Genomic DNA, 56,036 nt, shown 5'->3' with positions numbered 1-56,036 from the left:
GTGCCGCCGCCCAAGCTCTCCAAGTACTCCTACGTCTTCCCCGTCAAGGGCTGCAGCACGAGCTACCAGAAGAGGCTGCTCGTGTTGCCGAAGACGACGATCTGGGCGGGGCGCGGCTGCGCGTTCGTCTCGCCCGTCGACGGGGTCGTCGATGAGGTGAACCTGCAGAACCGGTGGAGGCCGAGCGTCGACGCGGGTGCCACGCGGGAGGGGCGGTTCGTCACGGTCATCGGCGAGGACGGCGTCCGCTATCTGGGCGGGCACCTCGACACCATCGACGAGGGGATCCGGCCGGGGGTGAAGGTCAAGGCGGGGCAGCAGCTGGGCACGGTGGGCAACACCGGCAACGCTCGCGACACCGCGACCAACCTGTACTTCGCGATCTCGTGGAAGACCGGGCCCGCCTACTGGTGGGTACGGCGGGGCATGGTCAATCCGTGGAACTACCTCGACGCGTGGCGGGAGGGGAACGCGACGTTCTCCCCCCGGCAGGAGACGTTCGAGTTGCGTGGCAAGGTCGGCGAGACGCCGGGCTGCACGGTGCAGTGTTCGGCGAAGAAGCCGACCAGGAAACCCGAGCGGGAAGAGGAGCCGCCAAGGCCGCAGCCCACGCCGGAGCCGACCGCGCAGCCGACGACCTTCCCCGCCTGAGCGGGCCGGTGCCCTCGGGCGACCGCCAGGCACAGGGCACCGCGGCAGGCCAGGGCGCAGGGCGGTCCAGCCATAGGGCAGGCCAGGGCGCGGGGCAGTCCAGCGCATAGGGCAGGCCACGGCACGAGGGCAGACCACGGCACGAGGGCAGACCACGCCAGACCAGGGCACCGGGCAGCGGTGCCCTGACGGGCGGCCCCCTGGTCCCCTGGCCTACTGGTCCCCTACGACGTCCCCCGGATGAGCTGCTGGATGTCGCCGACCACGTCCCACACGTTGACGTTCATCCCGGCGATCACCCGCCCCTCCCGCTTCCAGTAACACACGAACTCCAGCTTCTCCACCGCCCCGTCGTAAACCACCTCGTCGTAGCCGGTGGTGTCGCCCGAGAACTCCATCCCGAGCTCGAACTGGTCGGTGTAGAAGTACGGCACCCGGTCGTAGACGACCTCCTGCCCCAGCATCGCCCGCGCCGCCGCCGGCCCGCCGTTGAGCGCGTTCGCCCAGTGCTCGACCCGCAGGTGCCGGCCGTACAGCGGGTTGTACGGCTCGGCGACGTCTCCGGCGGCGAACACGTCCGGGTGGGAGCTGCGCAGCGAGGCGTCGCACACGATGCCCGACTCGACGTGGAGTCCGGCCGACCGGGCGAGTGACACGTTGGGAGCCGCCCCGATCCCGACGACGACGGTGTCGGCCTCGACGAGGGATCCGTCGTCGAGCCGTACGCCGGACTCGACGACCTCGGCGACGCCGGTGCCGAGGCGCAGGTCGACGCCGTTGCGGCGGTGCACGCCGGCGAAGACCTCGCCCAGTTCGGCGCCGAGGACGGCGTGCAGCGGCGTGGGCGCGGGCTCGATGACGGTCACCTCGCATCCGGCCTGGCGCGCGGCGGCCGCGGTCTCCAGGCCGATCCAGCCGGCGCCGACGACGGCGACGCGGCCCTGGGCGGCGAAGCGCTCCTTGAGCGCCTCGCTGTCGCCGACGGTGCGCAGGACGAGCCCGGGTCCCGGCAGGCTGCGCGGGGTGGCGCCGGTGGCCAGGAGCAGTTTGTCGTACGGCTGGAGCGAGCCGTCCGACAGCGTCAGCGTGTGGGCGTCGAGGTCGAGGCCGACGGCTTCGGTGCCGAGCCGCAGCTCGATGTCCTTGGTGGAGTACCAGTCCGCCGGATGGACGAAGATCTTCTCGCGCTCGCTCTTGCCCTGGAGGTATCCCTTGGACAGCGGGGGCCTCTCGTAGGGGCGCTCGTGCTCGGCTCCGATGAGGACGATCGAGCCGTCGAAGCCCTCCTCGCGGAGGGTCTGCGCGGCCTTGGCCCCTGCCAGCCCGCCTCCGACGATTACGTAGGTGGTCATAGCCTCATTCTCCGATGCCAGGCGGTCGCGGAGGTGTCGGTCAGGGAGGCGAGTTGGTCGATGATGACGCGGGTTCTGGCGGCGTCGTCGACGGCGTGACGGAAAGCGGGGCGGAAGGCCGGTTCGAGGGTGTGTGGCGCGCCCAGGGTGAGGGCGGCGGCCAGTTCCTGGATGAGTTCGCGCTGGCGGGCCTGGGTGGCGTGGTGGTCGTCGCGGTTCATGACGTAGTGGGCGGTGACGCCCTTGAGGACGGCGCACTCCAGCCTGGCGGCGCGGGGGACGACGAGCCGGGCGCGGTGGCGCCTGCCGTACGACTGCTGGGTGGCCTCCTGGGCGGCCCGGCAGAAGCGGCCGATGAGGCCGCTGGTGAGGGCCTTGAGCCCGGCCAGGTCGGCGAGGGTGGCCTCGAAGCGGCGTGGCCAGGCGGTCAGCGCGACCAGCCCGGTGAAGGCCTCCTCGAGCTCGGCGAGCGTGGCGTCGGGCGCGTAGTGGACCCGGGTGGTCTCGCAGACGGCGGCGCGTTCGGCGGGCGAGCGCAGCGCCTGCACGTCGACGTGGCCGGCGTGCAGCGCGTCCTCGAGGTCGTGCACGGAGTAGGCGACGTCGTCGGCCCAGTCCATGATCTGCGCCTCGAAGCTGACGCCGCGCCCGGCGATGCCCTCCCTCATCCACTCGAACACGGGAAGGTCGTCGTCGTAGACGCCGAACTTGCCCGGTCCCGAGCGCGGCCACGGGTACTTGGTGGAGGCGTCGAGCGCCGCCCTGGTCAGGTTGAGCCCGGCGCTGCGCCCGTCCTCGGTGAGCACCTTGGCTTCGAGGCGGGTGAGCAGCCGCAGGCTCTGGGCGTTGCCCTCGAAGCCGCCGCATCCGGAGGCGAGCTCGTCGAGCGCGGTCTCGCCGTTGTGGCCGAAGGGCGGGTGGCCCAGGTCGTGGGCGAGGCATGCGGTCTCGACGAGGTCGGGGTCGACGCCGAGCCTGGCGCCCATCTCGCGTCCGACCTGGGCGCACTCCAGGGAGTGGGTCAGCCGGGTGCGAGGCTGGTGCTGGCCCGCGCCGAGGGACTCGGCGGGGCCGACGACCTGCGTCTTGGCGGCCAGGCGGCGCAGCGCGGCGCTGTGCAGGACCCGGGCGCGGTCGCGTTCGAACACGCCGCGCTCGGGGTTGCCGGGCTCCGGAACCCACCTGGCCTGGTCGTGTTCGGTGTATGCCATGAAGGACTGTCTACACCACCAGGTCAGCGCGTGTCTGAACCCCCGGTTTCCAGGGCCGCACGGCCGGCTTCCAGGCGGGCGACCGGGATGCGGAACGGCGAGCAGGAGACGTAGTCGAGCCCCACCTCGTGGCAGAAGTGCACCGAGTCGGGGTCGCCGCCGTGCTCGCCGCAGATGCCGAGCTTGAGGTCGGGCCGGGCCTTGCGGCCTTCCTCGGCGGCGATACGCACCAGCCGGCCGACGCCGTCACGGTCGAGGGTCTCGAACGGGGAGACGCCGAAGATGCCGAGCTCCAGGTAGCGGGAGAAGAACGCGGCCTCGACGTCGTCGCGCGAGAAGCCCCAGGTCATCTGGGTGAGGTCGTTGGTGCCGAAGGAGAAGAACTGCGCCGCCTCGGCGATCTGCCCGGCGGTGAGGGCGGCGCGCGGCACCTCGATCATGGTGCCGATCAGTGCTTCGACACCCGCGTCCGAGAGGATCTTAGCGGCTTCCTCGCGGACGGCCTCCAGCTCCTGGACTGCGCCGACGAGCGGGATCATGATCTCGGCGCGTGCTCCTGGCACCTGCTTGGCCGCCTCGGCGATGGCGCGCACCTGCATGGCGAAGAGGCCGGGGATGACCAGGCCGAGCCGTACGCCGCGCAAGCCCAGCATGGGGTTCTGCTCGTGCAGTCTCTTGACGGCGGCCAGCAGCTCGCGGTCCTTGTCGGTGGCGTCGCCCGCGGCGACCTTGATCGACAGGTCGATGATGTCGGGCAGGAACTCGTGCAGGGGCGGGTCGATGAGCCGGATGGTGACCGGCAATCCCTCCATAGCCTGAAAAATCCCGGTGAAGTCGGCTTGCTGCAGCGGCTCCAGCGCGTCCAGCGCCGCCTGCCGCTCCTCCCGGTCCGTGGCGAGCACCAGGTCCTCGACCAGCTGCCGCCGGTCCCCCAGGAACATGTGCTCCGTACGGCACAGCCCGATGCCCTCGGCCCCGAACCGCCTGGCGCGCGAGGCGTCCTCGGGCGTGTCGGCGTTGGCCCGCACGCCCAGCGCGCGCTTGGAGTCGGCGTGGCGCATGATCCGGTCGACCGCGGTCACGAGCTCGTCGGAGAGCTCGCCTCGCTCGAAGTACTCGACCACCGCCGAGTCGACCACCGGCACCTCGCCCAGGAACACCTCGCCGGTGCTGCCGTCGATGGAGATCAGGTCGCCCTCGCCGACCTCCACCCCGTCGGGGCCGGTGAACCGCTTGTCCGAGATCGAGACCTCCAGCTCCTCGGCGCCGCAGACGCAGGTCTTGCCCATGCCGCGGGCGACGACGGCGGCGTGCGAGGTCTTGCCGCCGCGCGAGGTCAGGATGCCCTTGGCGGCGATCATGCCGGACAGGTCGTCGGGGGTGGTCTCGCGGCGCACGAGGATGACGTCCTCGCCCTTGGCGGCCAGCTCGACGGCGCGTTCGGAGGAGAAGACGGCCTTGCCGACGGCGGCGCCGGGCGAGGCGTTCATGCCCTTGGTGACGAGCTTGCGGTCGGCGTCCTTGGCGAAGCGGGGGAACATCAGCTGGGCGAGCTGGTCGCCGTTGACGCGGCGCAGCGCCTCGTCGAGGTCGATGAGGCCCTGGTCGACGAGCTGGGTGGCGATGCGGAAGGCGGCGGCGGCCGTGCGCTTGCCGACGCGGGTCTGCAGCATCCAGAGCTTGCCGCGCTCGACGGTGAACTCGATGTCGCACAGGTCGCGGTAGTGGTTCTCCAGCGTGGCCATGATCGCCATGAGCTCGTCGTAGGCGCCCTTGTCGAGCTCCTCCAGCTCCTGCAGCGAGATGGTGTTGCGGATGCCGGCCACGACGTCCTCGCCCTGGGCGTTGGACAGGTAGTCGCCGTAGACGCCCTGGCGGCCGGAGGCGGGGTCGCGGGTGAAGGCGACGCCGGTGCCGGAGTCGTCGCCGCAGTTGCCGAAGACCATGGAGCAGATGTTGACCGCGGTGCCCAGGTCGGCGGGGATGCGCTCCTGGCGCCGGTAGAGCACGGCGCGCTCGGAGTTCCACGAGTCGAAGACGGCCATGATGGCCATGCGCATCTGCTCGCGCGGGTCGCTGGGGAAGCCGGGGGCCAGCCGCTTGTAGGTCCGCACCAGTTCCCGCAGCTCGTCGACGGTGAGGTCGGTGTCCTGCCGGGAGCCCTTGAGCTCGTCGAGCGCCTCCTCGAAGCCCTCGACGCCGAGCACGGTCTTGCCGAACATCTGGATGAGCCGCCGGTAGGAGTCCCAGGCGAAGCGCTCGTTCCCTCCGGCCTGCTTGGCCAGGCCGTGGACCGATTCGTCGTTGAGCCCGATGTTCAGGACGGTGTCCATCATTCCGGGCATCGAGAACTTGGCCCCCGACCGCACGCTGACGAGCAGCGGGTCGTCGGCCTGGCCGAGCCGCCTGCCCATCCGCTCCTCCAGGGCGGCCAGGTGCGCGTCGATCTCGTCGTTCAGGCCTTCTGGAAGATCACCGTGCGCCAGGTAGTGGCGGCACGCCTCCGTGGTGATCGTGAAGCCCGGAGGCACGGGCAGGCCCAGGTTCGTCATCTCGGCAAGGTTGGCGCCCTTTCCTCCGAGGAGGTCCTTGAGATCCTTGTTGCCCTCGGTGAAGTCGTAAACAAACTTGGCCACGAGCGCTCCTTCTGGGGAATTTCCACGACTCTGCCCGGACTCTACCGACACAAAAGATAAAGAAACTGCACCCAACCGTTAACTTCCCGTTTTCGCAGGTCAACACGCTCCATAAGGTCTAATCCAATGCACAAGAATTGGATTAGACCAATTGGTGTAAACCAATTCTTGAACAACTACGGCGGGAGGCGCACAATCGGTCTCATGACCACGCCGACGAAGCCAGGCCGTCGCGAGCGATTAGCCGCGGGCTCAGCGCACGCGGCCGCCGGCGGCGCACGTTACCTCGACGACCGCCTCGGTCTGGGCCGCTGGCTCCGGCCCAATCTGCGCAAGCTCTTCCCCAGCCACTGGTCGTTCCTCCTGGGCGAGTTCGCGCTCTACTCCTTCGTGATGCTGGTGCTCACCGGCACCTTCCTGACGTTCTTCTACCAAGCCACCCCCGAGTTCGCCTACGCGAGCGTCACCGAACTCACCATCGAGGTGCGCGGCGGCATGCTGATGCGCCAGATGCACCACTGGTCGGCGACGATCTTCGTGCTTTCGATCGTGCTGCACATGCTGCGGGTCTTCTTCACCGGCGCCTTCCGCCGCCCGCGCGAGCTGACGTGGATGCTGGGCGTCCTGCTGTTCGCGCTGGCGCTGTTCGAGTCGTTCCTGGGCTTCTCGCTGCCCGCCGACAACGTCGCCTTCGCGGGACTGCGCCAGGCCGACAGCCTCCTGATGGCGATCCCGCTGGTCGGCACGTACCTGTCGGCCCTGGTGTTCGGCGGCGCCTTCCCCGGCGACGTCATCCCTCGCCTGTTCGTCGCCCACGTGCTGCTGGTGCCCGGCATCCTGCTGGCCATCGTGCCGCTGCACGCGCTGGTGCTCACGTGGCGGCAGAAGCACACCGAGCGCCGCGCGCGGAGCTCCGACGAGCGCCGCGTCACCGGCGGCCCGTTCTTCCCCTACTTCTCCGTCAAGCAGGGCATCACCTCGCTCGGCACCTTCACCGTCATCACCGCTCTGGCCACGTTCGTCACGGTCAACCCGGTGTGGATGAGCGGCGCCTACACGATGTCGTCGCACCCGATCGCCGCCCAGCCGTTCTGGTACTCCGGAGTGCTCGACGGCCTGCTGCGGCTGATGCCCGCCTGGCATCTGGGACCGATCGACATCGGGTTGCTCGTGCCGATGCTCGTGCTGGCCGGGTTCTTCACGGTGTTGTTCCTCTACCCGTTCATCGAGCGCCGCCTGACCGGCGACCGGCGCACGCACCACCTCAACGACCGGCCCTCCGAGATGCCGCACCGGGCCGCGCTCGGCGTCGCGGTGATCACGTTCTTCACGATCGCCTGGGCCGCGACCTGGTTCAACGTGCCGATGATGCACTACACGCCGCTGGTCGCCGTCAGCCACGAGACCCTGACGATCATCACGTACGGCCTGCGGATCGCGATCTTCGTGCTGCCGCCGATCGCCTACGCGGTGACGCTGGCCTTCTGCCGCCGCAGATCGGCCTGACCAGGCTCAGAGGGGGTTGAGCCCGGGCGGAGCCGAGGCCGCCCCCTCACGCGCCGGGAGCCACAACACGAAGGTGCTCCCGGCGCCGAGCCTGGAGAAGACCCGCACCCGTCCCCCGTGCGACTCCACGATCTGCCGCACGATGGCCAGGCCGAGCCCGGTGTGCCGGTCCCGGCGGCTGGCCTCGCCGCGCCAGAACCTGTCGAAGACGCGCGGCTGGTCGGCGTCGGAGATGCCGGGGCCGGCGTCCCTGACCGCGACCCAGAGCCACGACTCCCTGCGTCCCGCGACGACCTCGACGACCCCGCCGCCCGGCGAGAGCCGTACCGCGTTGGACAGCAGGTTGGCCACGGCGCGGCGCAAAGCGTCGTGGTCGCCCGACATGACCAGGTCGGAGGCGAGCAGGCGGCGGATCGTGACCGCGCGCTCGGCGGCGACGGCGGTGAACTCCTCGGCCGCCTCGTCGGCGACGCGGGCCAGGTCCAGGTCGGCGTCGGCGAAGGCGGTGCCCTGGCGGCGCGCGGTGGCCAGCAGGTCCTCGACCAGGCGGGTCATGCGGGTGGTGGCCCGGTCGACGATGGCGACGGCGCGCTCGCGTTCCGCCTCGGTCGCCTCGGGCGAGGCCAGCACGGCGTCGACGTTGGCGCGGATGATCGACAGCGGGCTGCGCAGCTCGTGGGAGGCGTCGTCGATGAGCTGGCGCTGCGCGGTGAAGGCCGATTCGAGGCGGTCGAGCATGGTGTCGACGGTGTCGGCCAGGTCGCGCAGCTCGTCGCGGGGGCCGTCGAGGGCGATGCGCCGCGACAGGTCGGTGGCCTGGATCTCGGCGGCGGCGCGGGTGATGGCCGCGACCGGCCTGAGCACCCGGCCCGACAGGATCCAGCCGATCGCCAGGCTCGCCAGGAACAGGCCGCCGAGCATGCCCAGGCTGTAGTCGCGCAGCGAGGACAGCGTGCTCACGCGCACCGCGTTGTCGACCTCGGTGAGCCGGACGACCTGCTGCTTGTCGATCACCTGGCCGGCACGATTGACGATCTTGGCGTATTCGGCGGAGTACGGCCGGGCGTCGGTGAGATTGGAGACGGCCAGGTAGATGCCGCCGAGGATGAGCGCGGCCAGGCCGAAGACGAGCGTGGAGTAGAGCACCGTGAGCCGGAACCGGACCGTGTGGATCATGCGGGCTCCTTCAGCCGGTAGCCGCGGCTGATCACGGTCTCGATCAGCCCCTCGGTCTGCAGTTTGCGCCGCAGGTTGCCGACCGTCACCCGCACGGTGTTGGTGAACGGGTCGGTGTGCTCGTCCCACACGTGCTCCAGCAGCTCCTCGGAGGAGACGACGTGGCCGGGCCGGGTCATCAGGTAGTGCAGCACCCCGTACTCCTTGGGCGTCAGCGCCAGCGACCGGCCGCCCAGCGAGACCTCCATGCGCGCGGTGTCGAGGCGCAGCTCGCCCACCTCCAGCACCGAGGTCCCGCCGATGTCGCGGCGCAGCAGCGCCCGGACCCGGGCCAGCAGCTCGGGGAAGGCGAACGGCTTGACCAGGTAGTCGTCCGCGCCTTCGTCCAGGCCCCTGACCCGGTCGTCCAGGCGGTCGCGGGCGGTGACCATGATGATCCGCACGCCGCTGCCGCCCGCGCGGGCCGTACGGCACAGCTGGAATCCGTCGCCGCCCGGCAGGTTGAGGTCGAGCAGGACGAGGTCGTAGGAGTTGACCTCGAGTTTCTCGTGCGCCGTCGGGGCGTCGAAGGCGACGTCCACGGCGTATCCGGCGCGGACCAGGCCGACACGCAGCGCGTCGACGAGGTCTTCCTCGTCCTCCACCACCAGCAAGCGCATATTTCCTAGTTTCTGATGATTCTCTCGGCGATGGGGGCCGCCCGGTCGATGGGAATCGCGAAGCCGATCCCGATGTTCCCTCCGCCCCTGCTGGAGGCGATCGCGGTGTTGACGCCGACGACCTCACCCCTGGCGTTGACGAGCGGGCCGCCGGAGTTGCCCGGGTTGATGGAGGCGTCGGTCTGGACGGCCGTCTTCCTGGTGCCGCCGAGCCGTACCTCACGGTCGAGGGCGCTGACGATGCCGCCGGTGACCGTGCCCGACAGGCCCAGCGGCGAGCCGATGGCCAGCACCTGCTCCCCCACCCGCAGGTCGGACGAGCGGCCCAGGGCGGCGGGCGTGAGCCCGGCGGCGTCGGCGAGCTCCAGGACGGCCAGGTCCTCGCCCTCGTCGACGCCCAGGACGTTCGCGGCGCGCCTGCTGCCGTCCTCCAGGATCACCGTCACCCGGCTCTCGCCGCTCACCACATGGGCGTTGGTCAGCACGTGCCCGGCGGCGTCGATCACGAAGCCGGAGCCGCCGCCCCGGCCGACGGTGACCGACACCACGCTGGGCAGCACCCGCGCCGCCGTGGCGCTGAGGCCTTGCGCGCTCTGCGACGGGAGCGGCGCGGCCCTGGGCAGGGACTGGGCGGCTGTCCCTTCGGCGGGTGGAGCGGCCAGGTAGGCTCCCCCGGCGCCCGCGAGCCCGCCCGCCAGCGCCGCCACGAGCACGGTGCCCAGAAGGCGCGAGGGCGCCCGGCGCGCTCCGGCCGCCGCCCCGGGCGGCCCGGCGACGGGCACCGGGACGGGCGGCGGGCCGAGCTCACCGGCGACGAACTCCGGCCCGCGCGGCTCCCCGAGCCCTCGCGGCCTCGACACACCGATCGGCCGGCCAGTCGCCCCGCCGGTCGGCCCGCTCGTCGGCCCGCTCGTCGGCCCGGTCATGGGCCCGGTCATGGCAGCCTCGAGAACCACAGCATCGAGCCCGCCGCGGCGAGCGCCGCCAGCACCAGGCCCGCGGCGACGAACCACATCCAGATCTCCTGCCGCTCCGTCCGATACCCGACCGAGCTGCCGATGTCGTCGTAGACCGCCTGCAGCTCGCCGCCGCTGGCGGCCTCGTAGAACCCGCCGCCCGCGGTCTCGGCCAGCGTCCGCAGCGCCGGGCCGTCCACCGGCACCGGGATCTCCCGTCCCTGGACCTCGATCACCCCTTCCTGCGTGCCGTACGCGATCGTCGTCACCGGCACCCCGCGCGAGGCCGCCTCCTGGGCGGCGTCGGTCACGGTCCTGCCCGAGGTGTTGGCGCCGTCGGACAGCAGCACGATGTGCGCGGGAACCGGCTCGTCCTGCGTGTCGACCTGCTCGATCGCCTGCAGCGACTGGAAGACCGCCTCGCCGATCGCCGTCCCTGACGCGGTCGTCAGCCGCTCCAGCGCGTCGAGCACCGGCCGGCGGTCGGTGGTGGGCGGCACCGCCACGGAGGCCTGGCCCGAGAAGGACACCAGGCCCAGGTTGAAGCGTTCCGGCAGCCCCTGGACGAACTGCCTGGCCGCCTCCCGCGCCACCGTGAAGCGGTCGGGGGCGACGTCGGTCGCGTCCATGGAGGCGGACACGTCGAACGCCACCATGATGGTCGCCCGTTCCCTGGGCACCTGGACCTCCGCCGTGGGCCGGGCGAAGCCGACGACCATGACGACGAACATGCCCAGCAGCGCCGCGGCGGGCAGGTGCCGCCGCCAGCCCGGACGCCTGGGCGCCACCTTGTCGAGCAGGTCCAGGTTGCTGAAACGCACCGCGTAGGCGCTGCGCCGCAGCGACATGACGACGTAGGTGACCGCGATGAGGGCCACGGGCACGAGCAGCAGCAGCCAGACCGGCGACAGCAGCGTCATGCCACCTCACCCCCGCCCGGCGGTCTCTGGGCGGGTACGGCGGCCGCCCTGGCGAGGCGGCGGTGGCGCAGCACGTGCTGGACGAGGTCGCGCACCCAGTCACGGTCGGTGCGCAGCCGCAGGTGCGAGGCCCCGGCGCCGCGCAGCGCCGACGCGATGCCCTCCCGCTGCTCCGCGGCGGCTTCGGCGTAGCGCCGCCGCAGCCGTCCGCTGGCGGTGGAGACCTCCCTGCGCCGCCCGCTCTCGGGGTCGACCAGCGTCAGCAGGCCCACGTCCGGCAGCGTCAGCTCCCTGGGGTCGACGACCTCGACGGCCAGCACCTGGTGGCGCACGGCCAGGCGCCGCAGCGCCCGCTCCCAGCCCTCGGGCGGGTCGAGGAAGTCGGAGACGACGACCACGACGCCCCGCCGTACGAGCGTGCGTGACAGCCGCTCCAGGGCGGCGCCCAGGCCCGGAACCGACGAGCTCTGCCTGGGCAGCGAGAAGACCCGCTGCAGCAACGCCATCAGGTGGGCCCTGCCGGTCCTGGCGGGCACGACCGACAGCGAGGAGTGCAGCAGGTGCGCACCGATCCTGTTGCCGAGCCGCTGGGTCAGGAACCCGACGGAGGCGACCGCCGCCAGGGCCAGGTCGCGCTTCTCCATCCGGGCGGTCCCGAAGTCCATGCTGGCGGTGGCGTCGAGCAGGACCCAGATCTCCAGCTCGCGGTCGGCGATCGGGTCACGCACGTACGGCTCGGCGGAGCGCGCGGTGACGTTCCAGTCCATGCGCCGCACGTCGTCGCCCGCCACGTAGGCGCGAGCCTCGCCGGGCTCGCTCCCCGGTCCGGGCAGCAGCCCCAGGTGCTCGCCCTGCAGCAGCCCGTCGAGCCGCCGGGTGACGACCAGTTCGAGCCTGCGCAGCGCGGGCTCGGCGGCCAGGTAGGACCTCATGCGGCCTCCTGCTGGGGCGCGATGACCGGCAGCGGCACCGCGGCGAGCACCCGGTCGACGATCTCCCTCGGGGAGACGGCGTCGGCCAGGGCGTCGAAGGTGAGCACGAGCCGGTGGGCCATCACGTCGTGGGCCAGGTCCCGCACGTCGTCGGGCAGGACGTATTCGCGCCCGCGCAGCAGCGCCAGCGCCCGGCCCGCGGCGAGCAGGCCGAGCGTGGCCCTGGGCGAGGCGCCAAAGGCGAGCAACCGGTCGAGGTCCTGCACGCCGTACCTGGACGGCTCGCGGGTGGCGTACACCAGCCGCACGGCGTACTCCGCGATGGCGTGGTGCACGAAGACGCGGTCGGCCGCCCGCTGCAGCCCGACGACCGTGACGGGGTCGAGCACGCGTGCGGCCACCGGCCGGTCGACGCTCATCCGGTAGACGATCGCCAGCTCCTCCGACTCGCTGGGATAGCCCACCTCGACCTTCATCAGGAAGCGGTCGCGCTGCGCCTCGGGCAGGTGGTAGACGCCTTCGGACTCGATCGGGTTCTGCGTGGCCAGCACCAGGAACGGGTCGGGCACGCGGTGGGTGACCCCGCCGATGCTGACCTGGTGCTCGGCCATGATCTCCAGGAGCGCCGACTGCACCTTGGCGGGCGCCCTGTTGATCTCGTCGGCGAGCACGAGGTTGGCCATGACCGGGCCGAGCTCGATGTCGAAGGTCTCGGTCGAGGGCCGGTAGATGCGGGTGCCCACGATGTCGGCGGGCACCAGGTCGGGGGTGAACTGGATGCGGTGGAACGTCCCGCCGATGACCCGCGCCACCGTCTCGGCGGCGAGGGTCTTGGCGATGCCGGGGACTCCTTCGAGCAGGCAGTGGCCCCGGGCGAGGACGGCCACGAGCAGCCGCTCCACCAGGTGGTCCTGGCCGACGATGACTCGTTTGACTTCGAACAGGGCCTTCTCGAGGGTCTGCGCGTCCGTCATGGCTGCTCCGGGCAGTCGTCCACGACGATCACCAGGTCATAGGGCTCGTAAGGCTCGGCCACGGCGCTGCCGGTGGCGGCGACGGCCGTCCCGGCGAACACGAGCAGCGCTGCGGCGCTCTTCCAGATGCGTGCCATGAAATCCCTTCCTCAGGTTTCACGACATGTCATCAAGTCACCGCGAAAACAGGCGTAACGCCGTCCTTTATGCGATTTTTCGGTGTTCGGGCGCAGGGTCCGGACATGATGTCACCCTTCCACCGCTACCTCGCCGAGGAAGTCGCCCTCGATCACGTCGAAGGGCTCATCCCGCGCCGCGAAGCGCTGCGGAGACTGGCCCTGCTCGGGCTCGGCCTGCCCGCGGCCACCGCCCTGCTGGCGGCCTGCGGCGCGCCGGAGGAGAGCGCCACGACCACAGCGGCCCCGACCGGCTCGGCGGCCACCCCCGCGACCACCGCCTCCACCGCCGCGCCGAGCCCCACCGGCTCCCCCGCCGGGCCGAGCCCGCTGCCCACCGAGGCGATCACCTTCGCCGGGCCGGAAGGCAGCACGCTGCGCGGCGCCTGGGCCGAGGCGGCCGAGCCCAAGGGGGCCGTCCTCGTCATCCACGAGAACCGCGGACTCAACGACCACACGCGCTCGGTGGCCGGACGGCTGGCCGCGGCGGGCTACTCGGCGCTCGCGCTCGACCTGCTCTCCCGCGACGGCGGCACCGAGGCCTTCCCCGACACCGCCCAGGCCACCGCCAAGCTCGGCGAGATCCAGCCGCAGCAGTTCGTGGCCGACATGAAGGCCGCTCTCGGCGAGATCGCCAACCGGGCCGAGGAGGCGAAGCTCGGGATGATCGGCTTCTGCTTCGGCGGGGGCATGACGTGGTTGCTGCTGGCGAGCGACGAACCGCGCCTGGCCGCCGCCGCGCCCTTCTACGGGCCGCTGCCCGACGCCGCCGACTTCACCGGCACCCGGGCGGCCGTGCTGGGTGTCTACGCCGAGCAGGACGACCGGGTCAACGCCACCCGCGACGCGGCACGGGCGGCACTGGAGAAGGCGGGGCTCACGCACGAGATCGCCACGTTCGCGGGGGCGGGGCACGCGTTCTTCAACGACACGGGCCAGCGCTACAACCCGCAGGCGGCGTCCGAGGCGTGGGAGAAGGTGACGGCCTGGTTCGCCACCCACCTGGCGTAAAACGGCCCGGTTCGCCACCCACCTGGCGTAGAACGGCCGGGTCGGACGCCTCGCCGCCGCATCCGCCGCGCCGTACCCCCGAAACGGGAACGGCCCCCGGGAAGGGGGCCGTTCGCGGGAAGGCGGTCAGTCGTTGAGGTGCTGGCGGAGGTAGGGCTCGACCTGGTCGAGGGCGATGCGCTGCTGCCCCATCGAGTCGCGCTCCCGCACCGTCACCGCGTGGTCCTCGAGCGTGTCGAAGTCGACGGTGATGCAGAACGGCGTGCCGATCTCGTCCTGGCGGCGGTAACGACGCCCGATGGCGCCGGCGTCGTCGAACTCGACGTTCCAGCGCTTGCGCAGCTGGGCGGCCAGGTCGCGGGCCTTGGGCGACAGGTCGGCGTTGCGGCTGAGCGGCAGCACCGCCACCTTGACCGGGGCCAGGCGGTGGTCGAGGCGCATCACGGTGCGCTTCTCCATGACGCCCTTGGAGTTGGGCGCCTCGTCCTCGGTGTAGGCGTCGAGCAGGAAGGTCAGCGTGGCGCGGTCGACGCCGGCCGCGGGCTCGATGACGAACGGCACGAAGCGTTCGCCCGACTCCTGCTCGAAGAACGACAGGTCGACGCCGGAGGCCTTGCCGTGGGCGGTGAGGTCGAAGTCGGTGCGGTTGGCGATGCCTTCGAGCTCACCCCACTCGGAGCCGGTGAAGTTGAAGCGGTACTCGATGTCGACGGTGCGCTTGGAGTAGTGGGACAGCTTCTCCTGCGGGTGTTCGTACAGGCGCAGGTTGTCCTTGTTGATGCCCAGGTCGGAGTACCAGCGGAACCGCTCGTCGATCCAGTACTGGTGCCATTCCTCGTCGGTGCCGGGCTTGACGAAGAACTCCATCTCCATCTGCTCGAACTCGCGGGTGCGGAAGATGAAGTTGCCCGGCGTGATCTCGTTGCGGAAGGACTTGCCGATCTGGCCGATGCCGAAGGGCACCTTCTTGCGCGCCGACTGCTGCACGTTGAGGTAGTTGATGAAGATGCCCTGGGCGGTCTCGGGGCGCAGGTAGGCCAGGCCGGTCTCGTCCTCGACCGCGCCGAGGTAGGTCTTCAGCAGGCCGCTGAACTGCCGGGGCTCGGTGAAGGCACCCTTGTTGCCGCAGTTGGGGCAGGTGATGTCGGCCAGGCCGTTCTCGGGCGCCTTGCCGTTCTTCTCCTCGTAGGCCTCGACGAGGTGGTCGGCGCGGTAGCGCTTGTGGCAGGACTGGCACTCGGTCAGCGGGTCGGTGAAGGTCTCGACGTGGCCGCTGGCCTGCCAGACCTCGCGGGCCAGGATGACGCAGGAGTCGAGGCCGACGACGTCGTCGCGGCCCTGCACCATCGAGCGCCACCATTCGCGCTTGACGTTGTTCTTGAGCTCGACCCCGAGCGGACCGTAGTCCCACGACGCCCGCAGGCCTCCGTAGATCTCGCTCGACGGGTAAACGAGCCCGCGGCGCTTGGCGAGGCTGACGATGGTGTCCATGACGTCGGTCCGGCGTGCCATTGGTTGAGTCTCTTTCCGGCTGGAGGTCGGAGGATGAATGAAACCCAAGCTTAGGGGACTCTCCCGCGACCTCGCGCGCGACTATTCGTCTTGCCCGGGTACGTAGACATCCTCGTAGGCGCTGGGCTCGTTCAACATCAAGATCATCAGGGGATACATGGCCATTCGGGCGGCGGACAGGGCGCGGCGGTAGAAGCCCGCGCCCTCCCATTCACTCACCAGGGCCCACAGGTTCGGCTCGTCGACCGAGCGGGCCAGCCGGGCTCGGAGATAGCCCGGCTGGGCGGCGAGCGTGTCGATGATGTGCTGTCCCTGCTTCATGAAGTCCTGGGACTGCGCTTCTGGAACGGTGTAGCGAATCACGGCGAGCACAACTCCAGGATGTCAGACGATCTCCCCTGCGGCCTCAGAACTGGGCCACGGTAAGGATCACCTGATAGTGGGAGGAGGCGGTCGAGCCGAAGCGCCGGTCGTTGACGACGGCGCCGTAGCCGGCTCCGCTGGCCCAGTTGAGGCGCATCACCGGCGGGCGGGAGCCGAAGTCGATGCTGCCGATCATCTCGGTGAACGCGCTGCTGCCGCCGATGCGCACCCAGTTGTTGGCGGAGAAGGTGACCTTGTCGCCGCTGACCTGGTACCTGCCGCGCAGGGGGTAGAGGTCGGTGCGCACGTTGGTGGTGTTGAAGGCGAAGGTGCCGTTGTCGTAGAAGTACCAGGCCGCGGCGGCGACCCTGTTCATCGCCGAGCCGCGCCAGGCCTGCTGGCCGGCGAGCTGGTCGAAGCGCACGATCTGCTGGGTGCGCAGGCGAACCGTGGACGCGGTGTTCGCGGAGGCGTGGGCGGGGGCGGCGGTCAGCACGAGGGCGACGGAGGCGAGTGCGAGGACGAGCTTGCGGATCATGGGTTCCCTCCCTGGTCGACGGTGTTCGACTGCCTTCGACGCTAGGCAGGGCGGACCTGGTGGACCATGAAGTTCGGCTGACAGCTCCCTCACAGGAACATCCGCGACTTATCGTGAGCGCATGGCCGAGGAGTCCTTCGCGCACCTGTTACGGCGGTTGCGGGTCAGCGTCGGGCTCACCCAGGAGGAGCTGGCCCACCGTTCCACGGTCAGCGCCCGCTCGATCAGCGACCTGGAACGTGCCATCTACCGCACGGCGCGCAAGGAGACCACCCGGCTGCTGGCCGACGCGCTGGAGTTGTCGGGCACGGTGCGCGCCCAGTTCGAGGCCACCGCGCGCGGACGCGCCGCCGATCCGGCCCTGTCGGCGGTGCTGTCGCTGCCCGCGCCGCTCACCTCGCTCGTCGGCCGCGAGGCCGAGATCGCCGCGATCTGCGAGCTGCTGGAGCGCCAGGACGTGCGGCTGCTGACGCTCACGGGCCTGGGCGGGGTCGGCAAGACCCGGCTGTGCCTGGCGGTCGCGCAGCGGCTGTCGCCCGCCTTCCCCGAGGGCGTCTTCTTCGCCGACCTGACGGCGGCGGGCAGCCCGGAACTCGCGCTGGCCGCCGTCGCGCAGGCGGCGGGCGTGCGCGACGACGGCGCGGGCCCGCTGGCCCGCAGCCTGGTCGAGCACCTGCGCGGCCGGCAGTGCCTGCTGGTCGCCGACAACTTCGAGCATCTGGCCGATCGGGCGGCCGAGATCCTCGGCGGCCTGCTGGCCGAGTGTCCCGGGCTGACGTGCCTGGTCACCAGCCGTCGCACGCTGCGCCTGCGCGGCGGGCACGAGGTGGCGGTCCGCCCGCTGCGCACGCCCGATCCCTCCTCCAGTACGGCGGCGCTGGCCGCCAACCCCGCCGTGGCGCTCTTCTCGCAGTGCGTGCGCGCCCACTGGCCCGGCTGGCGGCTGGAGGACTCCTCCCCCGCGGTCGTGGCGCGGATCTGCGCCCGGCTGGAGGGGCTCCCGCTGGCGCTGGAGCTGGCGGCGGCCAGGATGAAGGTGCTGACGTCCGAGGAGCTGCTGCGCCGCCTGACCGGGAGGCTGGCGCTGCTCAGCCCCGGCTCCGACCGCCAGGGCGGGCTGCGCGCCACCCTCGACTGGAGCCACGGTCTGCTCGACGAGGGAGCGCGGGCGCTGCTCGCCAGGTTGTCGGTGTTCGCGGGCGGCTGGACCCTGGAGTCGGTGGAGGAGATCTGCGGCTGCGAGCTCGACGACCTGGCCACGCTGGTCGACAACAGCCTGGTCCACCGCTCGGGCACCCGGTTCGTGCTGCTGGAGACGGTGCGCGAGTACGCCGCCGAGCTCCTGGGCCCGGCCGAGAGCGCCGAGATGGGGCTGCGTCACCTCGACTGGTTCGTCGATCTGGCCGAGCGGGGCGACAGGGAGCTGATCGGGGCCGGGCAGCGGCACTGGCTGGCCCTGCTGGTCGACGAGCAGGACAACCTGCGCAGGGCGATCGCGCACGCCCTGGAGCTGGGCGACGCGACCCGCGCCCAGCGCATCACCGGCGCGCTGTGGCGGTTCTGGGAGATGCACGGGCGGCTCGCGGAGGGGCGCCGGTGGCTGGAGCTGGCGCTGGACCTGCCGGGTGAGAGCCCGCCTGTGGTGCGCGGGCTGGCGTTCAAGGCCGCGGGCAACCTGGCCAGGGACCAGGGCGACCGGGCCTCCGCGCGGGAGTCGCACGGCAGGGCGCTGGAGATGTTCGAGGCGGCCGGCTTCGCGCCGGGGGTGGCGACCTCGTTCAACAACTTGGCCAACATCCTGCTCGACGAGGGAGACCACGAGGCCGCCGCCGAGCACTTCGAGCGCAGCCTGGAGCGGTTCATCGCGCTGGGCGACCGGTGGAACACGGCGTTGCTGCGCGTCAACCTGGCGCTGGCGCTGCGCAAGACCGCCTCGACGCTGGACAGGGCGGCGACGCTGGCGCGCGAGAGCATCGAGGAGTTCCGCGGGCTGGGCGACGAGCGCGGCGAGGCGCGGGCGGTGGAGGCCCTGGCCAGGATCCTCGACCACGGCGGCGACCATCGGGGCGGGGCCGGGCTGCACGTGCGGGCGGTGGCGCTACGGCACGCGGTGGGCGACAGGGGCGGGCTGGCCCGCTCGATGGAGGGGCTGGCCCACGCGCTGTCGGCCCTCGGCGAGGCCGAGCTGCCCGCCTGGCTGCTCGGCCACGCCGCGGCCATCAGGACCGCCACGGGAGACTGCCGCAACGCCGACGACGAGTTCGAGTGGCAGGACACCGTCCGGGGCCTACGCGAGCGGCTGGGTGACGCCTACGACGCCCAGTGGACGGCCGGACGCGCCGCCACCACGGAGGAGGCACTCAGCCGCTGCACCGCGACCGCGTGAAGGCGTGCCTCAGACGATCTCGCCGAGGCGGGCGACGGCGGCCGTCTCGGCCTCGTGGATCGCCAGCAGGCGCGCCCCCAGGTCGGCGAAGTCGGCGTCGGCGGGCTCGGCGTCGAGGCGGGCGCGCAGCTCCCACAACTCGGCCGCCTCAGCCTCCCCTGCCTCGCCCTCCTCCAGCACCGCCTGCCGGATCGCCGCCGTCAGCTCGCGCGCCCTGCCGTACACCTCGGCGGGCACGGCCGCCTCCGCCAGTTCGTGCCACATGCCGTGGATCCGGGTGAACTCGGCCGCGAGCCCGGCGAGGCGTTCCTCGCCCAGCAGCCCGGCGGCCTGCGACAGCCCGTCGGCGAACAGGTCGCGCAGGTTGCCGCCGTCGATGCCGACCGGCTCGACGCCCTCCCAGATCGACAGCAGCGCCCCGGCCAGCCCGCGCCCGTCGGCGAAGACCTTCGGCCAGCCCTTGGCATGCTTGGCGTCGGTCATGGTGCGCGCCCACTTGCGCCAGGCGGGCAGCGAGAAGGAGTCGGACTTCTGCGTCAGGTGCCGGTGGCAGTCACGCAACCCTTCCCGTACGGCTGCCGCCAGGTCGGGCTTGGCCTCGCCGATCACCCAGAGGGCGTTCTTGTAGGAGGAGACCCGTCCGCGCGCCTCCTGCATGCGCTCCTCCGGGACGAGGATGGGCGCCCGCCCCCGGTCGTCGACCTTGATGAAGCCGCCGGCCCTGCCGTAGGCGATGACCGGGTGCCCGCCGTGCCCGTCGAGGAAGGCCGGCAGCCGCCAGTAGCCGATCCGCTGCTGGTCGGGCACGACGACGCAGGGCCGTCCCGCGTCGAGCTCCTGGGCCAGGCGCTTGGCCGCGCCCTTGGCGCCGCCCGTCTGCTCGGTGTCGTAGGAGACGTCGAGCCGCTCCAGCGTGCGGTCGAGCCAGCGGTCGTGGTACTGCCAGGTGTTGCGGAAGCCGAGGGTGAGCACGGCGGTGTCGTGGTGCTTGAACTCCCACAGGATGTAGCCCGCCCCGATGCCGCCCCCGGCGAGGAAGACGAGCGGCTCGGAGACGCCGGTGAGCCGGGCGACGACCGAGGTGTAGGGGTGGCGGCCGCCCTGGAAGGCCCAGGAGCCGTCGCGCGGGACGTCGTCGGCGCCGACGATGTGGCGGCGGGCGGCGGTGTAGCTCTCGCCCGTCTTGGCCATGCGGGCGCGGATGCGTGCTTTGAGCTGCTTCTTGTCTGTCACACCTGATCCGTTTCGCGGCGTCGCGGAGCCGCGGTCCACGCCCGCCTGGCTCCGTCCGCCTGAACGGTCAGGCCGATCGAAGGCTCGTCCCGAGGCTCGCAGGTCCCCTTTGCCGCCGTGGCGCCGCGGCCGGCGTGGACGGCCGCCTGAGGCGGTTCGGCGCGGGTGTCGCCGTAACCGCCATGCTACCGCCGACCGGCGCTAGCATCGGGCTGTGGCCGCACAGAAACGTACTCTTCCTCCGGGCGAGCAGTTCTTCACCCCCGGCGCGACCGGTCTGCGCAAGAAGGTCGAGCAGCGCAGCGCCACCCCCATGGCCTACCTGTTCACGCAGGTGCCCCGGTGGATCGTGCCGGTCGTCATGGTCGCGCTGCTGCTGGCCGGCTTCGCCGTGCAGAGCTGGCTGGGCGGTCTGGCGGTGCTGCCGGTGATCGCCTTCGTCGGGCTGCTGGCGTACCTGTCGTGGCCGTCGCTGACGGCGGGCGGAAAGCTGCTGCGGGTGGCGATGGTCACCTTCCTGCTGCTGGTCGCCGCCACCCGCTTCGGGCTGATCAGCTTCTGAGCGAGAGCTGGAACTCACTGGAGCGGCGGTGCAGGCGGAAGCCGAGCTTGTTGTTCACCGCGAGCATGTGGGCGTTGTCGTCGGCGTTGTCGGTCTCGACCTCGGCGATGCCGGGGTGCTCGGCGCGTAGCCATCCGACCATCTCGGCCTTCAGCCACAGTCCGAGCCCGTGGCCGCGGTGCTCGGGCGCGACCACGGTGTCGTACTGCAGGGCGCGCCGGGTCTCGCCCGCGCGGATGACGATCTCGGTGAAGCCGGCCAGTTCCTCGCCGCGCCGTGCCGCCACGGTCATCAGCGTGTCGCCGCGGTCGGCCAGGACCTCGGCCATCGTGCGCACGCGGTCGGCGTCCCAGCGCTGCACGCCGTAGTCCATCTCGCCGGTCGGCATGTCGTTCATGGCGTTCTTGGCCACCGCGAAGGCCTCGGCGAGCTCGCCGGGGACCGTGCCCTGCCACATGACGGCCTCGTAGCCCTCGGGCGTGGCCACGTCGAGGTCGGCGAAGGCCACGTCGAGCAGCAGGTTGCTGAAGGTCAGCACCCGGTCGAAGCCGCGTGCCGCGCAGAACTCCGTGCCGGGACCGGGGTCGGCGGCCACGCCGATCATGCTGCGCCGCCCCTCGTCACCGGCGGTGGAGACGGCCGCCTCCAGCAGCAGCGAGCCCGCGCCCTCGCGCCGCCGTTCCGGTCGCACGTGCACCTCGAGCTCGCACAGGTGCGACTGCCCTTCCGCGTCGAACAGGCGCAGTGCCGCCACGCCCGCCGCGTCTCCGCCGGGCGCGAGCGCCAGCCATCCCGCCCGGCGGCTGTTGAGCCCGGCCGTCGTCAGCTGGGCGCGCACCTGCTCCAGGGTCGGCAGGGGCTCGCCGGGCAGGTCGTGCGCCGCTGTGGTGGCGACGACCTCGTGCCAGGCGGGGATCCGTTCGGGCGTCAAGGCGGCGATGCGGTACATGCCGCCTCACCCTAGGGGCAGTCAGGGCAGCAGCGTGTAGGCGGGGAAGTTGCCCGGCAGGCGTTCCCCCTCCGCCCCCTCGGTGACGGAGCGGACCAGGAGTTCGCCGCCGACGAACGCGCCGCGCCACGAGGCGCCGAGGCCGCCGAACAGCTCCTCGCGGTCACCTCTGGAGCGGGGCCGGTTGTGGCCGACCTTGAAGGCGCGCACCTCGGGCGCGAGGCGTTCGAAGGTCGCCTCCGCGGTGCACGAGAGGGTGGCGACCAGGGCGCCGTTGCTGGCGTTCATCGCGGCCAGCAGCTCGGCTTCGGTGTCGACCAGGACGATCGTGTCGACCGGGCCGAAGGGTTCGGCGTGGAAGAGGGGTGAGGAGCGGGGAGGGTCGAGCAGGGCGGTCGGCGGGAGGTAGGCCGACATGTCCTGCCCTGGGAGGAAGTGGCCGTCGTCGAGTGACGCTTTGAACAGCGGCACCCCTCCCCCGGCGATCGCCGCGTCGACCTGGTCGGCCAGTTCCTTGGCCTTGGAGGCGTTGATCAGCGGGCCGAAGGTCAGCTCGGGCAGCGGGTCGGCGTCTTCGCGCACGGCGAGCGGATGGCCGAAGCTCAGCCCCCGCACCGCCGTGCCGTAGGTCTCCAGGAACTCGTGGAAGAGCCCCCGCTGCACGACGAAGCGCGGATAGGCGGTGCAGCGCTGCTTGCCGTACTCGAAGGAGGCCCGGATCTGCCCGGACAGCGTGTCCCAGTCGGCGTACTCCCACACGCCCCAGCAGTTGAGCCCCTCCTGTTCCAGCACGTGCCTGCGGTCCGACAGCGAGGCCGCCACCTGGGTGCCCGCCGTACGGCCGCCGACGAACGAGACGCAGCCCAGCTCGCGCCCGGCGACCAGCACCGGCGACAGCTCCGAGCCCGACCCGCTGACCAGCGTGAAGGGCAGGCCCTCGTGGACGGCCAGCGCGGTGGCCAGCGTGAGGCAGGCCAGGCCGCCGTCGGTGGGGGTCTTGGCGATGACCGCGTTGCCGGCCAGCGCCTGGACGAGCATGGCGTGCATGAGCACGCTCATCGGATAGTTCCAGCTGGCGATGTTGCTCACCGGCCCGTGCAGCGGCGTGCGGCCGGAGAGCATCGGGTCGATCTCGTCCAGGTACCAGCGCACCCCGTCGAGGCACCGGTCCACGTCGGCGCAGGCGCTCTTCCAGGGTTTGCCGATCTCCCACATGAGCAGCAGCGCGAGCAGGTCGCGATGGGCGCGCATGGCCTCGACGGCCGCGGCGACCCTGGCCCTGCGCTCGTCGAGTGGCACGTGGCGCCACTGGCCGTGCTGCTCGGCCGCGGCGGCGACGGCGCGCGCGGCGGTGAAGCGGTCGAGGCGGGGAGGTCCGGCGATGGCGGTGCCGTCGACCGGGGAGAAGGCGGGGGCGGGGCGGCCGTCGCGCTGCCAGAACCCGCCCCAGTGGTTGAGGACGCGGTCGTCGTGGAAGGCTTCCGGCGCGATCGTGCGGCAGCGCTCGTAGGCGTCCTGCCAGCCGTACCCTGGCTTGATGATCATCAGTCCGACCAATCGACGGTGACGAGTTCCGGCAGCGGCTCGAATTCCCTGATCGCGTCGAGCGAGGCGCCCATGGCCGCGTTGGCCTCGCGCTCGACCATCACCTCCACCAGCACCGGCAGCCCTTCGCGCTGGGCGGTGGCCGACGCCCACGACAACGCGCCTGCGATGTCGCCCGGCAGGTCCACGCGGCGGGCCGGGCAGCCGAAGGCCTCCATCGCCTTGACATGGTCGATCCCGCCCTCTCCGTAGTGCAGGTCCACGGCGTAGTTCATGTCGTAGGGGATCTCCGCCTGGCGGATCAGGCCCAGGTACTCGTTGTTGATCATCACGATGACGAACGGGATGCGGTACTGCGCCGCGACCGCGACCTCCTCCATGAGGAACTGGAAGGAGTAGTCGCCGACCACGACCACCACCTCGCGCTCGGGGTGGGCGCACTTGACGCCCATCGCCGCCGGCACCTCCCAGCCGAGCGGGCCGGCCTGGCCGCAGACGAGGTAGCGGCGGGGCAGGAAGGTGGTCTGGAACTGGCCGGACCAGATCTGGTAGAGCCCGATGGCGGTGACGAAGGTGGTGTCGCGGCCGAAGAACTCGTTGATCTCCCTGAACACCCTGGGCGGCTTGATCGGCACCTCGTCGAAGTCGTCGCGGCGCAGCAGCGTGCGCCGGTATTCGCCGATCTTCTGCACCCACTTCTCGCGGTCGCGGGGCACGGCGTGCTTGCGCAGCTCGGCCAGGACGGGGCGGGCGTGGCCGACGACGCCCAGGTCGGGCTCGAAGACGCGGCCGATCTGGGTGGGTTCGATGTCGACGTGGATGAACTTCCTGCCGCGCCGGTAGACGTCCAGGTCGCCGGTGTGGCGGTCGCCGAAGCGGGCGCCGACGGCCAGGACCAGGTCGCTGTCGAGGAAGGCGGCGTTGCCCCAGCGGGTCTGGGTCTGGATCCCCGCCATGCCCGCGAACAGCTCGTGGTCCTCGGGGAAGGCGCCCTTGCCCATGAGCGTCACCTGGACGGGCACCCGCAGCGCCTCGGCCAGCTCGCGTAACTCCTCCGCGGCGTCGGCGATGATCACGCCGCCGCCCGCGAGGATCAGCGGCCTGCGGGCCTGCTGCAGCATCTCGGCGGCGCGCCTGATCGCCGAGGGCAGCGGCCCGGGCCGGTCGACGGGCAGCGGGGCGTCGAGCTCGGGGTCGTAGAGGCAGGTGCCGCGCTGCACGTCGATCGGCAGGTCGATGAGGACGGGCCCGGGGCGGCCGCTCCTGGCGATGCGGAAGGCCTCGCGGAAGATCCACGGCGCCTGGCCGGGCTCCTTGAGCTGCACCGCCCACTTGGTGACCGGCTTGGCGATCTCCACGATGTCGACCGCCTGGAAGGCCTCCTGGTGCAGCTTGCTGGAGGCGGCCTGGCCGGTGATGCAGATCATCGGGATCGAGTCGGCCATCGCGGTGTACAGGCCGGTGATCATGTTGGTGCCGGCCGGTCCGCTCGTGCCGATGGTGACGCCGACGTTGCCCGTGGCCCTGGCCCAGCCGTCGGCGGCATGCGTGCCGCCCTCCTCGTGGCGGACGGTGATGTGCTTGATCGAGCTGTGCTGGAGCGCCGCGTACAGCGGCAGGATCGCCGCCCCCGGAATGCCGAAGACGGTGTCGACCCCCTCCGACTCCAGCACCCTCACGACGGCTTCCATGCAGGGGATGCGGTTCATGCGTTGAGCCTCTCGATGACCTTGAGCAGGGCGGAGTGGTCCAGCGCCCCGTGTCCCTGGGCGCGGGCGGCGGCCACCAGCTGGGCGACCTGGCCGGTCAGCGGGAGCGCGACGCCCGCCTCGCGGGCGGCGGCCAGCGCGATGCCCATGTCCTTGTGGTGCAGGTCGATGCGGAAGCCGGGGGCGAACTCCCGCGCCACCATGCTGCGGCGCTTCAGCTCCAGGATCCGCGAGCCCGCCAGCCCGCCGGCCAGCACGTCGAGGCCCTTGCCGGGGTCGACGCCCGAGGCTTCGAGGAGCACGATCGCCTCGGCGACCAGGCCGTAGATCCCGCCCACCACGAGCTGGTTGGCGGCCTTGACCGTCTGACCGGCGCCGGAGGGGCCGACGTGCACGATGGTCTTGCCCACGACCTTCAGCAGGGGCAGCGCCCGCTCGAAGTCCTGCGGGTCGCCGCCCACCATGATCGACAGGGTGCCGTCGACCGCGCCCTTCTCGCCGCCGCTGACCGGCGCGTCGAGCGACCTGATCCCCTGGCCCGCGATCCAGCGGGAGGTGTCGGGACGGATGGTGCTCATGTCGATGTAGAGCAGGTCGGGCCCGCCGTGGTCCACGATCGTCGGCGCCACCTGCTCGACCTGGGGCGAGTCGGGCAGCATCGTGATCACCGTGTCGGCGCCCTTGACCGCCTCCGCCACGCTCCGCGCCGCGTGGCCGCCCTGGTCGACCAGCCGGTCGACGCGGTCCTGCGTGACGTCGTACCCGGTGACGTCGTATCCGGCATTGACGAGGTTGGCGGCCATCGGGCTGCCCATGATCCCGAGGCCGATGAAGGCGATGCTCATCGTGTCCTCCAGCTGAACGGGTCGGGAGAGGTGTCCTTGTACTCCAGGCCGACGTGGCCGTCGTGGCCCTCCAGGGCGCGGAAGATCTCCTGGTACGGCATGCGCCCGCTGAACGGCTGCCCGCGTCCCGGATCGTCGGCGATCTGCACGTGCCCGATGCGCCCGGCGTGCCGCTCCAGCACGGCGACCACGTCCTCGCCCATGCGGTGCAGGTGGTAGAGGTCGGCCAGGAAGGCCACGTTCCGCCGCCCGACCGCGTCGATCACCGCGAAGGCCTGGGCGGAGGAGGTGATCGGGTAGCGGGGGTTCTCGTGGGAGTTGAGCGCCTCCACGACGACCGTCGCCCCGATCCTGGAGGCCGCGTCGGCCGCCGCCGCGAGGTTCTCCAGCGCGAGCTCGGGGTCGGCGCCCGGCCCGTTGCCGTACAGGGCGTTGAGCACCCGGCAGCCGAGCCGCTCCGCCCAGCCGACCGCCACGTCGATGTTGGCCGTGAAGCGTTTGGAGGTCGCGGGGTCCGACAGCAGTCCGCGCTCGCCCGCGGCCATGTCGCCGGCGTCGAAGTTGAGGCCCACCAGGCGCACGCCGGCGTCCTCGATGGCCCGCTGCAGGGCGTCGAGCTCGCGGTCGGGCGGCTCGGGGCCGTCGAAGGGCCACCAGAGCTCCACGGCGCCGAACCCGGCCGCCGCGGCGGCGCGCGGTCGCTCCAGGAGCGGCAGGTGGGTCAGGAGGATGGAGAGGTTGACGTCGAACCTCAGGCCCGTCGCCGGGTGACCGCCGCCCACCGGACCGCCGCCCACCGGACCGCCGCTCATCGGGCCGCCGCTCATCGGGCCGCCGCCGAGAGGGCCGAGCGCATCAGCCTGGCCGTCTCCGACGGGGTGCCGCCGACCCGCACGCCGACGGCCTCCAGCGCCTCCTTCTTGGCCTGGGCCGTACCCGAGGAGCCCGAGACGATGGCCCCCGCGTGCCCCATGGTCTTGCCCTCGGGGGCGGTGAAGCCGGCGACGTAGGCCACGACGGGCTTGGTGAGGTGGGAGGAGATGTAGGCGGCGGCACGTTCTTCGGCGTCGCCGCCGATCTCGCCGATCATGACGATGGCGTCGGTGCCGGGGTCGTCCTGGAAGGCCTGGAGGCAGTCGATGTGGCTGGTGCCGACCACGGGGTCGCCGCCGATGCCGACGGCGGTGGAGAAGCCCAGGTCGCGCAGCTCGTACATGAGCTGGTAGGTCAGCGTGCCCGACTTGGAGACCAGGCCGATGCGCCCGGCGCTGGTGATGTCGGCGGGGATGATGCCGGCCGACGACTGGCCGGGCGAGATGAGCCCGGGGCAGTTCGGCCCGATGACGCGCGTGCCCGAGGCGGTGGCCAGGGCGCGGAAGCGGATGGTGTCCTGCACGGGCACGCCCTCGGTGATGACGACGCACAGCGGGATCGCGGCGGCGGCGGCCTCGGCGACCGCGGCGTGCACGTGGCGCGGCGGCACGAAGACGACGCTGACGTCGGCGCCGGTGTCGGCGACGGCGCCTGCGACCGAGGAGTAGACGGGGACGGTGCGCTCGCCGAAGTCGACGCTTGTACCGCCCTTGCCGGGGGTGACGCCGGCGACCACGTCGGTCCCCGCGGCCAGCATGCGGGCGGTGTGCCTGGCGCCCTCCGAGCCGGTCATGCCCTGGACCAGGACGCGACTGTCCTTGGTGAGGAAGATGGCCATCACGAGCCTCCAGACAGAGAGGCCGCCAGGGAGGCGGCGCCGTCCATGGTGGGGACCTGCCGTACGGCGGGGTGCCGGGCGTCGCTGAGGATGCGCCGTCCCACCTCGGCGTTGTTGCCGTCGAGCCGGACCACGATGGGCCTGGTGACCTCGCCCAGCGAGTGGAGCGCGGTGACGATGCCGGTGGCGACGGCGTCGCAGGTGGTGATGCCGCCGAAGACGTTGACGAGCACGGAGCGCACGTCGGGGTCGGACAGGATGATCTCCAGGCCGTCGGCCATGATGCGGGCCGAGGCTCCGCCGCCGATGTCGAGGAAGTTGGCGGGCGCCGCCCCGGCCAGGGCGACGACGTCCAGGGTGGACATGACCAGCCCGGCGCCGTTGCCGATGACGCCGACCGAGCCTTCGAGCTTGACGTAGTTGAGGCCGCGCGAGCGCGCCCGGTCCTCAAGGGAGGAGGTCGGCTCGGCCTGCGGCCACGAGTGGCGGAAGGCGGAGTTGTCGTCAAGGCTCACCTTGCCGTCGAGCGCCACGACGCGCCCGTCGGCGGTCGAGATCAGCGGGTTCACCTCCACCAGCAGGGCGTCCTCGGCGACCATGACCTCCCATAAGCGGTCGAGCACCTCGCCCGCGGCCTCCGGCAGCCCGGCCGCCGCGGCCAGCGCGGCGCCGTCCACGCCCGCCTCCGGGTCGACGGCCACCTTGACCAGGGCGTCGGGGTCACTCACGGCCAGTTCCTCGATCTCCATGCCGCCCTGGGCGGACAGCATGGCCAGGAATCCGCCCGAGGCCCGGTCCACGAGGAAGGCGGCGTAGTGCTCCTCGAAGGGCACGGTCGCCTCCTCGACCAGGACGGCCCGGGCGATGTGCCCCTTGATGTCCATGCCGAGCACACGCTCCGCCTCGTCGGCGGCTCCTGCCGGGCCCGCGGCGGTCCTGATGCCGCCCGCCTTGCCGCGTCCACCGGTCTTCACCTGGGCTTTGATCACAACGGGTACGTTCAGCGATGCGGCGATCTCCTGCGCCTGCGTGGCGGTCACGGCCACGCCGCCGGCGGGGACGGGGATCCCGTGCCGCCGGAAGAGTTCCTTCGCCTGGTACTCGAACAGGTCCATTCGAAGCCTCCTTTGTAGACGGTATACCGTATGGAATATGCGCCGTCTAGGTCTCGACAAAGAGACACTTCGTGGTTATTCCATACAGTATGGAGAATGCAATCAAAGACTGGCGCGGCCGTACCTACCTCCTCGGCCCCGTCCCCGCCGACCGCCGCCGCATGTTCTGGCTCGCGTGGGCGGCCATGGCCGCCGTCGGGCCGCTCCAGTACGGCTACGCCGCCCTGCTCGCGGGCGCGACCCTGGCCCCGCTGGTGGTCTGGGTGCTCTGCCAGGCGGCGACCGCCCTGCCCGCGCTCCGGCTCGTACGGCGGGGCGCAGTGAGCGTGCGCGCCGCCCTGGCCGCCGGGAGCGTTGCCAGCGGCCTGGGCCTGGCCACCCTCGCCTTCTCGTCCGCGGACCTCGTGGTGCTGGCCGGGTACGGCGTGCTCGGCGGTGCGGGCGGCGGCCTGGTCTACGCGGTGTGCACCGAGGTCGTCTCCTCCTGGTACCCCGACCGCCCGGCCACCCGGGTGGGCCTGGTGACCGGCGCCTTCGGCTACGGCGCCGCGCCGCTGGTGTTGTGGGCGAGCCTCGACCCGGCCGCGAGCGCGGCCGCCTTCACCGCCTCCGCGCTGCTGGCCCTCGTGGTGATCGCCGCGGCCGCGCGTTTCCTGCGCCTGCCTCCGGCGTCGTGGTGGCCGCAGAACGTCGACCCGCGCGCCCGCGCCCTGGACAAGGTGATCCTGCGCCGCACCCCGAGCGCCGCCCGCCAGTTCTCCCTGGCCCAGGCGCTGCGCTCGGCGACGCTGGCCAAGCTCGTGCTGATCCTGGTGTGCGCGGGCGCCGTGTCCCTGTTCGACGTCATCGTGGTCGCCGGGTCGGGGTCGTGGGGCGCGCTGGTGCTGCTGATCACGCTCAACGGGGGCGGCCGCGCGGTGGCCATGCGGGTGTCGGAGCGGTTCGGCCGCCGCCGGGTGCTCGGGGCCGTGCTCGCCTGCCTGGCTCTGGGCCAGCCGCTGCTGGGCGCCGGGATGGCCGGCCAGGAGGCGGGCGGGCCGGCCCTCTGGCTGGGCACCATCCTGGCCGGGCTGGGCGGCGGCGCGTTCTACCCGCTGGTGGCCCGGCAGGCGCACGACTACTTCGGCAGCGACCGCCATCTGCACGCCACCGTCTACAGCACCAAGGCCCTCGCGGGGCTGGCGGCGGCGGTTCTCGTCACGGGCGCCACACTCCCGGCGGCCGGGGCGCTGGCCGCGGTGGCGCTTCTTGCGTGCGTACGGCTGCGCGCGCCGCGTCTGCCTGCCACGATTCCCGTGTGACGAGCCTCACCAGCCAAGTGTTTCCCACAAACTGTATGCTGTAGGCAGTCGACGACAAACCGTTAAATTGGGGTCATGTGATGTTGGTGTCGGACCAGGCCAAGATTCCCCGCCCTGCCACGCTGCGCGAAAGCGTCATCGAGGCCATCCAGGAGCTGATCGTCTCGGGCCAGCTCAAGCCGGGCCAGCACCTGGTGGAGAGCGAGCTGGCCGAGCTGCTCGGCGTCTCGCGCCAGCCGGTGCGCGAGGCCTTGCAGCAGCTCAGTGGCGAGGGCTGGGTCGATCTGCATCCGGGACAGGGCGCCTTCGTGCACGTGCCGACGTTGCAGGAGGCCGACCAGTTGCTGGCCGTACGAGCCCTTCTGGAGACGGAGTCGGCCCGCCTGGCCGCGCTCAACGCGAGCGCCGAGGGCGTGAAGGAGCTGCGCGACCTGTGCCTGCGGGGCCGCGCGGCGGTGGCGGCCGACGACGTGGACGCCGCGGTGGCGACCAACTCCGCGCTGCACGCCCAGGTGGTCCTGCTGTCAGGCAACAAGGTGCTGGCCGAGCTCGCCGCCCAGGTGGCGCGCCGGGTGCGGTGGTACCACACGCCGGTGGCCCGCCAGCGCGGCATGACCTCATGGGACGAGCACCAGGCGCTCATCTCCGCCATCGAGGCGGGTGACGCCGACCGGGCCGCGCACATCATGCGCGAGCACACCGAGCACACCCGCTCCTCCTACATGGAGCAACGCGCGGGCGAGCCGGTGGAGCCGGTGCAGAAACCGGTGCGCCGCCGCAGGCCGCGCAGCATTTAACGTCCTCCAGATTGGCCCGTAACACCTCGGGCAGAGAATGAATCCATGAATGCCTTACTGAGATTTCTCCGTTCTGATCCCGTCGGCGCGCCCGCGGACGGGCGGGCGCTGGGCCTGGGTCTGAGCGCCGCCTTGCGCAAGCACTATTCGGCCGAGGAGGCCGATCGGTACCTGGAGTTGTGGAGCGCGACGGCAGAAGGCCGCGGGCAGGCCACCCCTCGCCCGCCCGCGGCCTGATCAACGCTCGGCCGGTTGCTTCTCCTCCTTGCGCGACTTCATGAGACTGAGCACCGTGGTGACCGCCAGGGTGCCGACGATGACCCCGAGCGAGACCACGATCGGGATCTCCGGCGCCCACGACACGCCGTCGTGGTGCAGCGCCTCCATGATCAGCTTGACGCCGATGAAGGCCAGCACCACCGACAGGCCCTTGCTGAGATAGACCAGCCGGTCCAGCAGCCCTCCGATCAGGAAGAACAGCTGGCGCAGGCCCATCAGGGCGAAGGCGTTGGCGGTGAAGACCAGGTAGGGCTCCTTCGTCAGGCCGAAGATGGCCGGGATGGAGTCGAGCGCGAACAGCAGGTCGGTGGTGCCGATCGCGACCATCACGATCAGCATCGGGGTGACCATGCGCCGGCCGAGGTGCACCGTCAGCTTGGCGCCGTGGTAGGTGTCCGTGGTCGGGAGCACCCTGCGCACGGTGCGCAGCGCGATGTTCTCGGAGAACTCCGCCTCCTCCTCTTCGTGCCCGATCAGCTTCCACGCGGTGTAGATGAGGAAGGCGCCGAAGATGTAGAAGAGCCAGTCGAAGCGGGTGATGGCCTCCGAGCCCGCCGCGATGAACGCCCCGCGCATCACCAGCGCCAGGATGATCCCGATGAGCAGCACCTTCTGGCGATACTGCCTGGGCACCTGGAATCGGCTCATGATGAGCAGGAAGACGAAGAGGTTGTCGACCGACAGCGAGTATTCGGTGATCCATCCGGCGAAGAACTCCCCGCCGTGCGCCGGTCCCGACAGGATCAGCAGCCCGACGCCGAAGACGACCGCCAGGCCGACGTAGAAGCTGACCCAGCCCACGCACTCCTTGAACGACGGTTCGTGGGGATTGCGGGCCACCAGGTAGAAGTCCAGGGCCAGGATCAGGCAGAACCCCCCGATCGTGGCCAGCCAGATCCAGGTGGGCAGGTTCAACGGCTGATCCTCCTTGCCTGCTGTACGTAGCAATCGAGAAGGGCGGCCGCGCGGGGGTTGTCACCTGCCCGGCGCAGCAGCCAGTACGGCATGATCCGCTCGTGCATCCAGATGAAGCCGATCGCGAAGCCGACGCTGACCAGGGCCTGGTAGGCCAGGAAGAGCAGCACCCCGTCGCGCATGCCCAGGCCTGTCATCAACTCCTGGATGAGCCTGGCCAGGGGGAAGGCGGCCATCCAGTACAGCCCGGCGGGCCCGAACGCGCCGGGGCGGAAGAAACCCTTGCCGAGCAGCGTGCCGTACAGGCCGCCGAAGATCGCGAGAGGTACGGCCAGCACCAGGCCGGAGGGCTGCCCCACGAGGAGGGTCAGCCCACCGGCGATGGCACCGGCGACGGCTCCGATCAGCACCCCGGGAAGGGCGATTTCGAGGCTGTGCCGTAGGTTCATCAGCCCACGACCACGCCGAAGGCGAACAGGCTGTAGAACAGCATGCCGAGGTAGAACACCGCGCCGAAGCCGATGATGACGTTGGTCCACCACTTCGGCCTGATCGGTTTGGGCAGCATGCGGTTGTTGACCAGCAGCAGCGTCACGCAGTAGGCGCCCATGGCGAACGTCGACAGGAACGCCAGCGTGTCCAGGATCCCGCTCGGTCCGTCGGCCGGGCCGAACAGCAGGATCAGGATGCCGAAGATGATCACGCCCCACAGGAAGCCCGCGTACAGGTAGGACATCTTCACCTTCTTCGCCCCGGGGACGAAGTTGTGGGTCATGTCCGCCTGGCCACGCGAGAAGGAGTCGAACAGTCCCAGCGTGGCGTTGAGGCCGATCAGGGCGATGAAGCCGAGGAAGATCGTGCCGAGCACCGCGCTGCCCGCCGAGGCGACGGCGTCCGACATGGCGCTCAGCGCGACCTCGCGGTCGTCACCCTGGATGGCGGTGCGCACGGCCGGGTTCTGCCGCACCGCCGCCTGGGCGATCACCGTGAAGGAGACCGTGACCAGCATGGTGATGCCCCAGAACAGCAGGAAGGCGTCGAAGGTGACCCAGCGCCGCCAGCCCTTCCACTTGGCCATCTCGGCCGGGTCCTCGGTGTCGAACATGAAGCCGCGGGAGGGCATCTCCTCCTCTTCGCCCGCGTGCCTCAGGCCGCGCACCTTGGGGATGTGCACGCCCATGCCGGCGCCGGAGTCGCGAAGGTGCAGCGTGTACCACATCTGCTGCATGCCCGACGGACCGGCGAAGGCGCAGGCGCCCACGATGACCGGGAACCACGCGGCCGACAGCGCCTCCGACGGCAGGTAGCCGAAGGAGAACATGCCGGTGATGGTGGTGACCACGTCGCTCCAGGAGCCGACCATGGCCGCGACCACCGCGGTGCCCAGCACCAGCGTGCCGATGAGCAGGGATAAGACGTTCTCCAGCACGTTGTAGATCACCTTGGCGAGGCTGAAGATCACCCCCACCAGGATCAGTCCCGCGACGGCCGTGACCGTCCACGGTATGCCGCTGATCTCCTCGAACGCCGCCGCGCCCGCCGACAGGTGGCCCGGCCAGATGTAGACCAGGATCGCCACGACGAAGAAGAACCACATCAGCGGCTTGAACACTCTGGCCGCGCCGGAGAAGATGCTCTCCCCCGTGGCCATGGCGTAGCGGGCCATCTCCAGCATCACCACCGCCTGGAGCGTGACGCCGATCAGGAACAGCCAGCGGATCTCCGGCCCGAACAACAGCACGAGCCTGGGCCACATGTACGACTCGCCCATGCCCACGCCGAGGGCGACGAGGAAGACGGTCGGCCCCAGGATGTGCACGGAGGGCGGCGCGTCTGGCAGTTTCCTGATGGGCATCGGCTCCAGCCGGCCCGCTTTCCATACTCGTTCGGCTTCAACCGGCGGCGCTACCACCGGTTCTTTCGACGTGTCCACTTACGGACCTCCTGGGGGGTTGGTTCTTCTGCGGCGCGGTTCCCCGAATTACGCCCCCACTGCGTCTCGGCTCTAACGCAGCAATCCAGCAGCCCTCGCCCAGCGGTACTTGGCGCCAAGCACCGCCACTGGCTTCTCTGTCGTGTACGGATACGCGATGACGCCATGCTCGAACAGGTAGTCGCAGGCCTCCTCGACCTCGGTGTCCCCGGCCAGTGAGGCCACGACCGGCTTGTGGTTGCCCTTGGCCCGCTCCTCGCCCACCACGCGGGCGATCAGTTCGGCGAAGACCATGGGCGGGGTGACGATGGTGTGCCAGTAGCCCAGGACCAGCGCGTGGATGCGCTCGTCCGTCAGGCCCAGCCGCACCGTGTTCTCGTAGGTCGACGGCGGCTCGCCGCCGGTGATGTCGATCGGGTTGCCCGCCGCGCCGAACGGCGGGATGTAGGCGCGGAAGGCCTCGTCGAGGTCGGGCGGGATCTCCATCAGGGAGAGCCCGGCGTCGACCACCGCGTCGGAGAGCAGCACGCCGGAGCCGCCCGCGCCGGTGATGATGACGACGTTCTCGCCCTGGGGGGTGGGCATCAGCGGCAGCGCCCTGGCGTACTCCAGCATGTCGTTGAGCCCGGGGGCGCGCACGACGCCCGCCTGTCGCAGGATGTCGTCGTAGACCTTGTCGTCGCCCGCCAGCGCGCCGGTGTGCGAGCCGGCCGCCCGCGCGCCGAGCGCGGTGCGTCCCGCCTTGAGCACGATGATCGGCTTGTGCGGCACGACCTCGCGGGCGGCCGCGACGAAGCCGCGCCCGTCCTTGAGGTCCTCCAGGTGCATGGCGATGGCGCGGGTGTTGTCGTCCTGGCCGAAGAAGGTGAGCAGGTCGTCCTCGTCGACGTCGGCCTTGTTGCCGACGCCCACGATCGCCGAGACGCCCATCTTGGTGGTCCGGCTGAAGCCCAGGATGGCCATGCCGATGCCGCCCGACTGCGAGGTCAGCGCCACGCTGCCCTTGACGTCGTACGGCGTGCAGAAGGTCGCGCAGAGGTTCTCGGGCGTGTAGTAGTAGCCGTAGATGTTGGGGCCCAGGATGCGCACGCCGTGCTTCCTGGCGATGGCGACGATCTCGGCCTGGCCCTCGTGGTTGCCGGTCTCGGCGAAGCCCGACGGGATCATGATCGCCCCGGCCACGCCCTTCTGCCCCACCTGCTCCAGCGCCCCGGCGACGAACGCCGCGGGGATGGCGAAGACGGCGACGTCGATGTCGTACGGCACCGCGGCGATCGAGTCGTAGGCGGGCAGTCCCATGATCTCGGGCGCCTTCGGGTTGATCGGGAAGATCCGCCCCTGGTAGCCGCCGTTGATGAGGTTGCGCATGACCGAGTTGCCGATCTTGCCCTGCTCGTTGGAGGCGCCGATGACGGCGATCGAGCGGGGTTTGAAGATGCGGGTCATCTGGCCGAGGATGACGTCCTTGCCCAGCCGCTCGGTTTCCGCGGGCCGCTCGCCGACGATGATCCGCACGTCGGCCGCGACGGCGCCCTTCGCGCTCGCGAACACCGGGTTGAGGTCGATCTCGATGATCTCCGGGTGGTCGTCGACCAGCCTGCCGACGCGCTCGATCAGATCCGCGAGCGCCTGCCTGTCCGCGGGCTCGGCACCACGGACACCACGCAGCACTTCTGCTGCTTTGATGTCATCCAGCATCCCAAGGGCATCATCACCCGAAAGTGGGGCAAGTCGGAAGGTCACATCCTTCAGGACTTCGACCAGGACACCTCCCAGGCCGAACGCGACGACCTTGCCGAAGGTCGGATCGGTGACCGCGCCCACGATGACCTCGTGACCGCCGCCGACGAGCTGCTGCACCTGCACGCCGTCGATGCGGGCGTCGGCGTCGTAGGCGCGGGCGTTGGCCAGGATCGTGTCGTAGCCCTGCCGTACCTCCTCGGCGGTCTTGAGCCCGACCAGGACGCCGCCGGCGTCGGTCTTGTGCAGGATGTCGGGCGAGACGATCTTCAGGACGACGGGCAGCCCCAGCTCGGTGGCGAGTGCCTCGGCCTCGGCGGCGGAGGTGGCCAGGCCCTCGCCCGGGGTGGCGATGCCGTACTGCTGGCAGATCGCCCGCCCCTCGGGCGCGGTCAGCGCCGTGCGCCCCTCCGCCAGGGCCTTCTCGATGATCTCCCGCACTAGATGACTCCGTTCGTCTTCAGCTCGGCCAGCTCCTCGGCGCTCACGCCGAGGGAGCCGTAGATGTCGGTGTTGTGCTCGCCGAGCAGCGGCGGCGTCATGACGTCGACCGGCGAGTCCGACAGCTGCAGCGGGCTGCCGACGGTGAGGAACTCGCCGCGCTCGGGATGGTCGACGGCGACCACGATGCCCTCGTCGCGCAGGCTCTCGTCCTCCGCCAGCTCCTTGGTCGACAGGATCGGGCCGCACGGGATGTTCTCGGCGTTGAGCCGGTCGAGCACGCTCCACTTGTCGTGGTTGAGCGTCCACTCCTCGATCAGCTGGAACATCTTGTCCAGCTTGTTCAGCCGCGCGTCGGGGGTCGCCCACTCGGGGTCCTCGGCCAGCTCGGGGCGGCCGATGATGGTCGCGATGGGCTTCCACCCGACCGGCTGCACGATCACGTAGATGTAGTCGTTGGGACCGCCGGGCGCGCACCGCACCGCCCAGCCGGGCTGGCCACCGCCACTGGCGTTGCCGCTGCGGGGCACCTCGGCGCCGAAGGTCTTGTTCGGGTACTCCCGCAGCGGGCCGTGGGCCAGGCGCTGCTGGTCGCGCAGCTTCACGCGGCACAGGTTCAGCACGGCGTGCTGCATGGCGACCTGCACGCGCTGCCCCCTGCCGGTGGACTCGCGCTGGTAGAGGGCGGCCAGGATGCCGGCCACGGCGTGGATGCCGGTGCCGGAGTCGCCGATCTGGGCGCCGGTGGCCAGCGGCGGGCCCTCCTCGAAGCCGGTGGTGGTCATCGAGCCGCCCATCGCCTGCGCGATCACCTCGTAGGCCTTGAACTTGGCGTACCTGCCGGTGCCGAAGCCCTTGATCGAGGCGTAGACGAGCCGGGGGTTGATCTCCTGCAGGCGCTCCCAGGTGAAGCCCATGCGGTCGACCGCGCCGGGACCGAAGTTCTCGACCAGGACGTCGGCCGACTTCACCAGCTCGGTGAACAGTTCCTTGCCGCGCTCGGACTTCATGTTCAGGGTGATGCTGCGCTTGTTGCAGTTGAGCATCGTGAAGTAGAGGCTGTCGACGCCGGGCTTGTCGCGCAGCTGCTGTCGGGTGATGTCGCCGGTGGGCGCCTCGAGTTTGACGACGTCCGCACCCAGCCAGCCGAGCAGCTGGGTGGCGCTCGGGCCGGACTGCACGTGGGTCATGTCGAGGACTCGGACTCCAGTCAGAGCTTTCATCAAGACCTCACTTGTACATCGTCTGGTTCATGGTGCCGGGCGCGTAGACCTCGGGGTCCACCCATACGTTGATCAGCGAGGGCTTGCCCGACTCGCGGGCTCGTTCCAGGGCCGGACGGATCTCGGCCGGGTCGCTGACCTCCTCGCCGTGGCCGCCGAGCAGCTTGGCGAACTCGCCGTATTTGATGTCGCCCAGCGTGTTGCCGATCCTGGCCCGGTCCTCGCCGTACTTGGCGGCCTGGCCGTACCTGATCTGGTTCATCGAGGAGTTGTTGCCGATGACGCCGATGAACGGCAGGTCGAAGCGGATCATCGTCTCGAAGTCCCAGCCGGTGAGGCTGAAGGCGCCGTCGCCGAACAGGCACAGCACCTCCTTGTCGCGGCGGGCCTGCTTGGCGGCCATCGCGAAGGCCATGCCGACGCCGAGCGTGCCGAGCGGTCCGGGGTCCATCCAGTGGCCCGGCGACTTGGGCTGCACGACCTGGCCGGAGAAGGTGACGATGTCGCCGCCGTCGCCGATGTAGATCGTGTCCTCGGTGAGGAACTCGTTGATCTCGTGGACCAGGCGGTAGGGGTCGATCGGCTTGCTGTCGGACAGCTGGCGCGGCAGGCGCTTGTCGTAGGACTGGGTCTCGACCGTGCGCAGCTCGTCCATCCAGGCCTGGCGCTTGGCGACCGTGTCGGTGACGCGGCCGCTGGAGGCCTGCAGCACGGCGCTGAGCACGAGGCCGGCGTCGCCGACGATGCCCAGGTCGATGTCGCGGTTCTTGCCGACGGTGCGGTAGTCGAGGTCGATCTGGACCACCTTGGCCGTCGGGCTGAGCCGCTTGCCGTACCCCATGCGGAAGTCGAAGGGGGTGCCGACGATGATGATCAGGTCGGCCTCGGTGAAGGCGTAGCGCCGGCTGAGCTGGAAGTGGTGCGGGTCGCCCGGCGGCAGGGTGCCGCGGCCGGAGCCGTTCATGTAGGCCGGGACGTTGAGCCCGCGCACGAAGTCGATGGCCGCGTCGGTCGCCCGGCAGGTCCACACCTGGCTGCCGAGCAGGATGCACGGCTTCTCGCTGTGCGCGAGCAGGTCGGCGAGCTGCTCGATGGCCGCGGGGTCGCCCTGCTGGCGGGTCGAGGCCCGGTACTGCCCGGCGGCCGGGATGCGGGCCTTGTCGAGCGGGACCTTGGCGTCGAGCACGTCGCGCGGGATCTCCAGGAAGCTCGGGCCCGGAGCGCCGTGGTAGCACTCGCGGAAGGCCATCGAGACGATGTCGGCGATGCGCTCGGTGCTCGGGACGGTGGCGGCGAACTTGGTGATCGGGGTCATCATGTCGACGTGCGGGAGGTCCTGCAGCGAGCCCATCTTGTGCTGGCTCAGCGCCCCCTGACCGCCGATGAGCAACATCGGGCTCTCGGCCCGGAAGGCGTTGGCCACGCCCGTGACGGCGTCGGTCGTGCCAGGACCCGCCGTCACCACCGCGCAACCGGGTTTGCCGGTGATGCGCGCGTACCCATCGGCCGCATGGGCGGCCACCTGCTCGTGGCGGACGTCGATGACCTCGATTCCCTCGTCCACACAACCGTCGTAGATGTCGATGATGTGGCCGCCGCAGAGGGTGTAGATCACGTCCACGCCCTCGGCCTTCAGGGCCTTGGCTACGAGATGACCACCGGAGATGGTTTCCGACATGGGAGCGACCCTTCTGTCTTCCGCATACTGCATACCGTATGAGGGCTATGGTTACCCTCATGTGAACCGCGTGTCTAGACCTTTCTCGGCAACTCGAGGAGCTCGACCTGCTCGCCGTCCCAGCCGGGAGGCACCACGGCCAGGGCGTCGGCCAGGGCGGCTCCCCACAGGCTGGCGGGGCCGTCGTGGCCGGTCGGGACCGCGCCGCGGCCCGACCTGCGCACCGGGACCAGCCGGGTGTCGCGCGGATGCGCCCGCACCGGTCCCGCCAGGGCGCACATCTGCCTGGAGGGGCCGCGCAGGAGCGGCACGAGCAGGGTCATCGCCGCGCCGAGAGCGGCGAACGGATTGCCCGGCAGGCCCACCACGAGCGGGCCGGCTTCCGGCAGGCGGGCCAGGAGCTGGGGATGGCCGGGGCGCACCGCCACGCCGTCGACCAGCACCTCGGCGCCGAGGTCCGCGAGCACCGCGCGCAGGTGGTCGGCGGGACCTCTGGAGGAGGCGCCGCAGACCACGAGCACGTCGGCCTTGCGCGCCGCCCACCGCACCCCGGCGTCGAGCGGAAGGCGGCCGGCGTCCGGGAGGCACTCCCACCCGGTCAGCGCCCCGGCCAGAGCCTGCCGCCCGTCCGGAAGCCGCACCTGCTCGGTGATCCGCCCTCCGGCCCACTCGACGAGGCCGGGCAGGAACGGGCCGATGGAGTCGCGCACCCTGCCGTGGCGGGGCAGGCCTTCGTGCACGACCTCGTCGCCGGTGACGAGCACGGCGACGTTGGGGCGCGGGCGGACGGGCAGCGTGTCGTGCCCGAGCCCGGCGGCCAGGGCCAGCACCACGGGCGTGACCTCGGCCCCGGGGCCCAGGACCATGGCGCCGTACTCGACGTCCTCGCCCCGGCGGCGGATGTGGGGGCGGCGGGAGGGCTCCCGCTCATCCACCACGGGTCCGCCGGTCGCGTGTTCGTACGGCACGACGCGGTCGGCGCCGCGTGGCACCGGCGCGCCCGTGGCGATCTCGACGCAGGCGCCCGGCAGCAGCGGCCCCTGGTACGGCTCGCCCCCCGCCAGCACGTGCCCGGCCACCCGCCAGGGCCCCTCCCCCGCCACGGCGTACCCGTCCATCGCCGCCACGTCCACGCCGGGTAAGGCGACGAGGGCACGCAGCGGGGCGGCCAGGCGGCAGCCGTACGCCTCGGCGAGCGGCACCTCCACGGGAACCGGCGCCCGGCCGGCGGCCACGGCGACCTGCCGCGCCACCTCCCATGCCACCGCCGCGAGGTGGGGTGCGTGCAGTCCAGTCCCGACAACAGTCATGGGCGACTCCTTGACCGGCATTTTTCCATACTGTATACCGAATGCACAATCCGACGCGAGAACGGAGCGCAGCATGAAGGTCGCTGTTCTTGGCGCCGGCGCCATCGGCGCGTACGTGGGAGCCGCCCTGCACAAGGCCGGAGTCGAAACACATCTCATCGCCAGAGGCCACCACCTGGAGGCGATCCGCCTCCACGGTGTGCGGGTGCTCAGCCCCCGGGGCGATTTCACCGCCCACCCCCATGCCACCGACGACCCAGCCCAGGTCGGTCAGGTGGACCACGTCTTCCTGGGCCTGAAGGCGAACGGTTACGCCGCCGCCGGCCCCATGATCAAGCCGCTGCTGCACGAGGCCACGAGCATCATCGCCGCGCAGAACGGCATCCCCTGGTGGTACTTCCACGGCCTGCCGGGGCCGTACGAGGGCTACCGCATCGAGAGCGTCGACCCCGGCGGCACGGTGACCGCGGCCCTGCCGCTGGAGCGCGCCATCGGCTGCGTCGTGTACGCCGCCACCGAGATCGAGGAACCCGGCGTCATCCGTCACCTGGAGGGCACCCGCTTCTCCATCGGGGAGCCGACCGGCCTGCCGACCGACAGGTGCCGGGAGTTCTCCGAGGCGATGGTCGAGGGCGGGCTGAAGTGCCCGGTCGAGCCCGACCTGCGCAAGGACGTGTGGATCAAGTTGATGGGCAACATCGCCTTCAACCCGATCAGCGCGCTGGCCCGGGCCACCATGGCCGGCATCGCCCGCCACGAGGGCACCCGCGAGCTGGTCATGGCGATGATGCACGAGACGGTCGAGGTCGCGCGCCGGGTCGGGTGCGACCCGGGCATCTCCGTCGAGCGCCGCCTGGCCGGGGCGGAGAAGGCGGGCGACCACAAGACCTCGACCCTTCAGGACCTGGAGAAGGGCAAGCCGCTCGAGCTGGACGTGCTGCTGGCCGCGGTCGTGGAACTGGCCGATCTGACCGGGGCCGAGGTGCCCACCCTGCGTGCGATCCACGCGGTGAGCGACCTACTCAACGAAAGTCTCATACCGTAGGCTGTATACAGAATGGAGGGATCATGAGCTATGACCGCCTGACCCGTCCACTGGTGCGTGAGGACGGCGTGCTGCGCGAGGCGAGCTGGGAGGAGGCGCTCGAGAGAGCAGCCGAAGGCTTCCGCCGCAATATCGAGGCACACGGGCCCGACTGCTTCGCGATGTTGTCGTGCGCCCGTTCGACCAACGAGATGAACTACGTGGGCCAGAAGTTCACCCGCGTGGTGGTGGGCACCAACAACGTGGACTCCTGCAACCGCACCTGCCACGCCCCCAGCGTGGCGGGATTGTCGGCCGTGTTCGGCAGTGGCGGAGGCACCTCCTCCTACCAGGAGGTCGAGGACACCGATGTGATCGTCTTGTGGGGTTCGGCGGCCCGCAACGCGCATCCCATCTTCTTCCACCACGTGTTGAAGGGGCTGAAGAAGGGCGCGCGGATGTTCGCCGTCGATCCCCGGCGCACCGGCACCGCCCAGTGGGCGCACCGGTGGCTGGGGCTCAACGTCGGCACCGACATCCCGCTCGCCCATGCCGTGGCCCGCGAGATCATCCACGCCGGGCTGCACAACAGGCCCTTCATCGAGCGCGCCACCGTCGGCTTCGAGGAGTTCGCCGCCTCCGTCGAGCCGTGGACCCTCACCGTCACCGAGCAGGTCACCGGCGTGCCCGCCGAGGCGATCAGGGAACTGGCCCACACCTACGCCCGCGCCGACCGGGCGCAGCTGGTGTGGACGCTCGGCATCACCGAGCACCACAACGCCACCGACAACGTGCGCGCCCTGATCAACCTGTCCCTGCTCACCGGGCACGTGGGACGCTACGGCTCCGGCCTCTCGCCCCTGCGCGGGCAGAACAACGTGCAGGGCGGCGGCGACATGGGCGCCATCCCCAACCGCCTGCCGGGCTTCCAGGACATCCTCGACCCCACCGTCAGGACCCGCTTCGAGCAGGCGTGGAACATCGGCATCAAGCCGCAGTACGGCCTCAACCTCACCCAGATGCTGGAAGGCATGGCCGAGGGCGAGGTCACCACCTGCTACCTCATCGGCGAGAACCCGGTGCAGTCGGAGGCCGACTCGCTGGCCTGCGTCAAGCGCCTGTCGATGCTCGACCACCTGGTCGTGCAGGACATCTTCCTCACCAAGACCGCGCAGATGGCCGACGTGGTGCTGCCCGCCAGCGCCGCGTGGTGCGAGGCCGACGGCACCTTCACCAACAGCGAGCGGCGCGTGCAGCGGGTGCGCAAGGCGGTCGAGCCGCCGGGCGAGGCGCGCGACGACATCTGGATCATGTGCGAGATCGCCCGCCGCCTCGGCCACGACTGGCACTACGACGGCGCGGAAGAGGTGTGGAACGAGCTGCGCGCCCTGTCGCCCGCCCACCAGGGCATGACCTACGAGCGGCTGGCCGAGTTGCAGGGCATCCAGTGGCCGTGCCCGTCGCTGACCGAGCTCGAACCCCCCTACCTGCACGGCCGGTTGTGGACCGAGAACCCGGGACCGCCCGCGCCGTTCGGCATCCTCAAGCACTCCCCGCCCGTCGACCTGCTCGACGAAGAGTACCCCCTGCGCCTGACGACCGGGCGCCGGCTCGACTCCTACAACACCGGCGTGCAGTCGTCGGGCTTCGCCTCTCCCCTGCGGCGCGGCGAGACCATCGAGCTGTGCCCGGAGGACGCGCTGAAATTAGGCGTGGCCGAAGGCGAGGAGGTCCGCATCACCTCGCGGCGCGGCTCGGTGATCGCGCCCGTCTACATCGACCCCGCCCTGCGTCCTGGGCTGGTCTTCATGACCATGCACTTCCCCGACGAGGTCGACACCAACGCCCTGACCATCGAGGCGACCTGCCCGATCGCCGGGACGGCCGAGTTCAAAGCGGCCGCCGTCCGGGTCGAGAAGCTCGTGGCGGTGAGCTGATGGACATCCGTCTGCGCGGCGTCGAACCCACCGATGAGGAGCGCGCGGCGGTCGACGCCCTGCTCGGCCCGCCCGCCTCCGCGTGGGAGGGCGGGGCTCGCACCGAGGCCGATCTGCGCTTCGCCACCCGCGCCGAACCCGCACGCGACCTGCTGCTGCCCGCGCTCCACGCGGTGCAGGACCGGGTCGGGTGGATCAGCGAGGGCGCGCTCGACTACATCTGCCGCCGCCTGACCGTGCCGCCCGCCGAGGCGTACGGCGTCGCGTCGTTCTACTCGCTGCTGTCGCTGGAGCCGCGCACCCCGCGCGTGCTGCACGTCTGCACCGACCTGGCGTGCGCGGCGAACGGCTCCGGCGAGGTACGGCAACGCGTCGAGGCCGAGCTGGGACCGCCGGGCACGACCTGGGTGGAGAGCCCCTGCCTGGGCCTGTGCGACCGGGCGCCCGCCTGCCTGGCCCTGACGGCCGGGGAGCGCCCCTCGTGGGAGATCGAGGCGCCCGAGGTGCCGCCGGTGCCGCAGCGCGGCGAGGCGGGGCTGACCCTGCTGCGGCGGGTCGGCACGGTCGATCCGTCGAGCCTGGACGACTACCGGGCCACCGGCGGCTACGCGGCCCTGCGCAGGGCCTTCGAGCTGGGCCCCGCCGGGGTGATCCGCGAGGTCACCGACGCGGGGCTCGTCGGGCGGGGCGGCGCGGCCTTCCCGACCGGGCGCAAGTGGGCGGCCACGGCCTCGCAGCCCGACCATCCGCACTACCTGGTGTGCAACGCCGACGAGAGCGAGCCGGGCACCTTCAAGGACCGGGTGGTCATGGAGGGCGACCCGTACGCGCTCATCGAGGCGATGACGATCGCGGCCTACGCCACCGGGTGCGCCAAGGGGTACCTCTACATCAGGGGCGAGTACCCCCTGGCGACCGCCAGGCTGTCGCACGCGATCGCCACCGCCCGCACCCGGGGCCTGCTCGGCGACGACATCCTCGGGCAGGGTTTCCGCTTCGACATCGAGATCCGCCGGGGCGCCGGCGCCTACATCTGCGGCGAGGAGACCGCGATCTTCAACTCCATCGAGGGCTACCGGGGCGAACCGCGCACCAAGCCGCCCTTCCCGGTGGAGAAGGGGCTGTTCGGCAAGCCCACGGTGGTCAACAACGTCGAGACGCTGGTCAACGTGCTGCCGATCCTGGAGCGCGGCCCCGAGGCCTACCGGGCGGCGGAGCCGAAACTCTTCTGCGTGTCGGGCAACGTCGCCAGGCCGGGCGTCTACGAGCTCCCGTTCGGCGCCACCCTGCGCGAGCTCCTGGAGCTGGCCCGGCCGACCGGCGACGTGCGCGCCGTCCTCATGGGTGGGGCGGCCGGATCGTTCGTCACCGACCTCGACATCACGCTGACCTTCGAGGGCACCAGGGCAGCGGGCACCACGCTGGGCTCCGGCGTGGTGATGGTGCTCGACGAGAACGTCGACCTCAAGGCCATCCTGCTGCGCATCGCCGAGTTCTTCCGCGACGAGTCGTGCGGCCAGTGCGTGCCCTGCCGGGTGGGCACCGTGCGGCAGGAGGAGGCCCTGCACCGGCTGTCGAAACGGGTCAGCTCCGACGACCTGGTGCTGCTGCGGGAGGTCGGGCAGACCATGCGCGACGCCTCCATCTGCGGGCTGGGCCAGACCGCGTGGAACGCCGTGGAATCGGCCATCGACCGCCTGGGGGTGTTCAAGTGATCCCGTTGCAGCCGCCCCGCCGCCTGATCGACGTGGAGATCGACGGGCAGGTCGTCCGCGTCCCCGAAGGCTCCACGATCCTGGACGCCTGCCGTACGGCGGGCAAGGACATCCCGACGCTCTGCCACGGCGACACCCTCACGCCCAAGAACGCGTGCCGGGTGTGCGTGGTGGAGGTGGAGGGCTCGCGCACGCTCGTGCCCTCCTGCTCGCGCAAGGCGGAGACGGGCATGAAGGTCGCCACCTCGGGCGAGCGCTCGATGTCCAGCCGCAAGGTGGTGCTGGAGCTCCTGGCGTCGTCGGTCGACCTGTCGACCACGCCCAGGGCCAAGGAGTGGATGGCCGAGTACGGCGCCGACCCCGCGCGGTTCGGCGAGGAGGCCGCCAGGGTCGAGCAGCCCGTGAAGGTCGACAACGAGCTCTACGTGCGCGACTACAACAAGTGCATCCTGTGCTACAAGTGCGTGGACGCCTGCGGCGACCAGTGGCAGAACACCTTCGCGATCGCCGTCGCCGGGCGCGGCTTCGACTCGATGATCTCCACCGAGTTCGACGCCCCGCTGACCGACTCCGCCTGCGTCTACTGCGGCAACTGCGTCGAGGTCTGCCCCACGGGGGCGCTGTCGTTCAAGAGCGAGTTCGACATGCGCGCCGAGGGCACCTGGGACGAGTCACGGCAGTCGCAGACCACGACGATCTGCAGTTACTGCGGGGTGGGCTGCAACCTCACCCTGCACGTGCAGGACAACAAGATCGTCAAGGTCACCTCCCCGCACGACAACCCGGTCACCCACGGCAACCTGTGCGTGAAGGGACGCTTCGGGTATGGCTACGTCTAGAGCGCTGCGCCGGCCGGTGCTGAAGATCCGCTCCGCCGTACCCTCGCGGCGGATCGATCACCTGGCCGCCGAGGAGCCGCTGGAGATCCGCCTCGACGGCACGCCGCTGACCGTCACCATGCGGACCCCCGGCGACGACTTCGACCTGGCCGCCGGCTTCCTCGTCAGCGAGGGGGCCGTCGGCTCGGCGGGCGACATCTCCTCGATCCGCTACTGCGCAGGGGCGACGGCCGAGGGGCTCAACACCTACAACGTCCTGGACGTACGGCTGGCGCCGGGTGTGGCGGCGCCCGCGCCGCGCAACTTCTACACGACCTCCTCGTGCGGGGTCTGCGGCAAGGCCTCCCTGGAGGCGGTGAGCACGGTCGCCCGGTGGAGCGTGCGCGACGACCCGATGCGGGTGACGCCCTCGCTTATCAGCTCCCTGCCCGACCTGCTGCGCTCGGCCCAGCGGGTGTTCGACAGGACCGGCGGCCTGCACGCCGCCGGGCTGTTCACCCCGGACGGCACGGCGTTGTGCGTCAGGGAGGACGTGGGCAGGCACAACGCGGTCGACAAGATCCTCGGCTGGGCGGCGCGCGAGGACCGGCTGCCGCTGTCGGGGACGGTGCTCATGGTGTCGGGACGCGCCTCGTTCGAGCTGGTGCAGAAGGCGGTGATGGCGGGCATCCCGATGCTCGCCGCGGTCTCGGCGCCCTCCTCGCTGGCAGCGGAGCTCGCCGCCGCCGAGGGGCTGACGCTCATCGGGTTCCTGCGGGGGGAGTCGATGAACGTCTACACCGGCGAGCAGCGGATGGAGGTCGATGAGCGCAGGCGCGAGAGCGCGTAGACGTCACCCCGGGCACGGGCCACGGCTCGGCCCGTGCACGCCGACCGGGGTGATGCGGGATGCCGTCCGGCATGTCCCGGCCCCCGGCGGCCGAGCGGCATCCCACAATCGTCGATTTTGACAACCGTTTTCATTTTGCCGCATACTGGTCAGCATGATGTCAGGAAATTTCCGTCTGCGTGCCGCCGGTTTGCTCGCCGTGGGCACCCTGCTCGCCACGACAGCCTGCGGCACGGGCGCCGCTGAGACCACCGGCGCCGGCGAGGTCGTCACGGCCCTCTACCCGCTGCAGTGGCTGACCGAGCGGGTCGGCGGAACCGACATCACCGTCACCAACCTCACCGCTCCCGGCGTCGAGCCGCACGACCTGGAGCTCACCCCCCAGCAGGTCGCCGAGATCGCCGGGGCGAAGATGGCCGTCTACATCAAGGGCGTGCAGCCCGCCGTCGACGAGGCCGTCGAGCAGCACGCGGCCGACAGGAGCTTCGACGCCGCCACCGCGGTCAAGACCCTCGAAGCCGCCCACGAAGAGGGCCACGAGGGCGAGACCGAGCAGGAGCACGCCGAGCACGAGCACGAGGTCTCCTACGACCCGCACCTCTGGCTCGATCCCTCCCGCCTGGCCACCGTCGCCACCCAGCTCGGCGACAGGCTCGCCGCCGCCGACCCCGCGCACGCCCGGGGCTTCAAGGACCGGGCCGCCAAGACCGCCGCCGAACTGACCGCGCTCGACGCCGAGATGGCCAAGGGCCTGGGCACCTGCACGAGCAAGACGCTGGTCACCAGCCACGAGGCGTTCGGCTACCTGGCCGACCGCTACCAGCTCAAGCAGGTCGGCATCACCATCGACCCCGACAGCGAGCCCTCCCCCGCCCGCCTGGCGGAGGTGGCGAAGCTGGCCAAGGACGAGAAGGTGACTACCATTTTCACCGAGACCCTCGTCAGCCCCAAGGTCGCCGAGGTGCTCGCCGGAGAGGTGGGGGCCAAGACCGCGGTGCTCGACCCCCTGGAGACCGGACCGGAGCAGGGCGACTACCTGTCGGCCATGCGCGCCAACCTCCAGACCCTGCGGACCGCACTGGGATGCTCTTGACAGACACGACTTTCGCGATGACCGGCGGCCAGGTGACCCTGGACCGCCGTCACGTGCTTCGCGGCATAGATCTCACCATCTGCCCCGGCGAGGTGGTGGCCGTGCTCGGCGCCAACGGCTCGGGCAAGTCCACCCTGATCAGGGCCCTGCTCGGGCTGACCCCGCTGTCGGCGGGCCGGACCCTGGTGTACGGCACGCCGCCCGCCAGGTTCCGCGAGTGGTGGCGCGTCGGCTACGTGCCCCAGCGCCTGCAGATCGGCGGCGGCGTGCCCGCCACGGTCCGCGAGGTCGTCGCCTCCGGCCGGATCGCCCGCCAGAAGCGGCTGCGCCTCACCAGCGCCGCCGACAAGCAGGCCGTGACCCGAGCCCTGGAAGCCGTGGGCCTGGCCGGCCGCGCGGGCGACCGGGTGCAGGACCTGTCGGGCGGCCAGCAGCAGCGGGTGCTCATCGCCCGCGCGCTGGCCGGCGAGCCCGACACCTTCGTCATGGACGAGCCGACCGCCGGCGTCGACGCCGAAAGCCAGCAGCTCCTGGCCGACACCCTCAAGTCGCTGGTCGCGGCGGGCAAGACCATCGTGCTCGTGGCCCACGAGCTGGGCCCGCTGGAGCCGCTCATCACCCGCGGGGTGGTGGTGCGCGACGGGCTGATCGCCCACGACGGGCGGCCGCCGCAGCCCGAGGGCGAGTGCGCCCGCCCCGGCCACGAGCACCTGCACCCCCACTCGGGCGAACGCGAGCCCGGCAGCCCGCTGGAGAGCTGGCAGGTCAAGCCGTGAACGTTTCCCGAGCCTACGAGACCACCCAGGTGACACCGTGATCGAGCTGCTCAAGCTGCCCTTCTTCCAGCAGGCCCTGGTGGCCGCGCTGCTGGTGGGCCTGTGCGCGCCCGCCGTGGGCACCTTCATCGTGCAGCGCCGCCTGGCCCTGCTCGGCGACGGCATCGGCCACGTGGCGCTGACCGGCGTGGCGCTCGGCTTCCTCACCGGCACCGCCCCCGTCGTGACCGCGATCATCGTCAGCGTCGCCGGGGCGGTGGCCATCGAACTGGTGCGCGCGCGGGGCCGTACGACCGGCGACGTGGCCCTGGCGCTGCTGTTCTACGGCGGCATCGCGGGCGGCGTGCTGCTCATGGCCATCGCGCCTGGCGGCAGCAACGCCAAGCTCAACTCCTACCTGTTCGGCTCGATCGCCACCGTGGCCGCCGAGGACCTGTGGATCATCGCGGGCCTGGCCGTGGCGGTGATCGGCGTGGTCGTGGTGTTCGGCCGCGAGCTGTTCGTCCTGTGCCAGGACGAGGAGGTGGCCAAGGCCAGCGGCCTGCCGGTGCGCTTCCTGTCGATGGTGATCGCCATCACCGCCGCGCTCACCGTGGTCATCGCGATGCGCGTCGTCGGCCTGCTGCTGGTCAGCGCGCTCATGGTGATCCCCGTCGCGACCAGCCAGCAGTTCACCAGCGGGTTCCGGGCGACGATGGGGCTCGCGATGGTTTTCGGCGTGGTCGCCGCCGTAGGGGGCCTGCTGAGCTCTACGCTCTCTGCGAAGGTTCCCCCCGGTGCGGCGATCGTCCTGGTGTCTCTCGCCGGATTCGTTCTGGCGCTCGGACTGGGTAGATTCGTTCGCCGCAGAAAGGAGTCCGCAGCATGAGCAGCCGCCGCGATGCCGTCCACGACATCCTGCGCAGCAGCGACAGCTTCCGCAGTGCCCAGGATGTCTACGCCCAGCTGCGTTCCGACGGCGCGAAGATCGGCCTGACCACCGTCTACCGGGCGCTCCAGGCGCTGGCCGACGGCGGGATGGTCGACGTGCTGCGCACCGACGACGGCGAGTCCGTCTACCGCGCGTGCACCACCGACTCCCACCACCACCACCTGGTCTGCCGCGCGTGCGGCCGCACGGTGGAGGTCGCGGGGCCCGACGTGGAACGCTGGGCCGAGGCGGTGGGCGCCGAGCACGGCTTCACCGAGGTGACTCACACGGTCGAGGTCTTCGGCACCTGCGCCGAGTGCTCGGCCTCGCGCACCTCGCGCTGAGCCCGCCGCGAGCCGTACAGCACGCCGAGCACGATCACCGCGCAGCCCCCGAGCTGCAGCCACGAGGGCCGCTCCCCCAGCAGCACCGCCGACAACGCCATCGTCGTCATCGGCTGCACGAGCAGCAGCAGGGCGGTCAGGGCCGCGGGCTGCCTGGGCAGCGAGTAGGTGATCAGCAGCCAGCCGATGAGCTGCGGCCCGAGCGCGAGCAGCAGCAGCCAGCCGTGCGCGGGCCACGAGGGCGCCAGGTCGGCGCCGCCGAAGAACGGGCTGAGCGCCACGATGGCCAACGCCGCCACCGTCGTGGCATGCGCCAGCGGCCCCGCCGTGCGCTGCGGAGCGGCCTTCATGAGCAGCAGGAAGGCCGCGTACGCCAGCGACGTGGCCAGCCCGGTCAGCACGCCGAGGCCCGGGTCGCTGCCGTAAGCGGCGCTGTCGAAGATCCCGGAGATCAGCACGACGCCGCCGAACACCACGGGCGTCGAGATCATCAGATTCCTGCTCGGCCGCTCGCGGAAGATCGCCCAGGCGGCGAAGGCGACGATGAAGACCTGCAGGTTGCCCAGCACGGTCGCCAGGCCCGCGCCCACGTAGGCGATGGTGTGGTGCCAGAACAGCAGGTCGAGCGCGAACAACACGCCCGCGGCCCACGACAGCCAGAGCCCGCGGCGCGGCATCGGTCCCAGCCTGCGCCGCTCCAGCCACGCCAGCAGGACCATGGGAGGCACCGCGTAGGCGCAACGGTAGAACGCCGAGGTGGCCGGGGAGACGTCGGCCAGCCGTACGAGCAGGGCCGACGTGGAGATGATCAACGCGCCCGCCACCGCGATGGCCACGGTACGGCGATGTGCACTCACAGAAACCCCCGATGGCCTACCGCAGCGATAGTCTTCACGCTAGGACCGGGCGCAGTCAGGAGTCAATATGCCGTTTGGCCATGACATGGTGCATTCGCTGGGCACCGTGGTCACGCTGGTCAACACCTCGCCGGCGACCTCCGCGGGCGAAGAGCTGCTCGACCTCGACGAGCTGCGCGCCCTCGTCGACGCGCGGCAGATCAGCGGCATCGGCGAGCTCACCCAGCGCGACCTCGACCAGGCCCGCCGGGTACGCGACGCCTTCCACGAGATCTTCTCCGCCACCGACCGCGCCGACGCCATCCGGCTGCTCAACACGCTGCTCGAGGGCACGCGCATCACGCCGCGCCTGGCCGAGCACGACGGGCACCCGGTGCACGTCCACTACTTCGCCCCCGGCGCCGCCCTCGCCGAGCACCTGGCCGCCGACTGCGGCGTCGCGCTCGCCCACCTGCTGGTCGAAGACGAGTGGGAGCGGCTGCGCACCTGCTCGGCGCCCGACTGCGAGCGCGTGTTCGTCGACGAGTCGCGCAACCGGTCGCGCGTGTACTGCGACAGCCGCACCTGCGGCAACCGCATGCACGTCGCCGCCTACCGCGCCCGCCGCCGCGCCTGACGGGAACGCCCCATTCGCCCCCTTCGTTGGAGCGGGCGTGGATCTCGAAGAGTGCGCCGCCCTCGTCCGGCGCGGTGACCACCTCCGGCGGCAACGAGACGCCGTGACGCACCAAGCCGGCGAGGTGCAGCACGCGGTGGCCGAGCTCAAGCGCCGGGTGGCCGAGGAGGAACGCGACGTCGCCAAGCTGGAGAGCGGCTTCAGCGGGTTCCTGGCCGGCCTGACCGGCACCCGCGATGAGAAGCTCACCCGCGAGCGCGCCGAGGCGCGGGCCGCTTGGCAACTGCTCGCAGGCGAGTCAGAGCGCCTGGCCGATCTCCTGGAGGATCTGGCAGGCATCGAACGGGAGCTGGGGCGGCTCGGCGACGCCTATGTCGCCTACCCGGCGCTGCTGGCCGCCAGGGAGCGCGACATCCTGGAGCGCGACGAGCCGAACGCCGCGCGGCTGGCGGAGCTGGGCACGCTGCTGACCGACGTGGGCGAGGCCGTACGCGAGCACGACGAGGCCCGCCAGGCCGGGCTCACCGCGCAGCGCGAGGTCGCCGCAGTGCTCAAGCTGCTCGACTCGGCACGGAGCGCCTCCGGCTGGGACGTGATGGGCGGCGGCCTCGTCGCCGACGCGTTCGAGCACGACCGGCTGAAGCAGGCGGAGCGGGCCGCCTGGAAGGCCCAGCGGGCGCTCGACCTCTTCGCCCGCGAGCTGGCCGACCTCGGGATCCGGGCCAAGCCGACGTTGCCCGAGGTCGACACGCGGTGGTTCGTCGACACGTTCTTCGACAACATCATCACCGACGCGATGAAGCACGACCGCATCAAGCAGACCCGCCGGGGTGTCCAGGAGGTCGCACGCTGGGCCGAGCGCATGCTCGCCGCGATCGTCAACGGCCGCGAGGCCGCCGCCCAGGACCGGCTGCGGCTGCTGAGCGAGCGCGAGCGGCTGCTCGTCTCACCCGAAGCGGACTGAGCGGGCCCGAGCAGCCTCAGCCGAGCTCCTGGAGCGCCCCTCGGGCGGCGTCGGCCACCGGGCGGCGTGCGCCCTCCTCCCCCAGCGTGAGCACGTGCTGCAGCGCCAGCCCGTATGCCACGTCGAGCGCGTCGTCCGCCGCCACCTTGAGGTCCGGCTGCACCCCGGCGCCCCCCCAGTTGGTCCCCGTCACCGGGTTGATCGCCCGGCCGCTGGGCACCGCCGACTTCAGGTGCGGCCCGATGTAGTAGCGCGTTCCCGGGTGGGCGCCGCCGCGCGTGGTCTCGCCGACGATGGTCGCCCGTGACCGCGACTGCAGGTTGTAGGAGAGCTCCTCGGCGCCCGAGAAGGTGTAGGCGCTGGTGAGCACGTACACAGGCTTCTCGCCGCCGTATCTGGCGCCGGGCACGTAGGGCAGCGTCCAGTACTGCTCGGTGGTGTCGCTCGCGCGCCAGTACAGCGAGTTGAGGTGGGTGGGCTCGTCGAACAGGTAGCTGCACAGCAGGGCGATCATGTTGGGCGAGCCGCCGCCGTTGCGCCGCAGGTCGACGATGAGGGCGTCGGCCCCGGCCACCAGCGTCATGGCGGCCGTGGCGCGCTCGCCCGCCAGCCCGGCGTCGTAGAGGCTGCGGATGTCGAGCAGGCCGACGTTGCCCGCGAGGAGTTCCACGCGCGCGAAGCCGTACGCGCAGAGCCCGGCCTGCTCGCGGTAGGCCTCCAGGTCGAAGGCGTCGTGCTCGGGCACGACCTCGACGCTGTGGAGCAGCCGCAGGTGCTTGTCGCCGTTGACCGACTGCAGGTCGCGGGTGACGGCCTCGGCGAACGCGGCGTCGTCGTCGAGGCCGGTGTAGGAGCCCTCCGCGATGCGGCCGCGCAGGACCGCCACGATCTCGTTGGCCACGTCGGGGAAGACGTAGTGGTCGGACACCTGCGAGCAGAGCAGGTCGAGCTGGTCGTTGCGCGAGGTCATGGGGGCAACCTTCTCACCGGGTGTGCCCCCGCCGCATCCCGGATTTATCCGGTGACCTCGTTCGGCACGGCCCCGCCGTACCGCCTGTCGCGCTTGGCGAAGACCTCGCAGGCCTCCCACAGGTCGCGGCGGTCGAAGTCGGGCCACAGGCGGTTGAGGAACACCATCTCGGCGTAGGCCGACTGCCAGAGCAGGTAGTTGGAGAAGCGCTGCTCGCCGCTCGATCGCACGAACAGGTCGACCTCGGGGATGTCGGGCTCGTCGAGGTAGCGCGCGAAGACCTTCTCGTTGACCTTCCTGGGGTTGACCCTGCCGTCGGCGATGTCCTTGGCGAGCTTGAGCGCCGCGTCGACGATCTCGGCCTGCCCGCCGTAGTTGACGCAGAACTGCAGCGTCAGCTTGCGGTTGTCCCTGGTCATCTCCTCGGCGGTCTCCAGCTCCGAGATGACGCTCTTCCACAGGCGCCCCGGCCGCCCGGCCCAGCGCACGCGCACGCCCATGGCGTGCAGTTCGTCGCGGCGGCGGCGGATCACGTCGCGGTTGAAGCCCATGAGGAAGCGCACCTCCTCGGGCGAGCGCTTCCAGTTCTCCGTGGAGAAGGCGTAGGCGCTGAGGTACGGCACGCCGAGCTCCAGGGCGCCCTCGATCACGTCGAACAGGGAGGACTCGCCCGCCTTGTGCCCCTCGGTGCGCGGCAGGCCGCGCTGCTTGGCCCAGCGGCCGTTGCCGTCCATGACGATGGCAACGTGCCGGGGCACCAGATCACGCGGGATCGGCGGCGGCGTCGCACCGGAGGGATGGGGGGAAGGCGGACGGTGGCTCTTCACGCGGTGGGCTCCCTTTCTACGTGTCGCAGAGAGCGTATGCCGTGTTCGAGGTGCCATTGCAGGTAAGCGGCGACCAGGCCGCTGCATTCGGCCCTGTGCCGCCTGTCGGAGACGTCGGCGCTGGCCCAGTTGCCCTTGAGGAGCGCGCCCATCAGGGTGAGGGTCTCGAGAGCGGGTACGGCGGAGCCGGCGGGCCTGCACGGCCCGCACACCGCCCCGCCTGCGACGATGGCGAAGGCGCGCACGGCGGGAGCCTGGCATCTGGCGCACTGGTGGATGGCCGGGGCGTATCCGGCGACCGCCAGGGAGCGCAGGAAGAACGCGTCGAGCACCAGGCGTGCCTCGTGGCTGCCGTCGGCGAGGGTGCGCAGCCCGCCGACCAGGAGCAGGAACTGCTTGAGCGCGGGTTCCTTCTCGCCGTGGGTGAGCTTGTCGGCGGTCTCGAGCATGGCGTGCCCGGCGGTGTAGCGGGGGTAGTCGTGCGCGAGCGCCTCGCCGTACGGGCGGAGCGTCTCGGCCTGGGTGATCACATCGAGCGTGCGTCCGGTGTGGAGCTGCAGGTCGACGTGGGTGAACGGCTCCAGGCGCGCGCCGAAGCGCGAGGTCGTGCGGCGCACGCCCTTGGCCACGCCACGGATCTTTCCTGTGCGTTTTGTAAGAATTGTGACGATGCGATCGGCTTCGCCCAGTTTGGAAGTGCGCAGCACAACGCCTTCGTCACGATACAGACTCACCTGCGTATTCTATGGAATGCAGCGCTCCCAAACCTCGGATGCACGGGCTTTACTCAAGGCTCACTAGACTTTGACGTCTGCCCCGTCCTTCGCCCCCTCCGAAAGGGAGACATGCCTCGCGTTGTCCTGCTGGGCTCCTCGCCCGGCCATGACGCCGCCCCGACCGGCCTCCGGCTGAGCGCGCTCCCCGGCACCCCCACCGTCGCCGAGCGTCTGCACAGCCAGGTCCTCTCCCTGGACCCGCAGCCCGCCACCGTCGCCCACGGCGACCTGGCCACCATGCTGCGCACCCTGGCCGATGTCGCCGAGGCCGCCACCGAGAACCTCCTGATCCTGCCCGACAACTCCGTCGTCCACGACGAGCTGCTCTACCAGCTCCACAAGGCCAAGCGCGCCGCGCAGGCCCTCGTGGTCAAGGAGCCGCGGCCGGAGACCAACGGCGAGGAGACCGACGAGATCCCCATCGACGAGGCGGCGCCGGAGATCGGCGACCGCACCCTCGAAGGGCTCATGGTCCGCACCCGCGCGGGCAAATCCAGGGTGATCTCGGTCGGCACCGCCCACCACGCGGTGACCCGGCCCAACACCGTCCTCCTGGGACCGCTCCACCTCAACGTGCGCCACGCCCCCGTGCTGGCCCAGACCTGCCGCGAGCTGGCCGAGCTGACGCACCTGTTCGGCCCGGAGGACGACCTGATCCAGCTCGTCGTCTTCGGCCTCGTGCGCCAGGGCGTCTCCGTCGGCATCCGCGGCCGCCGCGACCTGTTCTTCCGCCGGGTCGCCACCCAGGCGGAGGCCAACGAGGCCAGCGCCGAGATCGGCGGCATGGACGAAGACCGGGCCCGGCTCAACAACGCAGTCAAGGGCGCCGACGGCTTCTTCACCACCTACTTCGTCAGCACCTACTCCCGCTTCATCGCCCGCTGGGCTGCCAGGCGCGGGCTGACCCCCAACCAGGTCACGCTGATCTCCATCGCCCTCGGCGTGGCCGCCGCGGCCTGCTTCGCCACCGGCGAGCGCCTGGGCATGGTCGCGGGCGGCATCCTCATCTACTTCGCCTTCGTCTTCGACTGCGTCGACGGCCAGGTCGCCCGCTACGCCCGCAAGTTCGGCGTGCTCGGCGCCTGGCTCGACGCCACCTTCGACCGGTTCAAGGAGTACGTCGTCTTCGCCGGCCTCGCGGTCGGCTACGTCGTCACCGGTCACGGCGACGAGATCTGGACCCTGGCCATGGCGGTGATCGGCCTGCAGTCGATCCGCCACCTGCTCGACTTCTCGTACGGCGCCGCCAGCCGTCGCAAGCCGCCCAGGCCGCTGCCCACGCTGGAGCTCACCGCCCCCGACGACCAGCCGCTG

At 71.1% G+C, this 56,036-nt stretch carries 52 protein-coding genes (2 of these 52 running past the window's edge); 20 read left to right on the top strand and 32 right to left on the bottom strand.

The genetic code is table 11. From position 1 onward, the window contains the following. A protein-coding gene (locus ACIBH1_RS06425; protein ID WP_397312544.1) for a M23 family metallopeptidase crosses the window boundary here: on the top strand, positions 1–651 show its 3' portion. Its footprint begins 141 nt before the window's first position; the window shows 651 of its 792 coding nt (coding positions 142–792); its start codon lies off the left edge, out of view; it ends in the stop codon at positions 649–651. A gap of 224 nt (positions 652–875) precedes the next feature. Here ACIBH1_RS06425 and ACIBH1_RS06420 read toward each other — a convergent pair whose 3' ends face one another. From ACIBH1_RS06420 to ppdK, 3 genes are read right to left on the bottom strand one after another with little or no spacing between them, the layout of a single operon-like run. Then, on the bottom strand, positions 876–2,003 hold the full coding sequence (locus tag ACIBH1_RS06420; RefSeq protein WP_397312543.1) for an NAD(P)/FAD-dependent oxidoreductase: 1,128 nt from the start codon (positions 2,001–2,003) through the stop codon (positions 876–878). Beyond that, positions 2,000–3,214 (bottom strand): deoxyguanosinetriphosphate triphosphohydrolase, encoded by a 1,215-nt coding sequence (locus ACIBH1_RS06415; protein WP_397312542.1) that lies wholly within the window; start codon positions 3,212–3,214, stop codon positions 2,000–2,002. The genes ACIBH1_RS06420 and ACIBH1_RS06415 overlap by 4 nt, the downstream gene beginning before the upstream one ends. 23 nt (positions 3,215–3,237) lie before the next feature. Then, on the bottom strand, positions 3,238–5,850 hold the full coding sequence (gene ppdK, locus ACIBH1_RS06410) for a pyruvate, phosphate dikinase (protein ID WP_397312540.1): 2,613 nt from the start codon (positions 5,848–5,850) through the stop codon (positions 3,238–3,240). A gap of 204 nt (positions 5,851–6,054) precedes the next feature. On the opposite strand from ppdK, the gene ACIBH1_RS06405 reads away from it, so the two are divergent. Next, on the top strand, positions 6,055–7,356 hold the full coding sequence (locus tag ACIBH1_RS06405) for a cytochrome bc complex cytochrome b subunit (RefSeq protein WP_397312539.1): 1,302 nt from the start codon (positions 6,055–6,057) through the stop codon (positions 7,354–7,356). 6 nt (positions 7,357–7,362) lie between these two features. Here the strand turns inward: ACIBH1_RS06405 and ACIBH1_RS06400 are convergent, their stop codons facing one another. The 7 genes from ACIBH1_RS06400 to ACIBH1_RS06370 are packed head-to-tail and all read right to left on the bottom strand — an operon-like array spanning position 7,363 to position 13,110. Beyond that, positions 7,363–8,532, bottom strand: coding sequence for a sensor histidine kinase (locus ACIBH1_RS06400; protein ID WP_397312538.1), 1,170 nt, complete (start codon positions 8,530–8,532; stop codon positions 7,363–7,365). After that, positions 8,529–9,191 carry a response regulator transcription factor gene (locus tag ACIBH1_RS06395; RefSeq protein WP_397312537.1) on the bottom strand — a complete coding sequence of 221 codons (663 nt, stop codon included), beginning with the start codon at positions 9,189–9,191 and terminating at the stop codon, positions 8,529–8,531. Before ACIBH1_RS06395 ends, ACIBH1_RS06400 begins: the two co-directional genes overlap by 4 nt. Positions 9,192–9,196: 5 nt before the next feature. Further along, positions 9,197–10,117, bottom strand: a complete 921-nt coding sequence (locus tag ACIBH1_RS06390; protein ID WP_397312535.1) for a S1C family serine protease — start codon at positions 10,115–10,117, stop codon at positions 9,197–9,199. Between the two features lie 8 nt (positions 10,118–10,125). Further along, positions 10,126–11,067, bottom strand: coding sequence for a VWA domain-containing protein (locus tag ACIBH1_RS06385; protein WP_397312534.1), 942 nt, complete (start codon positions 11,065–11,067; stop codon positions 10,126–10,128). Next, entirely contained in the window at positions 11,064–11,999 is a 936-nt protein-coding gene (locus ACIBH1_RS06380) for a DUF58 domain-containing protein (RefSeq protein WP_397312533.1), read from the bottom strand. Before ACIBH1_RS06380 ends, ACIBH1_RS06385 begins: the two co-directional genes overlap by 4 nt. After that, on the bottom strand, positions 11,996–12,973 hold the full coding sequence (locus tag ACIBH1_RS06375) for an AAA family ATPase (protein ID WP_397312531.1): 978 nt from the start codon (positions 12,971–12,973) through the stop codon (positions 11,996–11,998). The genes ACIBH1_RS06380 and ACIBH1_RS06375 overlap by 4 nt, the downstream gene beginning before the upstream one ends. Further along, positions 12,970–13,110, bottom strand: coding sequence for a hypothetical protein (locus ACIBH1_RS06370; RefSeq protein ID WP_181607999.1), 141 nt, complete (start codon positions 13,108–13,110; stop codon positions 12,970–12,972). The genes ACIBH1_RS06375 and ACIBH1_RS06370 overlap by 4 nt, the downstream gene beginning before the upstream one ends. Before the next feature lie 105 nt (positions 13,111–13,215). On the opposite strand from ACIBH1_RS06370, the gene ACIBH1_RS06365 reads away from it, so the two are divergent. Further along, positions 13,216–14,160 (top strand): dienelactone hydrolase family protein, encoded by a 945-nt coding sequence (locus ACIBH1_RS06365; protein ID WP_397312530.1) that lies wholly within the window; start codon positions 13,216–13,218, stop codon positions 14,158–14,160. Positions 14,161–14,286: 126 nt separating this feature from the next. Here the strand turns inward: ACIBH1_RS06365 and ACIBH1_RS06360 are convergent, their stop codons facing one another. From ACIBH1_RS06360 to ACIBH1_RS06350, 3 genes are all read right to left on the bottom strand, one after another. Further along, positions 14,287–15,672 (bottom strand): glycine--tRNA ligase, encoded by a 1,386-nt coding sequence (locus ACIBH1_RS06360; RefSeq protein WP_397312529.1) that lies wholly within the window; start codon positions 15,670–15,672, stop codon positions 14,287–14,289. 81 nt (positions 15,673–15,753) lie between these two features. Continuing rightward, positions 15,754–16,044 (bottom strand): antibiotic biosynthesis monooxygenase family protein, encoded by a 291-nt coding sequence (locus ACIBH1_RS06355; protein ID WP_181607997.1) that lies wholly within the window; start codon positions 16,042–16,044, stop codon positions 15,754–15,756. Positions 16,045–16,078: 34 nt separating this feature from the next. Then, positions 16,079–16,573 carry a hypothetical protein gene (locus ACIBH1_RS06350; protein WP_397312528.1) on the bottom strand — a complete coding sequence of 165 codons (495 nt, stop codon included), beginning with the start codon at positions 16,571–16,573 and terminating at the stop codon, positions 16,079–16,081. Between the two features lie 121 nt (positions 16,574–16,694). On the opposite strand from ACIBH1_RS06350, the gene ACIBH1_RS06345 reads away from it, so the two are divergent. After that, the gene (locus ACIBH1_RS06345) at positions 16,695–18,959 is read left to right on the top strand and encodes an ATP-binding protein (protein ID WP_397312527.1); all 2,265 of its coding nucleotides are present in this window, start codon (positions 16,695–16,697) and stop codon (positions 18,957–18,959) included. A gap of 9 nt (positions 18,960–18,968) precedes the next feature. Here ACIBH1_RS06345 and ACIBH1_RS06340 read toward each other — a convergent pair whose 3' ends face one another. Next, on the bottom strand, positions 18,969–20,192 hold the full coding sequence (locus tag ACIBH1_RS06340) for a BtrH N-terminal domain-containing protein (protein ID WP_397312526.1): 1,224 nt from the start codon (positions 20,190–20,192) through the stop codon (positions 18,969–18,971). A gap of 214 nt (positions 20,193–20,406) precedes the next feature. Between ACIBH1_RS06340 and ACIBH1_RS06335 the strand changes: the two genes are divergently transcribed. Beyond that, positions 20,407–20,754, top strand: a complete 348-nt coding sequence (locus ACIBH1_RS06335) for a DUF6703 family protein (RefSeq protein ID WP_397312525.1) — start codon at positions 20,407–20,409, stop codon at positions 20,752–20,754. Here the strand turns inward: ACIBH1_RS06335 and ACIBH1_RS06330 are convergent. From ACIBH1_RS06330 to sucC, 7 genes are read right to left on the bottom strand one after another with little or no spacing between them, the layout of a single operon-like run. Beyond that, on the bottom strand, positions 20,744–21,703 hold the full coding sequence (locus ACIBH1_RS06330) for a GNAT family N-acetyltransferase (RefSeq protein WP_397312524.1): 960 nt from the start codon (positions 21,701–21,703) through the stop codon (positions 20,744–20,746). The genes ACIBH1_RS06335 and ACIBH1_RS06330 overlap by 11 nt on opposite strands. A gap of 21 nt (positions 21,704–21,724) precedes the next feature. Next, on the bottom strand, positions 21,725–23,248 hold the full coding sequence (locus ACIBH1_RS06325; protein ID WP_397312523.1) for an aldehyde dehydrogenase family protein: 1,524 nt from the start codon (positions 23,246–23,248) through the stop codon (positions 21,725–21,727). Beyond that, positions 23,248–24,957, bottom strand: coding sequence for a glyoxylate carboligase (gcl, locus tag ACIBH1_RS06320; protein WP_397312522.1), 1,710 nt, complete (start codon positions 24,955–24,957; stop codon positions 23,248–23,250). Before gcl ends, ACIBH1_RS06325 begins: the two co-directional genes overlap by 1 nt. Beyond that, positions 24,954–25,802, bottom strand: a complete 849-nt coding sequence (locus ACIBH1_RS06315) for a 2-hydroxy-3-oxopropionate reductase (protein ID WP_397312521.1) — start codon at positions 25,800–25,802, stop codon at positions 24,954–24,956. The genes gcl and ACIBH1_RS06315 overlap by 4 nt, the downstream gene beginning before the upstream one ends. Continuing rightward, positions 25,799–26,614, bottom strand: coding sequence for a hydroxypyruvate isomerase family protein (locus ACIBH1_RS06310; protein ID WP_397312520.1), 816 nt, complete (start codon positions 26,612–26,614; stop codon positions 25,799–25,801). Before ACIBH1_RS06310 ends, ACIBH1_RS06315 begins: the two co-directional genes overlap by 4 nt. Positions 26,615–26,625: 11 nt before the next feature. Beyond that, the gene (sucD, locus tag ACIBH1_RS06305) at positions 26,626–27,513 is read right to left on the bottom strand and encodes a succinate--CoA ligase subunit alpha (protein WP_397312519.1); all 888 of its coding nucleotides are present in this window, start codon (positions 27,511–27,513) and stop codon (positions 26,626–26,628) included. Then, positions 27,513–28,628, bottom strand: a complete 1,116-nt coding sequence (gene sucC, locus ACIBH1_RS06300; RefSeq protein WP_397312518.1) for an ADP-forming succinate--CoA ligase subunit beta — start codon at positions 28,626–28,628, stop codon at positions 27,513–27,515. Before sucC ends, sucD begins: the two co-directional genes overlap by 1 nt. 89 nt (positions 28,629–28,717) lie before the next feature. Between sucC and ACIBH1_RS06295 the strand changes: the two genes are divergently transcribed. The 3 genes from ACIBH1_RS06295 to ACIBH1_RS06285 all read left to right on the top strand — a co-directional run bounded on the left by ACIBH1_RS06295 (position 28,718) and on the right by ACIBH1_RS06285 (position 30,963). After that, complete coding sequence (locus tag ACIBH1_RS06295; RefSeq protein ID WP_397312517.1) at positions 28,718–29,929, top strand: MFS transporter; 1,212 nt, start codon at positions 28,718–28,720, stop codon at positions 29,927–29,929. Positions 29,930–30,009: 80 nt separating this feature from the next. Further along, the gene (locus ACIBH1_RS06290; protein WP_397313092.1) at positions 30,010–30,726 is read left to right on the top strand and encodes a GntR family transcriptional regulator; all 717 of its coding nucleotides are present in this window, start codon (positions 30,010–30,012) and stop codon (positions 30,724–30,726) included. 45 nt (positions 30,727–30,771) lie between these two features. Beyond that, complete coding sequence (locus ACIBH1_RS06285) at positions 30,772–30,963, top strand: hypothetical protein (protein WP_397312516.1); 192 nt, start codon at positions 30,772–30,774, stop codon at positions 30,961–30,963. Here the strand turns inward: ACIBH1_RS06285 and ACIBH1_RS06280 are convergent, their stop codons facing one another. The 7 genes from ACIBH1_RS06280 to ACIBH1_RS06250 form a co-directional block, all read right to left on the bottom strand. Further along, a complete protein-coding gene (locus tag ACIBH1_RS06280; protein ID WP_397312515.1) occupies positions 30,964–31,920 on the bottom strand; it encodes a TerC family protein in 957 nt (318 codons plus the stop codon). Beyond that, a complete protein-coding gene (locus ACIBH1_RS06275) occupies positions 31,917–32,369 on the bottom strand; it encodes a hypothetical protein (protein WP_397312514.1) in 453 nt (150 codons plus the stop codon). The genes ACIBH1_RS06280 and ACIBH1_RS06275 overlap by 4 nt, the downstream gene beginning before the upstream one ends. Next, positions 32,369–33,775: an Nramp family divalent metal transporter gene (locus ACIBH1_RS06270; protein WP_397312513.1), complete on the bottom strand. Its 1,407-nt coding sequence runs from the start codon at positions 33,773–33,775 to the stop codon at positions 32,369–32,371. Before ACIBH1_RS06270 ends, ACIBH1_RS06275 begins: the two co-directional genes overlap by 1 nt. A gap of 150 nt (positions 33,776–33,925) precedes the next feature. After that, positions 33,926–36,034: an acetate--CoA ligase family protein gene (locus tag ACIBH1_RS06265; protein ID WP_397312512.1), complete on the bottom strand. Its 2,109-nt coding sequence runs from the start codon at positions 36,032–36,034 to the stop codon at positions 33,926–33,928. Continuing rightward, entirely contained in the window at positions 36,034–37,260 is a 1,227-nt protein-coding gene (gene frc, locus ACIBH1_RS06260; protein ID WP_397312511.1) for a formyl-CoA transferase, read from the bottom strand. The genes ACIBH1_RS06265 and frc overlap by 1 nt, the downstream gene beginning before the upstream one ends. Before the next feature lie 4 nt (positions 37,261–37,264). After that, a complete protein-coding gene (locus ACIBH1_RS06255) occupies positions 37,265–38,935 on the bottom strand; it encodes a thiamine pyrophosphate-binding protein (RefSeq protein ID WP_397312510.1) in 1,671 nt (556 codons plus the stop codon). 74 nt (positions 38,936–39,009) lie between these two features. Next, on the bottom strand, positions 39,010–40,245 hold the full coding sequence (locus ACIBH1_RS06250) for a molybdopterin molybdotransferase MoeA (protein WP_397312509.1): 1,236 nt from the start codon (positions 40,243–40,245) through the stop codon (positions 39,010–39,012). A 73-nt stretch (positions 40,246–40,318) separates the two neighbouring features. On the opposite strand from ACIBH1_RS06250, the gene ACIBH1_RS06245 reads away from it, so the two are divergent. From ACIBH1_RS06245 to ACIBH1_RS06205, 9 genes are all read left to right on the top strand, one after another. Beyond that, complete coding sequence (locus ACIBH1_RS06245; RefSeq protein ID WP_397312508.1) at positions 40,319–41,290, top strand: 2-dehydropantoate 2-reductase; 972 nt, start codon at positions 40,319–40,321, stop codon at positions 41,288–41,290. Positions 41,291–41,313: 23 nt separating this feature from the next. Continuing rightward, positions 41,314–43,206: a molybdopterin oxidoreductase family protein gene (locus ACIBH1_RS06240; RefSeq protein ID WP_397312507.1), complete on the top strand. Its 1,893-nt coding sequence runs from the start codon at positions 41,314–41,316 to the stop codon at positions 43,204–43,206. Beyond that, on the top strand, positions 43,206–44,921 hold the full coding sequence (locus tag ACIBH1_RS06235) for an NAD(P)H-dependent oxidoreductase subunit E (RefSeq protein ID WP_397312506.1): 1,716 nt from the start codon (positions 43,206–43,208) through the stop codon (positions 44,919–44,921). Before ACIBH1_RS06240 ends, ACIBH1_RS06235 begins: the two co-directional genes overlap by 1 nt. Before the next feature lie 5 nt (positions 44,922–44,926). Then, positions 44,927–45,760, top strand: a complete 834-nt coding sequence (locus ACIBH1_RS06230) for a 2Fe-2S iron-sulfur cluster-binding protein (protein WP_397313090.1) — start codon at positions 44,927–44,929, stop codon at positions 45,758–45,760. After that, complete coding sequence (gene fdhD / locus ACIBH1_RS06225) at positions 45,747–46,589, top strand: formate dehydrogenase accessory sulfurtransferase FdhD (RefSeq protein WP_397312505.1); 843 nt, start codon at positions 45,747–45,749, stop codon at positions 46,587–46,589. Before ACIBH1_RS06230 ends, fdhD begins: the two co-directional genes overlap by 14 nt. Positions 46,590–46,743: 154 nt before the next feature. After that, a complete protein-coding gene (locus ACIBH1_RS06220; protein WP_397312503.1) occupies positions 46,744–47,682 on the top strand; it encodes a metal ABC transporter substrate-binding protein in 939 nt (312 codons plus the stop codon). Between the two features lie 17 nt (positions 47,683–47,699). Continuing rightward, positions 47,700–48,458: a metal ABC transporter ATP-binding protein gene (locus tag ACIBH1_RS06215; RefSeq protein WP_397313089.1), complete on the top strand. Its 759-nt coding sequence runs from the start codon at positions 47,700–47,702 to the stop codon at positions 48,456–48,458. Between the two features lie 37 nt (positions 48,459–48,495). Then, positions 48,496–49,326: a metal ABC transporter permease gene (locus tag ACIBH1_RS06210; RefSeq protein WP_181607969.1), complete on the top strand. Its 831-nt coding sequence runs from the start codon at positions 48,496–48,498 to the stop codon at positions 49,324–49,326. Then, entirely contained in the window at positions 49,323–49,712 is a 390-nt protein-coding gene (locus ACIBH1_RS06205) for a Fur family transcriptional regulator (RefSeq protein ID WP_397312502.1), read from the top strand. Before ACIBH1_RS06210 ends, ACIBH1_RS06205 begins: the two co-directional genes overlap by 4 nt. Here the strand turns inward: ACIBH1_RS06205 and ACIBH1_RS06200 are convergent. Beyond that, positions 49,652–50,569, bottom strand: a complete 918-nt coding sequence (locus tag ACIBH1_RS06200) for a DMT family transporter (RefSeq protein WP_397312501.1) — start codon at positions 50,567–50,569, stop codon at positions 49,652–49,654. The genes ACIBH1_RS06205 and ACIBH1_RS06200 overlap by 61 nt on opposite strands. A gap of 67 nt (positions 50,570–50,636) precedes the next feature. On the opposite strand from ACIBH1_RS06200, the gene ACIBH1_RS06195 reads away from it, so the two are divergent. Then, positions 50,637–51,185, top strand: coding sequence for a CGNR zinc finger domain-containing protein (locus ACIBH1_RS06195; protein WP_397312500.1), 549 nt, complete (start codon positions 50,637–50,639; stop codon positions 51,183–51,185). Between the two features lie 103 nt (positions 51,186–51,288). Next, positions 51,289–52,149, top strand: a complete 861-nt coding sequence (locus ACIBH1_RS06190) for a hypothetical protein (RefSeq protein ID WP_397312499.1) — start codon at positions 51,289–51,291, stop codon at positions 52,147–52,149. Positions 52,150–52,165: 16 nt separating this feature from the next. Here the strand turns inward: ACIBH1_RS06190 and ACIBH1_RS06185 are convergent, their stop codons facing one another. The 3 genes from ACIBH1_RS06185 to recO are packed head-to-tail and all read right to left on the bottom strand — an operon-like array spanning position 52,166 to position 54,680. After that, complete coding sequence (locus tag ACIBH1_RS06185; protein ID WP_397312498.1) at positions 52,166–53,119, bottom strand: S41 family peptidase; 954 nt, start codon at positions 53,117–53,119, stop codon at positions 52,166–52,168. Between the two features lie 44 nt (positions 53,120–53,163). Continuing rightward, positions 53,164–53,946, bottom strand: a complete 783-nt coding sequence (locus tag ACIBH1_RS06180; protein WP_397312497.1) for an isoprenyl transferase — start codon at positions 53,944–53,946, stop codon at positions 53,164–53,166. Further along, entirely contained in the window at positions 53,943–54,680 is a 738-nt protein-coding gene (gene recO, locus ACIBH1_RS06175; protein ID WP_397312496.1) for a DNA repair protein RecO, read from the bottom strand. Before recO ends, ACIBH1_RS06180 begins: the two co-directional genes overlap by 4 nt. Before the next feature lie 111 nt (positions 54,681–54,791). Here recO and ACIBH1_RS06170 point away from each other — a divergent pair, with 111 nt between their 5' ends. Next, positions 54,792–56,036: the 5' portion of a CDP-alcohol phosphatidyltransferase family protein gene (locus tag ACIBH1_RS06170; RefSeq protein ID WP_397312495.1), read on the top strand. It continues 264 nt past the right edge of the window; 1,245 of the gene's 1,509 nt are visible here — the first part of the coding sequence; its start codon is at positions 54,792–54,794; the stop codon falls past the right edge of the window.

Origin of the sequence: Nonomuraea sp. NPDC050663 (assembly GCF_044456985.1) — a bacterium.
GTDB lineage: Bacteria > Actinomycetota > Actinomycetes > Streptosporangiales > Streptosporangiaceae > Nonomuraea.
This window is presented reverse-complemented; position numbering and strand designations above follow the sequence as displayed.

Bases quoted from the DNA above. Each gene is read 5' to 3' on its own strand.
- ACIBH1_RS06420 (WP_397312543.1), bottom strand. From the start codon at position 2,003: ATGACCACCTACGTAATCGTCGGAGGCGGGCTGGCAGGGGCCAAGGCC.
- ACIBH1_RS06415 (WP_397312542.1), bottom strand. From the start codon at position 3,214: ATGGCATACACCGAACACGACCAGGCCAGGTGGGTTCCGGAGCCCGGC.
- ACIBH1_RS06405 (WP_397312539.1), top strand. From the start codon at position 6,055: ATGACCACGCCGACGAAGCCAGGCCGTCGCGAGCGATTAGCCGCGGGC.
- ACIBH1_RS06400 (WP_397312538.1), bottom strand. From the start codon at position 8,532: ATGATCCACACGGTCCGGTTCCGGCTCACGGTGCTCTACTCCACGCTC.
- ACIBH1_RS06395 (WP_397312537.1), bottom strand. From the start codon at position 9,191: ATGCGCTTGCTGGTGGTGGAGGACGAGGAAGACCTCGTCGACGCGCTG.
- ACIBH1_RS06390 (WP_397312535.1), bottom strand. From the start codon at position 10,117: ATGACCGGGCCGACGAGCGGGCCGACGAGCGGGCCGACCGGCGGGGCG.
- ACIBH1_RS06385 (WP_397312534.1), bottom strand. From the start codon at position 11,067: ATGACGCTGCTGTCGCCGGTCTGGCTGCTGCTGCTCGTGCCCGTGGCC.
- ACIBH1_RS06380 (WP_397312533.1), bottom strand. From the start codon at position 11,999: ATGAGGTCCTACCTGGCCGCCGAGCCCGCGCTGCGCAGGCTCGAACTG.
- ACIBH1_RS06375 (WP_397312531.1), bottom strand. From the start codon at position 12,973: ATGACGGACGCGCAGACCCTCGAGAAGGCCCTGTTCGAAGTCAAACGA.
- ACIBH1_RS06370 (WP_181607999.1), bottom strand. From the start codon at position 13,110: ATGGCACGCATCTGGAAGAGCGCCGCAGCGCTGCTCGTGTTCGCCGGG.
- ACIBH1_RS06365 (WP_397312530.1), top strand. From the start codon at position 13,216: ATGATGTCACCCTTCCACCGCTACCTCGCCGAGGAAGTCGCCCTCGAT.
- ACIBH1_RS06360 (WP_397312529.1), bottom strand. From the start codon at position 15,672: ATGGCACGCCGGACCGACGTCATGGACACCATCGTCAGCCTCGCCAAG.
- ACIBH1_RS06350 (WP_397312528.1), bottom strand. From the start codon at position 16,573: ATGATCCGCAAGCTCGTCCTCGCACTCGCCTCCGTCGCCCTCGTGCTG.
- ACIBH1_RS06345 (WP_397312527.1), top strand. From the start codon at position 16,695: ATGGCCGAGGAGTCCTTCGCGCACCTGTTACGGCGGTTGCGGGTCAGC.
- ACIBH1_RS06330 (WP_397312524.1), bottom strand. From the start codon at position 21,703: ATGTACCGCATCGCCGCCTTGACGCCCGAACGGATCCCCGCCTGGCAC.
- ACIBH1_RS06325 (WP_397312523.1), bottom strand. From the start codon at position 23,248: ATGATCATCAAGCCAGGGTACGGCTGGCAGGACGCCTACGAGCGCTGC.
- gcl (WP_397312522.1), bottom strand. From the start codon at position 24,957: ATGAACCGCATCCCCTGCATGGAAGCCGTCGTGAGGGTGCTGGAGTCG.
- ACIBH1_RS06315 (WP_397312521.1), bottom strand. From the start codon at position 25,802: ATGAGCATCGCCTTCATCGGCCTCGGGATCATGGGCAGCCCGATGGCC.
- ACIBH1_RS06310 (WP_397312520.1), bottom strand. From the start codon at position 26,614: ATGAGCGGCGGTCCGGTGGGCGGCGGTCCGGTGGGCGGCGGTCACCCG.
- sucD (WP_397312519.1), bottom strand. From the start codon at position 27,513: ATGGCCATCTTCCTCACCAAGGACAGTCGCGTCCTGGTCCAGGGCATG.
- sucC (WP_397312518.1), bottom strand. From the start codon at position 28,628: ATGGACCTGTTCGAGTACCAGGCGAAGGAACTCTTCCGGCGGCACGGG.
- ACIBH1_RS06295 (WP_397312517.1), top strand. From the start codon at position 28,718: ATGGAGAATGCAATCAAAGACTGGCGCGGCCGTACCTACCTCCTCGGC.
- ACIBH1_RS06290 (WP_397313092.1), top strand. From the start codon at position 30,010: ATGTTGGTGTCGGACCAGGCCAAGATTCCCCGCCCTGCCACGCTGCGC.
- ACIBH1_RS06285 (WP_397312516.1), top strand. From the start codon at position 30,772: ATGAATGCCTTACTGAGATTTCTCCGTTCTGATCCCGTCGGCGCGCCC.
- ACIBH1_RS06275 (WP_397312514.1), bottom strand. From the start codon at position 32,369: ATGAACCTACGGCACAGCCTCGAAATCGCCCTTCCCGGGGTGCTGATC.
- ACIBH1_RS06270 (WP_397312513.1), bottom strand. From the start codon at position 33,775: ATGCCCATCAGGAAACTGCCAGACGCGCCGCCCTCCGTGCACATCCTG.
- ACIBH1_RS06255 (WP_397312510.1), bottom strand. From the start codon at position 38,935: ATGTCGGAAACCATCTCCGGTGGTCATCTCGTAGCCAAGGCCCTGAAG.
- ACIBH1_RS06250 (WP_397312509.1), bottom strand. From the start codon at position 40,245: ATGACTGTTGTCGGGACTGGACTGCACGCACCCCACCTCGCGGCGGTG.
- ACIBH1_RS06245 (WP_397312508.1), top strand. From the start codon at position 40,319: ATGAAGGTCGCTGTTCTTGGCGCCGGCGCCATCGGCGCGTACGTGGGA.
- ACIBH1_RS06240 (WP_397312507.1), top strand. From the start codon at position 41,314: ATGAGCTATGACCGCCTGACCCGTCCACTGGTGCGTGAGGACGGCGTG.
- ACIBH1_RS06235 (WP_397312506.1), top strand. From the start codon at position 43,206: ATGGACATCCGTCTGCGCGGCGTCGAACCCACCGATGAGGAGCGCGCG.
- fdhD (WP_397312505.1), top strand. From the start codon at position 45,747: ATGGCTACGTCTAGAGCGCTGCGCCGGCCGGTGCTGAAGATCCGCTCC.
- ACIBH1_RS06220 (WP_397312503.1), top strand. From the start codon at position 46,744: ATGATGTCAGGAAATTTCCGTCTGCGTGCCGCCGGTTTGCTCGCCGTG.
- ACIBH1_RS06215 (WP_397313089.1), top strand. From the start codon at position 47,700: ATGACCGGCGGCCAGGTGACCCTGGACCGCCGTCACGTGCTTCGCGGC.
- ACIBH1_RS06205 (WP_397312502.1), top strand. From the start codon at position 49,323: ATGAGCAGCCGCCGCGATGCCGTCCACGACATCCTGCGCAGCAGCGAC.
- ACIBH1_RS06195 (WP_397312500.1), top strand. From the start codon at position 50,637: ATGCCGTTTGGCCATGACATGGTGCATTCGCTGGGCACCGTGGTCACG.
- ACIBH1_RS06185 (WP_397312498.1), bottom strand. From the start codon at position 53,119: ATGACCTCGCGCAACGACCAGCTCGACCTGCTCTGCTCGCAGGTGTCC.